The 56,395-nt window shown below is 65.9% G+C and carries 53 protein-coding genes and 1 tRNA gene (2 of these 54 only partly in view); 32 read left to right on the forward strand and 22 right to left on the reverse strand.

Annotation, left to right across the window (positions count from 1 at the left end):
* The 14 genes from E8L99_RS14540 to E8L99_RS14605 all read left to right on the forward strand — a co-directional run.
* A protein-coding gene (locus E8L99_RS14540; protein WP_137100217.1) for an ABC transporter substrate-binding protein crosses the window boundary here: on the forward strand, positions 1-107 show its 3' end. 1,102 nt of this gene lie to the left of the window's left edge; only the last 107 of its 1,209 coding nucleotides appear in the window; its start codon lies off the left edge, out of view; the stop codon is at positions 105-107.
* 64 nt (positions 108-171) lie between these two features.
* Positions 172-1,053, forward strand: coding sequence for a branched-chain amino acid ABC transporter permease (locus E8L99_RS14545; RefSeq protein ID WP_215907002.1), 882 nt, complete (start codon positions 172-174; stop codon positions 1,051-1,053).
* Entirely contained in the window at positions 1,050-2,045 is a 996-nt protein-coding gene (locus E8L99_RS14550; protein ID WP_137100218.1) for a branched-chain amino acid ABC transporter permease, read from the forward strand. The genes E8L99_RS14545 and E8L99_RS14550 overlap by 4 nt, the downstream gene beginning before the upstream one ends.
* Positions 2,045-2,785 (forward strand): ABC transporter ATP-binding protein, encoded by a 741-nt coding sequence (locus tag E8L99_RS14555; protein WP_137100219.1) that lies wholly within the window; start codon positions 2,045-2,047, stop codon positions 2,783-2,785. Before E8L99_RS14550 ends, E8L99_RS14555 begins: the two co-directional genes overlap by 1 nt.
* Positions 2,786-2,795: 10 nt before the next feature.
* Positions 2,796-3,497: an ABC transporter ATP-binding protein gene (locus tag E8L99_RS14560; RefSeq protein ID WP_137102133.1), complete on the forward strand. Its 702-nt coding sequence runs from the start codon at positions 2,796-2,798 to the stop codon at positions 3,495-3,497.
* A 4-nt stretch (positions 3,498-3,501) separates the two neighbouring features.
* Positions 3,502-4,923: an MmgE/PrpD family protein gene (locus tag E8L99_RS14565; RefSeq protein ID WP_137100220.1), complete on the forward strand. Its 1,422-nt coding sequence runs from the start codon at positions 3,502-3,504 to the stop codon at positions 4,921-4,923.
* A complete protein-coding gene (locus tag E8L99_RS14570) occupies positions 4,916-5,800 on the forward strand; it encodes an isocitrate lyase/PEP mutase family protein (RefSeq protein ID WP_137100221.1) in 885 nt (294 codons plus the stop codon). The genes E8L99_RS14565 and E8L99_RS14570 overlap by 8 nt, the downstream gene beginning before the upstream one ends.
* Positions 5,797-7,488, forward strand: a complete 1,692-nt coding sequence (locus E8L99_RS14575; protein ID WP_137100222.1) for a hydantoinase B/oxoprolinase family protein — start codon at positions 5,797-5,799, stop codon at positions 7,486-7,488. Before E8L99_RS14570 ends, E8L99_RS14575 begins: the two co-directional genes overlap by 4 nt.
* On the forward strand, positions 7,485-9,542 hold the full coding sequence (locus tag E8L99_RS14580; protein WP_137100223.1) for a hydantoinase/oxoprolinase family protein: 2,058 nt from the start codon (positions 7,485-7,487) through the stop codon (positions 9,540-9,542). The genes E8L99_RS14575 and E8L99_RS14580 overlap by 4 nt, the downstream gene beginning before the upstream one ends.
* Entirely contained in the window at positions 9,542-10,138 is a 597-nt protein-coding gene (locus E8L99_RS14585) for a cysteine hydrolase (protein WP_137100224.1), read from the forward strand. Before E8L99_RS14580 ends, E8L99_RS14585 begins: the two co-directional genes overlap by 1 nt.
* A gap of 10 nt (positions 10,139-10,148) precedes the next feature.
* Positions 10,149-11,558, forward strand: coding sequence for an FAD-dependent oxidoreductase (locus E8L99_RS14590; protein ID WP_137100225.1), 1,410 nt, complete (start codon positions 10,149-10,151; stop codon positions 11,556-11,558).
* On the forward strand, positions 11,542-13,464 hold the full coding sequence (locus tag E8L99_RS14595; protein ID WP_168201688.1) for an aminopeptidase P family protein: 1,923 nt from the start codon (positions 11,542-11,544) through the stop codon (positions 13,462-13,464). Before E8L99_RS14590 ends, E8L99_RS14595 begins: the two co-directional genes overlap by 17 nt.
* Positions 13,465-13,606: 142 nt before the next feature.
* On the forward strand, positions 13,607-15,310 hold the full coding sequence (locus tag E8L99_RS14600; RefSeq protein WP_137100227.1) for a methyl-accepting chemotaxis protein: 1,704 nt from the start codon (positions 13,607-13,609) through the stop codon (positions 15,308-15,310).
* Between the two features lie 162 nt (positions 15,311-15,472).
* Positions 15,473-17,170, forward strand: coding sequence for a methyl-accepting chemotaxis protein (locus E8L99_RS14605; protein ID WP_137100228.1), 1,698 nt, complete (start codon positions 15,473-15,475; stop codon positions 17,168-17,170).
* Between the two features lie 58 nt (positions 17,171-17,228).
* Here E8L99_RS14605 and E8L99_RS14610 read toward each other — a convergent pair whose 3' ends face one another.
* The 3 genes from E8L99_RS14610 to E8L99_RS14620 all read right to left on the reverse strand — a co-directional run bounded on the left by E8L99_RS14610 (position 17,229) and on the right by E8L99_RS14620 (position 21,341).
* Positions 17,229-18,530 carry an amidase gene (locus E8L99_RS14610; RefSeq protein ID WP_137100229.1) on the reverse strand — a complete coding sequence of 434 codons (1,302 nt, stop codon included), beginning with the start codon at positions 18,528-18,530 and terminating at the stop codon, positions 17,229-17,231.
* A 205-nt stretch (positions 18,531-18,735) separates the two neighbouring features.
* Positions 18,736-20,019, reverse strand: a complete 1,284-nt coding sequence (locus E8L99_RS14615) for an ArgE/DapE family deacylase (RefSeq protein ID WP_137100230.1) — start codon at positions 20,017-20,019, stop codon at positions 18,736-18,738.
* Between the two features lie 38 nt (positions 20,020-20,057).
* Positions 20,058-21,341 carry an ArgE/DapE family deacylase gene (locus E8L99_RS14620; RefSeq protein WP_137100231.1) on the reverse strand — a complete coding sequence of 428 codons (1,284 nt, stop codon included), beginning with the start codon at positions 21,339-21,341 and terminating at the stop codon, positions 20,058-20,060.
* Positions 21,342-21,502: 161 nt separating this feature from the next.
* Here E8L99_RS14620 and E8L99_RS14625 point away from each other — a divergent pair, with 161 nt between their 5' ends.
* On the forward strand, positions 21,503-22,528 hold the full coding sequence (locus tag E8L99_RS14625) for a histone deacetylase family protein (protein WP_137100232.1): 1,026 nt from the start codon (positions 21,503-21,505) through the stop codon (positions 22,526-22,528).
* A gap of 108 nt (positions 22,529-22,636) precedes the next feature.
* On the forward strand, positions 22,637-23,311 hold the full coding sequence (locus E8L99_RS14630) for a glutathione S-transferase family protein (RefSeq protein ID WP_137100233.1): 675 nt from the start codon (positions 22,637-22,639) through the stop codon (positions 23,309-23,311).
* Between the two features lie 55 nt (positions 23,312-23,366).
* On the opposite strand, the gene E8L99_RS14635 is transcribed toward E8L99_RS14630, so the two are convergent.
* The 4 genes from E8L99_RS14635 to E8L99_RS14650 all read right to left on the reverse strand — a co-directional run bounded on the left by E8L99_RS14635 (position 23,367) and on the right by E8L99_RS14650 (position 26,300).
* Positions 23,367-23,582 (reverse strand): YgaP family membrane protein, encoded by a 216-nt coding sequence (locus E8L99_RS14635; protein WP_137100234.1) that lies wholly within the window; start codon positions 23,580-23,582, stop codon positions 23,367-23,369.
* A 92-nt stretch (positions 23,583-23,674) separates the two neighbouring features.
* Positions 23,675-24,376 (reverse strand): Crp/Fnr family transcriptional regulator, encoded by a 702-nt coding sequence (locus E8L99_RS14640; protein WP_137100235.1) that lies wholly within the window; start codon positions 24,374-24,376, stop codon positions 23,675-23,677.
* Positions 24,377-24,462: 86 nt separating this feature from the next.
* Positions 24,463-25,188, reverse strand: a complete 726-nt coding sequence (locus E8L99_RS14645) for an RlmE family RNA methyltransferase (protein ID WP_137100236.1) — start codon at positions 25,186-25,188, stop codon at positions 24,463-24,465.
* Positions 25,185-26,300 (reverse strand): Ppx/GppA phosphatase family protein, encoded by a 1,116-nt coding sequence (locus E8L99_RS14650; protein ID WP_137100237.1) that lies wholly within the window; start codon positions 26,298-26,300, stop codon positions 25,185-25,187. The genes E8L99_RS14645 and E8L99_RS14650 overlap by 4 nt, the downstream gene beginning before the upstream one ends.
* 253 nt (positions 26,301-26,553) lie before the next feature.
* On the opposite strand from E8L99_RS14650, the gene E8L99_RS14655 reads away from it, so the two are divergent.
* Positions 26,554-26,627 (forward strand) — tRNA-Gln (locus E8L99_RS14655).
* Between the two features lie 108 nt (positions 26,628-26,735).
* Here E8L99_RS14655 and E8L99_RS14660 read toward each other — a convergent pair.
* Complete coding sequence (locus tag E8L99_RS14660) at positions 26,736-27,164, reverse strand: hypothetical protein (protein ID WP_137100238.1); 429 nt, start codon at positions 27,162-27,164, stop codon at positions 26,736-26,738.
* A 294-nt stretch (positions 27,165-27,458) separates the two neighbouring features.
* On the opposite strand from E8L99_RS14660, the gene E8L99_RS14665 reads away from it, so the two are divergent.
* The 3 genes from E8L99_RS14665 (at position 27,459) to E8L99_RS14675 (ending at position 30,505) form a co-directional block, all read left to right on the forward strand.
* Positions 27,459-28,187, forward strand: coding sequence for an outer membrane protein (locus E8L99_RS14665; protein ID WP_137100239.1), 729 nt, complete (start codon positions 27,459-27,461; stop codon positions 28,185-28,187).
* Between the two features lie 404 nt (positions 28,188-28,591).
* On the forward strand, positions 28,592-29,503 hold the full coding sequence (locus E8L99_RS14670) for a transglutaminase-like domain-containing protein (RefSeq protein ID WP_137100240.1): 912 nt from the start codon (positions 28,592-28,594) through the stop codon (positions 29,501-29,503).
* A gap of 135 nt (positions 29,504-29,638) precedes the next feature.
* Positions 29,639-30,505, forward strand: a complete 867-nt coding sequence (locus tag E8L99_RS14675) for a DMT family transporter (RefSeq protein ID WP_137100241.1) — start codon at positions 29,639-29,641, stop codon at positions 30,503-30,505.
* Between the two features lie 9 nt (positions 30,506-30,514).
* On the opposite strand, the gene E8L99_RS14680 is transcribed toward E8L99_RS14675, so the two are convergent.
* From E8L99_RS14680 to E8L99_RS14705, 6 genes are all read right to left on the reverse strand, one after another.
* Positions 30,515-30,964 (reverse strand): nuclear transport factor 2 family protein, encoded by a 450-nt coding sequence (locus E8L99_RS14680; protein WP_137100242.1) that lies wholly within the window; start codon positions 30,962-30,964, stop codon positions 30,515-30,517.
* A 230-nt stretch (positions 30,965-31,194) separates the two neighbouring features.
* On the reverse strand, positions 31,195-32,169 hold the full coding sequence (locus E8L99_RS14685; RefSeq protein WP_137100243.1) for an ABC transporter ATP-binding protein: 975 nt from the start codon (positions 32,167-32,169) through the stop codon (positions 31,195-31,197).
* 25 nt (positions 32,170-32,194) lie between these two features.
* Entirely contained in the window at positions 32,195-33,193 is a 999-nt protein-coding gene (locus tag E8L99_RS14690) for an ABC transporter ATP-binding protein (protein WP_137100244.1), read from the reverse strand.
* Positions 33,193-34,173 (reverse strand): ABC transporter permease, encoded by a 981-nt coding sequence (locus E8L99_RS14695; RefSeq protein ID WP_137100245.1) that lies wholly within the window; start codon positions 34,171-34,173, stop codon positions 33,193-33,195. Before E8L99_RS14695 ends, E8L99_RS14690 begins: the two co-directional genes overlap by 1 nt.
* Positions 34,139-35,098: an ABC transporter permease gene (locus E8L99_RS14700; protein WP_137100246.1), complete on the reverse strand. Its 960-nt coding sequence runs from the start codon at positions 35,096-35,098 to the stop codon at positions 34,139-34,141. Before E8L99_RS14700 ends, E8L99_RS14695 begins: the two co-directional genes overlap by 35 nt.
* A 49-nt stretch (positions 35,099-35,147) precedes the next feature.
* Positions 35,148-36,935 (reverse strand): peptide ABC transporter substrate-binding protein, encoded by a 1,788-nt coding sequence (locus E8L99_RS14705; RefSeq protein ID WP_137100247.1) that lies wholly within the window; start codon positions 36,933-36,935, stop codon positions 35,148-35,150.
* A 343-nt stretch (positions 36,936-37,278) separates the two neighbouring features.
* Between E8L99_RS14705 and E8L99_RS14710 the strand changes: the two genes are divergently transcribed.
* From E8L99_RS14710 to E8L99_RS14725, 4 genes are all read left to right on the forward strand, one after another.
* Positions 37,279-38,277 carry a TRAP transporter substrate-binding protein gene (locus E8L99_RS14710; protein ID WP_137100248.1) on the forward strand — a complete coding sequence of 333 codons (999 nt, stop codon included), beginning with the start codon at positions 37,279-37,281 and terminating at the stop codon, positions 38,275-38,277.
* 95 nt (positions 38,278-38,372) lie between these two features.
* Positions 38,373-38,891 carry a TRAP transporter small permease gene (locus E8L99_RS14715; RefSeq protein WP_315862539.1) on the forward strand — a complete coding sequence of 173 codons (519 nt, stop codon included), beginning with the start codon at positions 38,373-38,375 and terminating at the stop codon, positions 38,889-38,891.
* The gene (locus E8L99_RS14720; protein WP_137100249.1) at positions 38,888-40,207 is read left to right on the forward strand and encodes a TRAP transporter large permease; all 1,320 of its coding nucleotides are present in this window, start codon (positions 38,888-38,890) and stop codon (positions 40,205-40,207) included. The genes E8L99_RS14715 and E8L99_RS14720 overlap by 4 nt, the downstream gene beginning before the upstream one ends.
* Positions 40,208-40,254: 47 nt before the next feature.
* On the forward strand, positions 40,255-41,010 hold the full coding sequence (locus E8L99_RS14725) for an SDR family NAD(P)-dependent oxidoreductase (protein WP_168201689.1): 756 nt from the start codon (positions 40,255-40,257) through the stop codon (positions 41,008-41,010).
* A 12-nt stretch (positions 41,011-41,022) separates the two neighbouring features.
* Here the strand turns inward: E8L99_RS14725 and E8L99_RS14730 are convergent, their stop codons facing one another.
* The 3 genes from E8L99_RS14730 to gabT form a co-directional block, all read right to left on the reverse strand.
* On the reverse strand, positions 41,023-41,796 hold the full coding sequence (locus E8L99_RS14730) for an alpha/beta fold hydrolase (protein ID WP_137100251.1): 774 nt from the start codon (positions 41,794-41,796) through the stop codon (positions 41,023-41,025).
* A 102-nt stretch (positions 41,797-41,898) separates the two neighbouring features.
* Positions 41,899-42,915, reverse strand: coding sequence for a Gfo/Idh/MocA family protein (locus tag E8L99_RS14735; RefSeq protein ID WP_137100252.1), 1,017 nt, complete (start codon positions 42,913-42,915; stop codon positions 41,899-41,901).
* 165 nt (positions 42,916-43,080) lie between these two features.
* A complete protein-coding gene (gabT, locus tag E8L99_RS14740; protein ID WP_137100253.1) occupies positions 43,081-44,367 on the reverse strand; it encodes a 4-aminobutyrate--2-oxoglutarate transaminase in 1,287 nt (428 codons plus the stop codon).
* Between the two features lie 128 nt (positions 44,368-44,495).
* Here gabT and E8L99_RS14745 point away from each other — a divergent pair, with 128 nt between their 5' ends.
* The 4 genes from E8L99_RS14745 to E8L99_RS14760 all read left to right on the forward strand — a co-directional run bounded on the left by E8L99_RS14745 (position 44,496) and on the right by E8L99_RS14760 (position 48,108).
* Positions 44,496-45,071 (forward strand): cupin domain-containing protein, encoded by a 576-nt coding sequence (locus E8L99_RS14745; protein ID WP_137100254.1) that lies wholly within the window; start codon positions 44,496-44,498, stop codon positions 45,069-45,071.
* Between the two features lie 93 nt (positions 45,072-45,164).
* Positions 45,165-46,595, forward strand: coding sequence for an aldehyde dehydrogenase family protein (locus tag E8L99_RS14750; protein WP_137100255.1), 1,431 nt, complete (start codon positions 45,165-45,167; stop codon positions 46,593-46,595).
* Positions 46,596-46,823: 228 nt separating this feature from the next.
* Positions 46,824-47,606, forward strand: coding sequence for an IclR family transcriptional regulator (locus tag E8L99_RS14755; RefSeq protein ID WP_137100256.1), 783 nt, complete (start codon positions 46,824-46,826; stop codon positions 47,604-47,606).
* 67 nt (positions 47,607-47,673) lie between these two features.
* Positions 47,674-48,108, forward strand: a complete 435-nt coding sequence (locus E8L99_RS14760) for an RrF2 family transcriptional regulator (protein WP_137100257.1) — start codon at positions 47,674-47,676, stop codon at positions 48,106-48,108.
* Here the strand turns inward: E8L99_RS14760 and E8L99_RS14765 are convergent.
* From E8L99_RS14765 to hemP, 4 genes are read right to left on the reverse strand one after another with little or no spacing between them, the layout of a single operon-like run.
* Positions 48,075-48,899, reverse strand: coding sequence for a heme ABC transporter ATP-binding protein (locus E8L99_RS14765; protein ID WP_137100258.1), 825 nt, complete (start codon positions 48,897-48,899; stop codon positions 48,075-48,077). The two genes, E8L99_RS14760 and E8L99_RS14765, sit on opposite strands and share 34 nt — an antisense overlap.
* Positions 48,896-50,002 (reverse strand): FecCD family ABC transporter permease, encoded by a 1,107-nt coding sequence (locus tag E8L99_RS14770; protein ID WP_137100259.1) that lies wholly within the window; start codon positions 50,000-50,002, stop codon positions 48,896-48,898. Before E8L99_RS14770 ends, E8L99_RS14765 begins: the two co-directional genes overlap by 4 nt.
* Entirely contained in the window at positions 49,999-50,856 is an 858-nt protein-coding gene (locus E8L99_RS14775; protein ID WP_137100260.1) for a heme/hemin ABC transporter substrate-binding protein, read from the reverse strand. Before E8L99_RS14775 ends, E8L99_RS14770 begins: the two co-directional genes overlap by 4 nt.
* The gene (gene hemP, locus E8L99_RS14780) at positions 50,853-50,990 is read right to left on the reverse strand and encodes a hemin uptake protein HemP (RefSeq protein WP_210421768.1); all 138 of its coding nucleotides are present in this window, start codon (positions 50,988-50,990) and stop codon (positions 50,853-50,855) included. Before hemP ends, E8L99_RS14775 begins: the two co-directional genes overlap by 4 nt.
* Positions 50,991-51,301: 311 nt before the next feature.
* Between hemP and E8L99_RS14785 the strand changes: the two genes are divergently transcribed.
* From E8L99_RS14785 to hutX, 4 genes are read left to right on the forward strand one after another with little or no spacing between them, the layout of a single operon-like run.
* Entirely contained in the window at positions 51,302-53,467 is a 2,166-nt protein-coding gene (locus E8L99_RS14785; protein ID WP_168201690.1) for a TonB-dependent hemoglobin/transferrin/lactoferrin family receptor, read from the forward strand.
* Positions 53,468-53,471: 4 nt separating this feature from the next.
* On the forward strand, positions 53,472-54,875 hold the full coding sequence (locus E8L99_RS14790; protein WP_137100263.1) for an energy transducer TonB family protein: 1,404 nt from the start codon (positions 53,472-53,474) through the stop codon (positions 54,873-54,875).
* 28 nt (positions 54,876-54,903) lie between these two features.
* Positions 54,904-55,251, forward strand: coding sequence for an antibiotic biosynthesis monooxygenase family protein (locus tag E8L99_RS14795; protein WP_137100264.1), 348 nt, complete (start codon positions 54,904-54,906; stop codon positions 55,249-55,251).
* A gap of 7 nt (positions 55,252-55,258) precedes the next feature.
* Positions 55,259-55,777, forward strand: a complete 519-nt coding sequence (hutX, locus tag E8L99_RS14800; protein ID WP_137100265.1) for a heme utilization cystosolic carrier protein HutX — start codon at positions 55,259-55,261, stop codon at positions 55,775-55,777.
* 211 nt (positions 55,778-55,988) lie between these two features.
* On the opposite strand, the gene E8L99_RS14805 is transcribed toward hutX, so the two are convergent.
* A protein-coding gene (locus E8L99_RS14805) for a BKACE family enzyme (protein ID WP_137100266.1) crosses the window boundary here: on the reverse strand, positions 55,989-56,395 show its final stretch. It continues 526 nt past the right edge of the window; the window shows 407 of its 933 coding nt (coding positions 527-933); its start codon lies beyond the right edge, outside the window; it ends in the stop codon at positions 55,989-55,991.

A 56,395-nucleotide genomic window follows, 5' to 3' on the forward strand; every position in this document is an offset into this window, starting at 1 on the left:
ACATGGGCGCGGCGCCGGTCAACACCCAGATCCAGGGTGGCGACATCAAGGTGATCTTCCCGGCCGAGTTCGCGGACGCCAAGGCGGTCTTCCCGGTCACCGGCTGAGGGGCGGGCCAACGGCCCGTTCCACCCTCGTCCCCCGACCGCAAGCCGGAGAGAGACCTCTCTCGTGTTCCGATCCTATCCGCCTCAGATCGTGCTGGAGGCCGTGCTCAACGGCCTCCTCACCGGCGCAGTCTATGCGCTGGTCGCGCTGGGCTTGACGCTGGTTTACGGCGTTTTGCACATCATCAACTTCGCCCATGGCGCCATGCTCACTCTCGCCATGTTTGCGGTGTTGATGGTCCATCTGGGCTTCGGACTGGATCCGTACCTCGCGATTCCGGTCCTCGCGCCACTTTTTTTTCTGGTGGGCTATCTCCTCCAGCGCCTCGTCATCGGTCCGGCCAGCCGCAATGACGACAGTTCGATCCTGCTGGTGACCCTGGGGTTGTCGATCGTGCTGGAGAACGGCCTTCTGGCCATCTTCCGCTCCGACACCCGCTCGCTGACGCTGGACTACTCCTTCTCGGTTCTGGACATCGGTGTCGCGCTCTTGTCGCTGCCGCGCGTCGTCGGGTTCGGCGTGGCGGTGCTGGTGGCGGGCGGCCTCTGGGCGATCCTGGCGCTGACCGATACGGGCAAGGCGATCCGCGCGGTCGCCAAGGAGAAGCTCGGCGCGGCCCTGGTCGGCATCGACGTCAACCACGTCTATGCCGTCACCTTCGGGCTGGGTGCTGCCACGCTCGCCATCGCCGCCTGCCTGCTCATGCCCTCGTTCTACGTCAATCCGCGGGTCGGCAATGCCTTCGTCCTGGTCGCCTTCACCGTGGTCGTGCTGGGCGGCATGGGCTCGATCCCCGGCGCGTTGTTGGGCGGGCTGATCATCGGCGTGGTGGAAAGCCTCTGCGGCCTCTATCTCGGCGAAAGCCTTGGGCAGATTGGCATATTCCTGATCTTCATCCTGGTTCTGCTGGTCCGGCCGACCGGCCTGTTCGGAGCCAGGGCATGACCGCCGGACGCTCTGGTCTTTCCGACTTCCTGCCGATTGCGGTGGTTGCGCTGGCGCTGGCCCTGCTGCCGACCGGGCTCACGCTTGCGGGCAGCACAGGCACGCTGCTGAACCTTGCCATCACCATCCTGATCCTGTCGCTCGCGGCTCAAGGGTGGAACATCGCGGGCGGCTATGGTGGCCAGTTCTCCTTCGGCCACGCCGCCTTCTTCGGCATGGGCGCCTATGGCCAGGCGGTGCTGCAGGCCCGTCTCGGCGTCAATCCCTGGGTGGCGCTGCCGCTGGCCGTGACGCTCGGCAGTCTCGTCGGCCTTGGCATCGGCTATCTCGCCTTCCGGGCCCGGCTCCGCGGCTCCTACTTCGCCCTGGTGACGCTGGCCTTCGCCGAAGTGTTCCGCATCCTCGCCAATGCCGCGCCGTTCACCGGCGGCGCTGCGGGAACGCTGCTGCCGCTGGATGTGCGGCCCGCCAACTTCCAGTTCGCCGCCCGCGAGACCTTCTTCTATCTGGCCCTGGTCATGGTGGTCGCGGTGCTTGTGCTCAACCGCCTGATCGAGCGCTCGCGCTTCGGCGCCTATCTGGTGGCGGTACGCGAGAACGAGGATGCCGCCCGCTCGCTCGGCGTCGATACCCTCGCCGTCAAGCTCAAGGCGATCGCCCTGTCGGCGGCCATCACCGCGGCGTCGGGCGCGCTCTACACCCAGAAATTCCTCTATATCGACGCCAACATCGCCTTCGGATCATGGATTTCGGTCGAGGCACTGCTCGCCCCGATCATCGGCGGCATTGGCACTGTCTTCGGCCCGCTGGTCGGAACCGCCACGCTGCTCGGCCTCGGCGAACTGGCCAAGACCGGCATCCACGCGGCCTTCGGCTCGGCCATTCCCGGCATCGACCTCATCCTCTATGGCGTGCTGCTGGTCGCGGCCATCGCCTTTGCACCGCAGGGTGTGATGGGCCTTGTCGCGCGCCTGACGCGGGGAGGGCGCTGATGCTGTCGGTTGAAGCGGTCAGCAAGCGGTTCGGCGGTCTTCTGGCTGTCAGCGACGTGACGATGCGGGTAGCGCCCGGCTCGATCAGCGGTCTGATCGGCCCGAACGGCGCTGGCAAGACCACGCTGTTCACGATGATCTCCGGCTTCGAACGGCCGACCTCGGGCCGGATCCTGTTCGACGGGCGCGACATCACGGGCACTGCGCCAGAGGTTCTGGCGGCGGCCGGCATCGCCCGAACGTTCCAGATCGTCCAGCCCTTTGCCGGGCTCTCGGTGATCGAGAATGTCGCGGTCGGCGCCTATCTGCGCCATCCCGGCCGCCGCGAGGCGCTCGCCCGCGCCGAAGCCGTTGCCGATCTCGTCGGTCTCGGCAGTCTCGGCCAGCCGGCGTCGTCCCTGACGGTTGCCGGCCGCAAGCGGCTGGAACTCGCCCGTGCGCTGGCCACCGAGCCGCGTCTCCTGCTGCTCGACGAGGTGCTCGCCGGCCTCAATCCCTCCGAGATCCGCGACATCATCCCGGTCGTTCAGGCGATCCGCGCGTCGGGCGTCACCATCCTGATGATCGAACATGTCATGCAGGCGGTGATGAGCCTCTGCGAACATGTCCATGTCATCGCCAATGGGCAGACCATCGCGTCGGGCGCGCCTTCGGCCATCGTCGGCGATCCGAAGGTGGTCGAGGCCTATCTCGGCCATGGTGCGGCCGAACGTCTGGCGGGAAGGGCGGCCCATGGCTGACACCAGTCCGCTGCTGTCGGTCGAGGGGCTGGTGGCCGGCTATGGCGGCACCGAGATCCTGCGCGGACTGACCATGACGGTCGAGCCCGGCGAGATCGTCGCTGTCCTCGGCTCCAACGGCGTCGGCAAGACGACCTTGAACAAGGTCCTGTCGGGCATCGTGCCAGCGGGAGCCGGGCAGGTCCGGTTCGCGGGTGAGGTCATCACCGGGGCATCGCCACAGGCCATCGTCGATCTCGGGCTGATCCATGTGCCCGAGGGGCGCAAGATCTTCCCGAACATGACCGTGCGCGAGAACCTCGTGCTCGGCTCCTATCGCCGGGCGCGCGGCAATCGCGCGGCCAATCTCGAGCGGGTCTTCGAGACCTTCCCGCGGCTGAGGGAGCGCGACCGCCAGTCGGCCGGCACGCTGTCGGGCGGCGAACAGCAGATGCTCGCCATCGGCCGCGGCCTGATGGGCGAACCCCGGCTTCTGATCCTCGACGAGCCCTCGCTCGGCCTGTCGCCGCTTCTGGTCGAGGAGATGTTCCAGCTGATCCGTCGCCTGAATGCCGACGGGCTCGCGATCATGCTGGTCGAGCAGAACGTCATGCAGTCGCTCGATGTCGCCTCCCGGGCCTTTATCCTGGAGAATGGCATCTTCGCCCTGCACGGACAGGCGAGCGAGCTTGCCGCCGCGCCGGATCTTCGCCGCGCTTATCTGGGGATGTGAGGCCATGGCCATCGTCACTGCCGGTGTGAAGACAGCTTCCGAGCTTGCAGCCGAGCCGCGCTCCGCCTGGCTTGCCCAATGGGCGGAGTTTGCCGCCAATCTGAGCTTCCACGAACTCCCGGCCGAGGTCGTTGCCCGCACCAAGCAGGTCATCTTCGACTGCATCGGGGCGATGGCTGCCGGTATGCAGGAGCCGGAAATGCGCTCGCTGCTGGTGCGGCTGGAAGCGCTCGACGGCGCCGGCCCGTCGCAGGTCATCGGCGCGAACCGGCGCCTGTCGCCCTCGAATGCCGCCTTCATGGGCGGTATTGCCGGCACCATGCTGGAGATCGACGAGGGCAACCAATATGCCCGCGGCCATCCCGGCATCCATGTCGTGCCGGCCGCCCTGATCGCGGCGGCAAGGCTCGGCGCATCGGGCGAGGAACTGATCACGGCGGTGGTGCTCGGTTACGAGATCGGCGCCCGGATCGGCATTGCCTCGAAGCTGGTGGTCACCATGCATCCCCATGGCACCTGGGGGACCGTGGGAGCGGCCGTGGCGATCGCCCGCTTGGGCGAGGCCGACGCAAGCGCCATGGCGGAGGTCATCAACGTCGCCTCCTCCCTCGGTCTCACCACCAGCCGGAAGACCATGCTGGAAGGCGCAACCGTCCGCAACAGCTTCGCCGGCCTCTCCAACAAGCTGGGGTTCCTCGCCTGGGAAATGGTCGCCGCCGGTCTCACCGGCGAGCGCGACGGCATCGCGACCGTCTATGGCACGGTCGCCGCGACCGATTTCCAGCCCGATGCGATGGTCGAGGACCTGGGCATCCGCTACGAGATCGCCCGCAACTACTTCAAGCGCCATGCCGCCTGCCGCTACACCCATGCGGCACTCGATGCGCTCGCCGAGATCACGGCCGCGGCCGGTGGCCGCATCGATCCGCTCAATGTCCTCGGCATCGATGTCGAGACCTATGTCTGGGCGGCCCAGCTCGACGATCCCGAGCCGAAATCCATGCTGGCAGCTAAGTTCTCGCTGCCCTTCGCGCTGGCCACCACCGTGGTGAACGGCAGTGCGTCGATCGCGGCCTTCCGCGATGCGGCACGCGCCAACCGGGTGATCCGGGCGCTGGCAAGCCGCGTCGAGGTGACCGAGGACCCGGCCTTTACCGCCCTTCTGCCGGCCAAGCGCCCGGCGCGCGTGACCCTGCGGCTTGCCGATGGCCGCGTGCTGACCGCCGTGGCCATGACCAACAAGGGCGACACGGAAGATCCCTATTCGGACGCCGACATCGTCGCGAAATTCGTCGACATCACCGGCCCCGTCTGGGGCGAGACCAAGGCCCGCCGCCTGATCGCGGCGGTCGAGGGCCTCGACCGCGATACCGATCCGCACCGCCTGCTTGCACTGACGTCTACATCTGGGGATTCCCATGCATAACCCTGCCGCCGTTCTGCGCGCCCGGCTCGCGAGAAGCCCTGTTCTGGTCGCGCCCGGCGTCATCGATCCGCTGACGGCGACGATTGCGGTCAATGCCGGGTTCGAGGCGCTCTATCTCACGGGAGCCGGCATCGCCTATTCGAGGCTCGGCATGGCCGATGTCGGCCTGACGACGATGACGGAGGTGAGTGAGGTCATCGCGCGCATCGCCGACAAGGTGGACGTGCCGCTGATCGTCGACGGCGATACCGGCTTCGGCAATGCCATCACGGTCCAGCGGACCATGCGCTTCTTCGAGCGCGCGGGCGCCGCCGCGATCCAGATCGAGGACCAGACCTTCCCGAAGCGCTGCGGCCATCTGCGCGGCAAGGATGTCGTGGCGACCGAGGAGATGGTCGGCAAGATCAAGGCGGCGGTCGATGCCCGCATGAACGGCATGATGGTGATCGGGCGCACCGATGCCGGCGCTGTCGAAGGATTTGAGCGCGCTTTCGAGCGGGCGCATCGCTATATCGAGGCGGGCGCCGACATCATCTTTGTCGAGGCACCGCGCACGCGCGAAGAACTGGAAGCGGTGCCCAAGGCGCTCGGCAACCGCGTGCCGCTGATGGCCAACATGGTGGAAGGCGGTCGCACGCCGATGACGCCGGTCAAGGACCTGGAGGCCATGGGCTTCAATCTCGTGGTGTTCTCGGCCGGCGTTGTGCGCGCCATGGCGAAAAGCGCGCGCACCTTCTACGACACGCTGATGCAGGACGGCACGTCCGATCGCATGCGCGAGGACATGTATTCCTTCGACGAGTTGGCCGACATCGTCGGCACCAATGCCCTCCTGGAAGCCGGCCAACGCTATGATCCCGCAGGGGGCGGGGCGTGAGCATGCTCGATCCTGTCACCCTGGCCGTCCTGAAGGGGCGGCTGGAGCAGATCGCCGACGAGATGGACGCGACGCTCTATCGCTCGGCCTTCAATCCGATCATCGCGGAAGCGCGCGACGCCTGCCACGGCCTCTATCACCGCGAGACCGGTGACACGCTGGTGCAGGGCACCAAGGGCCTGCCGATCTTCGTCGGTGCCATGTCCTTTGCGGTCAAGGCGGTGATCGAGAAGGTGAAGGCGTCAGGCGGCGCCAAGCCCGGCGACACCTTCATCTTCAACGACCAATATGCCGGCGGCACCCATCTGAACGATTTCCGGCTGGTTCGGCCGATCTTCCGGGATGGAAAGCTGTTCTGCTGGCTGGCGTCTGCCGGTCACTGGCTCGACATCGGCGGCAATGTGCCCGGCGGCTACAATCCGGTGGCGACCGAGAGCTTCCAGGAGGGCGTGCTGATCCCGGTGGTCAAGCTCGTCGCGGCCGGCGAGTTGCGCCAGGATATTCTCGATATCCTGGCCGCCAATTCGCGCCTGCCCAATTCCAACTGGGGCGACCTCAACGGCCAGCTGAATGCGCTGGATCTCGGCGAGAAGCGCCTCGGCGCGCTGCTGCAGGACTATGGCGACGCTATCGTTGACCAGGCCTTCGCTGCCTTCTCCGATCGCGCCGAAGCCCTGATGCGCGACGCGATCGCGGCGCTGCCGGACGGCCGCTATTCCTTCGAGGACTATCTCGACAATGACGGCATAGTCGACCAGCCGCTGACAGTTGCCCTCGACCTGACGATCGCCGGCGACCGGATGGAGCTCGACTTCTCGCGCTCCTCGCCGCCCTGCCAGGGGCCGATCAACATCTCGCTGCCGACCACGATCGCCGCCTGCTATGTCGCGCTGAAGCACGTCTTCACCGAGGTTCCGGCCAATGCCGGCTGCCTCCGTCCCATCAGCTTCATCATTCCCGACACGACGCTGCTGGGTGCCAAGGCGCCGAAGCCGATGGCCGGCTATACCGAGACCATCCTCAGGCTGATCGGCGTGGTGTTCGGAGCTCTTGCCGAGGCTGTGCCTGAGCGCGCGACCGGCGGCCCCTTCGGCACGATCAACGCGCTCTCCATCGCCGGCCACCGCGCCAATGGCACGCGCTGGGTCATGTTCTCGTTCTTCGGCGGCGGTCTCGGCGGCAATCCGGAATCGGATGGCCTGAACCACGCCAACAACCCCATCTCGACTGCGACCATACCGCCCGTGGAAATTCTCGAAGCCGCCTATCCCGTCATGTTCACCCAATGGGCCCTGCGTCCGGATTCCGCCGGCGCCGGCAAGCATCGCGGCGGGCTTGGTGCCATCTACGAGGTCGAGGTTCTCGACGAGCGGGGCGCCGAGGTGTTCCTGCTCGGCGAGCGCGGACGCTTCGCCCCATTCGGTGTGAATGGCGGTGGTAGCGCTGCCCTCAACCGCTTCACCTGGACAGATGCCACCGGCACACACGAGCCCCCCATGGCTTCCAAGATCACCGGGGTGAAACTTGGCCAGGGCTATCGCGTCCGCTTGGAAACGCCCGGTGGCGGCGGCTTTGGTGACCCTGCCGAGCGGGATCCAGCCGCCATCGCTCGCGATGTTGTGTTGGGCTATGTGACGGCGCCGAGCCTTGAGAGCGACTATGGCGTGAGCACGGGAGAGCCGTCATGAGCGAGGCGCGCTCCCGCCTGGTTGGCGTCGATGTCGGCGGCACCTTCACCGATCTCTTCTTCATGGACGAGGCTGCCGGTACCTTCCGCACAGCCAAGGTCCCCTCCAACCGTGGCGACGAGGCCGTCGGCTTTCTCGAAGGGCTGAAGACCTTCGGCGCGCTGTCCGATCTCGGCTCCATCGTCCACGGCACGACGGTTGGCACCAATGCGCTTTTGGAGCGCAAGGGCGCGCGGATCGGCGTCATCACCACCACCGGCTTCCGCGACGTTCTGGAAATGCGCCGCCGTGACCGCCGCAACACCTGGGGCCTGTGGGGCGACTTCACCCCCGTCGCCGACCGCGACCTGCGTCTGGAAGTGGACGAGCGGACGCTGGCCGATGGTACCATCCGCCAGGCCGTCGATCCGGCCGACGTCGAGGCTGCCGTCCGCGTGCTGATCGACAAGGGCGCGGTGGCGCTCGCCATCATCTTCGTCAATGCCTACGCCAATCCCGCCAATGAGCGGGCCGCAGCCGAGGCCGCCCGCCGCGTCTGGCCGAACGAACATGTCTCGGTCTCCTCGGAGATCCTGCCGGAGATCCGCGAGTTCGAGCGCGCCTCCACCACCGCGCTCAATGCCTATCTCCAGCCGGTGGTCGGCTCCTATCTCGCCAAGCTTGGCGACGCGCTGCAGGGCGAGGCCTTCACCGGCCCGTTCCACATCGTCCAGTCGAATGGCGGCGTCATGTCCACGGCCACGGCGCGGCGGTTGCCGGTGCGCACCGCGCTGTCGGGACCCGCGGCGGGCGTCATCGCGGCTGCGGCGATCGCAGGGGCCGCGGGCTATCCCGACGTGATCACCGGGGATCTCGGCGGCACCTCCTTCGACGTTTCGCTGATCGCTGGCGGCGAGGCGGCGCTGGCGGCCCAGACCACGATCGATTTCGGCATGGTCATCCGCAACCCAATGATCGAGATCACCACGATCGGTGCCGGCGGCGGGTCGATCGCCCATGTCGACAAGGGCGGCCTCCTTGAGGTCGGGCCGGAAAGCGCCGGCTCTCGGCCGGGTCCCGTCGCCTATGGCGGCGGCAATGACCGCCCGACGCTGACGGATGCCAATATCGTGCTCGGCCGGATCAATGCCGAGCGTCCGATCGGCGGCAAGCTGAAGCGTCTCGATGTGGAGGCGGCAGCGGACGCCATCCGCCGTCATGTCGGCGAGCCGCTGGGGCTTGAGACCCATGCCGCGGCCGAGGCGATCGTCCGCATCGCCGATGCACGCATGGCTGGCGCAATCCGCCTCGTCTCCATCGAGCGCGGACACGATCCCTCGAAATTCGCGCTGGTGCCGTTCGGCGGCGGCGGCGCCCTCCATGCCGGCGCGCTGATCGCGGATATCGGGCTGAAAGCGGCCTTGGTCCCGCGTTTTCCGGGCGTGACCTCCGCCATGGGTTGCGTCATCGCCGATATCCGGCATGACCAGGTGCAGACCCTGAACGTCATGCTCGATGGTCTGGATGCCGTCGCCCTCGATCGCCGGATGGCGGCCGAAGGCGAGGCAGCGCGTTCCGTCGTCGCTGCAGCCGGCCTCGCCATCTCCCGGATCGATGTCGTGTTCGAACTCGACATGCACTATCTCGGCCAGACCCACACGGTCGGCGTTCCACTGCCGGTCACGCTTGAGAGCGGCACCACCGGGGTCACGGAGGCGATCGTCCGCCAAGCTTTTGAGGCGGCCTATTCGCGCGCCTTCTCCCGGCTTCTGCCCGGTCTCGGCGTGCGCATCGTCAATCTGCGCACCGCCGCCATCGGGCGCCGCCCGAAGATCGACCTGACCGCGCTGGCCCCTGACGCGTCGGCCTCGCTCGAGCTTGCCCGCACCGGCTCCCGCCGCGTCTGGTTCGGCGGCTGGCGCGACACCTCGATCTGGTCGCGTCTCGACCTGCCGGTCGGCGCCGTGGTGGAAGGCCCAGCCATCCTCGAACAGCCCGATGCGACGACCGTCGTGCCACCTGGCCAGCGCGCCCGTGTCGATGCGCTCGGCAATCTGATCCTGGAGCGCGCCTGATGGACATCGCCCGCACAGCCTTGCTGATCTGCGACCTGCAGAACGACTTCCTGCACAAGGACGGCGCCTATGGTCGGGCGAACCAGGCCTCGCCCGAGATCGCGGCAGTCCCCGAGCGCGTGAAGCCGCTGGCCGATCTGATCCGGACCAAGGGCGGCTGGATCGTATCGACCCATTTCACGCTGGTGCCCGGCAAGGGCGGCGAACCCTTCATCTCGCCGCACCTGAAGAAGCTCCGGCCCTTCCTCAAGAAGGGTGATTTCGTGCCGGGCGGCTGGGGTCACGACCTCGTGGACATCCTGCAGCCCGCCGATATCAAGGTGGAGAAGGTCGCGTTCTCGGCTTTCTATATGTCGAGGCTCGAATGGGTGCTGAAGAAGGCCGGCATCGAGGAGCTTCTGGTCACGGGCATCGTCACCAATGGCGGCGTTGCCTCCACCGTGCGCGACGCCCATGTCCGGGATTTCCACGTGACCGTCATCGAGGACGGCTGCGCGGCCTTCACCCCGCAGGTCCATGCCGAGGCCATCGCAGGGCTGAAACCCGTGGCCCGGATCGCAACGGTCGCCGAGCTGATCCGCGAGATCGGCGGCTGAGGAGGGCACCATGGCCCGCATCATCGTCGACGACGGCGCCTTCGAGACGACCATTACCGTGGCGATCATCGGCGGCGGCGCGGCGGGTCTTTGCGCTGCATTGGCCGCGACCGAGGCGGGCGCCGAGGTCGTCGTCTTCGAACGCGATGCCCTGCCGCAAGGCTCCACCTCGCTCTCCGCCGGCCTGATCCCGGCGCCCGGCACGAAGGCGCAGGCAGAAGCCGGCATTGCCGACAGCCCCGAGCTGTTTGCCCGCGACATCCAGGCCAAGGCCCATGGCGATGCCGATCAGACCGTGCTTGATCTGGTCGCTGCAGGCGCCGGTCCGGCCATCGACTGGCTGGCCGAGGCCCACGGCCTGGCCTTCACCGTGATCGCCGACTTCTCCTATCCCGGCCATTCTGCCAGGCGCATGCACGGGCTTGCCTCGCGCTCAGGCGCGGAACTGATCGACCGGCTGCGAGCCGCCGTCGAGCGGGCTGATATCCCGATCATGACGGAAGCCCATGTCACCGGTTTGGTCGTCTCCGGCTCGGGCGATCTGCGCGGCCTTGAGATCACCCGTCCCGATGGCTCCGCCGAGCGTATCGGCGCCACTGCCATCGTGCTCGCCTGCAACGGCTATGGCGGCAACAAGGCTCTCGTCGCCGAGCACATTCCCGACCTCAAGGACGCCCTCTATTTCGGCCATCCCGGCAACCAGGGCGATGCCGTCCTGTGGGGAAGGGGACTTGGCGTCGAGCTCCGCCACATGAGCGGTCATCAGGGCCATGGCTCGGTCGCCCATCCCCACGGCATCCTCGTCTCCTGGGCCGTCATCATGGAAGGCGGCTTCCAGGTGAATGCCGAGGGTCGCCGTTTCTGGAACGAATCGCAGGGCTATTCGGAGGCGGCCCTTGCCGTCCTCGGCCAGCCGGGCGGCGTGGCCTTCGACATTTTCGATGCCCGCATCGCCGGCATCGCGCGCCAGTTCGAGGACTTCCGCCGCGCCGAGGCAACCGGCGCGGTCATCACGGCAGAGAGCCCGGAGGCGCTCGCGCAGGCCCTGAAGATCGAGCCCCAAGTGATTCTGGAGACACTCGAATCCGTCGCCAACCTCAAGTCGCATGGCGGAATCGATACTTTAGGTCGCGACTGGTCCGGCCTTCCTCAACTTGAATCTCCGTATCAAGCCGTGCGCGTCACCGGCGCCCTGTTCCACACCCAGGGCGGCCTTGCCGTGGATCGGAGCGCGCGTGTCGTGAAGCCCGACGGTTCCGCTATCCCCAATCTGTTCGCGGCTGGGGGAGCGGCGGTGGGGGTTTCAGGTCCCGATGCCTCGGGTTACCTTTCCGGCAATGGCCTCGTTACCGCTGTCGTCCTTGGACGCATCGCGGGAACCGAGGCGGCAGGAATGGTCCGCAATGCCGCTCGATCTTGAAGCTCTTCGTCCGCTCGCCGCCCGCGTCAAGGCAACCCCCTCGTCGAAGAACCCGGACGATTGGCTGAGCGCGGCAGCGCCGTCTGCCACGCCGGCCGAACGGGCGAAGCTTGCCGCCCTGGTCGCGGCGGCGCCAGAGCCATCATTCGCCCGCGATGCCAGCCGCATCCCGGCGCTGCAGCGGATTCTGAAGACGAAGAAGCTCGCCGCCCTGCTGGTGCCGCGCACCGACGAGCACCAGGGCGAGTATATCGTCACCCGTGCCGAACGGCTGAAATGGCTGACCGGCTTCTCCGGCTCGGCAGGCTTCGCCATCGTGCTGCAGAAGGAAGCGGCTCTCTTCGTCGATGGCCGCTACACCTTGCAGGCGCCGGCCGAGACCGATGCCTCCGTCATTGAATGCCGCCACTTCAAGAAGCCCCCGGCGATCGAATGGCTCGCGGGCAAAGTCAGGAAAGGCGACCGGGTCGGCTTCGATCCGAAGATCACCTCGCTTGTCGAGGCGGAGCGCTGGCGGGAGGCGCTGACGAAAGCCGGCGCCGAGCTCGTCGCGCTCGACGCCAATCCGATCGACGAGATCTGGACCGACCAGCCGGGCGATCCTTTTGCGGCGGTGCGGACGCAGCCGCTGAAATATGCCGGTGAGGCGAGCGCCGACAAGCGCGTCCGGATCGGCGAAATGGTCGCGGCGCGCGGAGCTGCGGCAACGGTGCTGAACCAGCTCGATTCCATTGCCTGGACACTCAACGTCCGTGGCGGTGACACGCCCTCGACGCCGCTGGTCCAGAGCTTCCTGGTCGTGGCGGCCGATGGTCACGCCACCTGGTTCGTCGATCCGAAGAAACTCACTGCCGATATCGCGGCGCATCTCGGCAACGGCGTGACGATCCGCCCGATCGAGGCCTTCGCCGCTGGCCTGAAGGATCTCGCGGGCAAGACCGTCACCATTGAGCCCGAGACCGCCACGGCCTGGGTCGAGCAACGCCTGGTGGAAGCGGGCTCAACCGTCATTCGCGGACCCGATCCTTCGGTCTTGCCCAAGGCGCGCAAGAACCCGGTGGAACTTGCGTCCACCCGCAAGGCCCATATCCGCGATGGCGCGGCGATGGTGCGCTTCCTGTCCTGGTTCGATGATGAGGCGCTGGGCCAGAGCGAACTCGCGGTCATGGACAAGCTCGAGGAGATCCGCGGTGCTGATCCGCTGCACCGGGGCGCAAGCTTCACCTCCATTGCTGGCTCAGGCCCGAACGGCGCGATCGTTCATTATCGCTCGAGCGAAGCGACAGCGCGTCCTGTCGAGAACGGCACGTTCTTCCTGCTGGATTCCGGCGCGCAATATGTCGACGGCACCACCGACATCACGCGCACCATTCCCGTCGGCAAGGTCTCGCGCGCGCTGAAGCGCCACTTCACTCTCGTCTTGAAGGGCCATATCACGGTTGCGACGGCGCGCTTTCCGAAGGGCACCGGCGGTATCGCCATCGATGGCTTCGCTCGTCGCGCGCTGTGGGAGCACGGCCTCGACTTCGACCATGGCACGGGCCATGGCGTCGGGGTCTATCTCGGCGTCCACGAGGGGCCCGGCCGAATCTCACCCCTGTCGCAGGTGCCACTCGAAGCCGGCATGATCCTGTCGAACGAGCCTGGGCTCTATGTCACGGGATCGCACGGTATCCGGATCGAGAACCTTCTCGTGGTGCGCGAGGCGAAAGCGGTTGGGTTTCTCGAGTTCGAAACCATCACCTTCTGCCCGATCGACAGAAGGGCCATCGATGCCACAATGCTTTCCCCGGCAGAGCGGGCCTGGATCGACAGCTACCACATGCGGGTCCGCAAACTGCTCGAACCGCTGTTGACCGGCAAGGCCAAGACTTGGCTGATCAGAATGACAAAGGCATTGCGCTAGGTGTCCAGCGATTTGATCTGTAGCGCATGACGCTACGGAAGGCAGGTAACTGGATACAACTTGCGCGAATTGGTTTCCGTTAGGCTACCATTTGTTAATTGCATTTCCCCATTGTTTTTCCGTGAATGGAACCAACGGGGCGATGATGCGTTTCTTTTCCAGACTGCCATTGGCAGCCAAGGTCGCGTGCACCGCGGCCCTCATGATCACCGGCGTGGCGGCGATTGCCTCCTGGTTCTCCGCGAGTGAGATCAACGCCAATATGGACGTGATCATCGCCCGGCAGATCACCGATCGCACGATCGGTGTGGTTCGCTCCATCGAGGTTCTCGTTGACGGTGCCAAGGTCGAGACGGACCGTGACGGCACCGTTCTGCGCGTGCGCATGCCGGCTCTGCCCGCTGCGAACGACAACCGCATCGTCGATTCCTCCATCGGTGGCGCTACGATCGCCCGGCTCGACCCGGCAACGGGCGACCTGATCCGCCATGTCAGTTCGGTGAAGAACCAGGATGGCACGCGCGTCGTCGGCACGCGCATCCCGGCAGCCTCGCGCATTGCCCAGTCCATCGGCCGGGGCGAGGTGCTCACCGATCGCGTCTTTGTGGGCGGCGTCCACAATATCGCTCGCTATGTGCCGCTGGTCGGCCCCGACAACAAGATCCTGGGCTCGATTGGGACCGGGCTTGGCCTGAACGATGCCGAGGGGCTCGCGGCCAATATGCGGCAGGGCGTCCTGATCTCACTCGCGGCGCTGACGGTGCTCGCTTCGCTGGGCGTGTTCCTGGTCCTGACCTACCTTCTGAAGCCGGTGCGCGACGTCGCTGCCGCGATCAACACGCTGGCTGAGGACAAGCCGGTGGCGCCGCTGGTCTATGCCAAGCGCCAGGACGAGATTGGCCTGATGGCCCGCGCCGTCGACAGTCTCGCCGCAAGCCTTGCCGAACGCGCCGAGATGCGCGCCAAGGCCGACGAGCGCGTCTCTGCCGATCTCGCCCGCCGCGCCGGCATCGAGACGGCCATCGGCCAGTTCGACACCGCCATCGGCGCGGTCATGGACATGGTCGCCTCGCGCGCCCGGGCCGTGAACGGCGCAACCTCCACTGTTGGCGCCTCGGGCGAGGCGGCGGAAGCCGGCGCCCGCGATACCGTGTCGGCAACCGAAGAGACGCTGGCTCGCGTCACCGGCATTGCTTCGGCGACGGAAGAACTGAACGCCGCCATTGTCGAAATCCGCCGCCAGACCGAAGAGGCCATGAACGTCTCGGGCGAGGCGACCCATGCGGTCGATTCCGCCTCCGCCGACGTCTCGGGTCTCGCGGCAACGGCAGAGAAGATCGGCGAAGTGGTGACGCTGATCCGCACGATCGCCGAGCAGACCAACCTGCTGGCGCTCAACGCCACCATCGAGGCGGCCCGCGCCGGCGAGGCCGGCAAGGGCTTCGCGGTCGTGGCATCGGAAGTGAAGCAGCTGGCGTCCCAGACCGCGCGCGCAACCGAGGATATCGCCGCGCAGGTGGCGGCCATCCAGCAGGCGACCGGCCGCACCGTCTCGTCGATGGGCGGCATCTCGGATACCGTTCTCAAGATGCGCCGCGCCAGCGAAGCGATCTCGACCGCCATCGACCAGCAGGCAGCCGCCACCCGCGAGATCGGCGTCAGCGTCGAGATGACGGCGGCGGTGGCCCAGACGGCCGGCCGCTCGATTGGCGATGTCTCGGAGAAACTCGGTGCGGTCGGCCAGGCGGTCGGTTCGCTGAACGATGTTGCCCGCGGCCTCGACGCCGATGTGACGACACTCCGCCAGGCGGTGGGAACCTTCCTCGGCGAGGTCAAGGCCGCCTGATCTGGTCCATTCTTGTGACGAAAACTGGAGCCCGTCTCGTTCTGCGAGGCGGGCTTCATGCTTTGGGGCGATCCGGTCTGGAATAACAAGCGAGAAAGACAGTCGTATAACCGTTTGTTTACCGACTTTCGCGACAGTCTCTGTAGAAATATGGAGAGTTGAATGTCGATCTTCGCCCGAATGTCTTTGGCTGCCAAGGTCGCCGTCATGGCCGCCTTGCTGATCACCGTCGTTGCCACCGGAACCGGCTGGTACGCGGTGAACCGGATCGACGGCAAGATGGATGGGATCGCCGAGCGCCAGGTCGTGGAGCGGTCTTCCGCCATGGCGATCGCCTTCCGTATGGGCGTTCCCGGCAGTGTCATTGACAGGGCGCCGAATGGCAGCCCGCTTCGCATACGGGCCACAGGCTTCCCGGCGCAGGGTGATCACTCCATCGTCGACCACGCGGTCGATTCCTCCTCGCTGTTTCAGCTGGAGCCCACAGGCGATCTGCTTCGTTATTCCAGCTCCGTGCGCAATCCCGACGGTTCGCGCGTGATGGGTAGCCGCATCCCGAGTTCGGCACGCATTGCGCAGCTTGTGGCCAAGGGCGAGGTCGTGACCGACTTCATCACGGTCGGCGGTATTGCCCGCATCGCGCGCTACCTGCCGATCGTCGACCAGAACGGCAAGGTCCTCGGAGCCCTGGGAGCAGGCATCAGCCGTCAGGACGTCGAGGCCTCCGCAGCTGACATGCGCGAGGGTGTTCTCATCGCGATCATCGCGCTGCTGCTCGCCGCCTCCACCGGCGTCTTCCTGCTGTTGCGCTACGCGCTGAAGCCGGTGCGCGACGTTGCTGCCGCGATCAACACGCTGGCTGAGGACAAGCCGGTTGCGCCGCTTGTCTATGCCAAGCGCCAGGATGAGATCGGCCTGATGGCCCGCGCCGTCGACAGTCTCGCCGCTAGCCTTGCCGAACGCGCCGAGATGCGCGCCAAGGCTGACGAGCGCGTCTCTGCCGATCTCGCCCGCCGCGCCGGCATCGAGACGGCCATCGGCCAGTTCGACACCGCCATCGGCGCGGTCATGGACATGGTCGCCTCGCGCGCCCGGGCCGTGAACGGCGCAACCTCGACGGTCGGCGCCTCGGGCGAGGCGGCGGAAGCCGGCGCCCGCGATACCGTGTCGGCAACCGAAGAGACGCTGGCTCGCGTCACCGGCATTGCTTCGGCGACAGAAGAGCTGAACGCGGCCATTGTCGAAATCCGCCGCCAGACCGAGGAGGCGATGAACGTCTCGGGCGAGGCGACCCATGCGGTCGATTCCGCATCCGCCGACGTCTCGGGCCTGGCCTCCACCGCCGAGAAGATCGGCGAAGTGGTGACGCTGATCCGCACCATTGCCGAACAAACCAACCTGCTGGCGCTCAACGCCACCATCGAGGCGGCCCGCGCCGGCGAGGCCGGCAAGGGCTTCGCGGTCGTGGCTTCCGAGGTGAAGCAGCTGGCGTCCCAGACGGCGCGGGCCACCGAGGATATCGCCGCCCAGGTCGCGGCCATCCAGCAGGCGACCGGCCGCACCGTCTCGTCGATGGGCGGCATCTCGGATACGGTTCTCAAGATGCGCCGCGCCAGCGAGGCGATCTCGACCGCCATCGACCAGCAGGCAGCCGCTACCCGCGAGATCGGCGTCAGCGTCGAGATGACGGCGGCGGTGGCCCAGACGGCCGGCCGCTCGATTGGCGATGTCTCGGAGAAACTCGGTGCGGTCGGCCAGGCGGTCGGTTCGCTGAACGATGTTGCCCGCGGCCTCGACGCCGATGTGACGACACTCCGCCAGGCGGTGGGAACCTTCCTCGGTGAGGTCAAGGCCGCCTGAGGCGGCTCACCTCATCAGTCCAAGCGAAAGGCCCGCGTGACGCGGGCCTTTTGCGTTGTCAGCTCTTGAAAGCGGCCTCGACAGCCGCGGCCATGCGCAGGAGTCGGCGGTCCTGACCGGCAAGTGCCGTCATCATGAAGCCGACGGGCAGGCCCTTGGTCTGCGGGCAGGGGATCGAGATGCCGCAGAAGTCGAAGATATTGCCGACCGTCGTGTTGCGCAGCACGAGCCCGTTGGCGGCCCAGAACTGGTCGTCCGACGAGATCAGGTCGAAGATCTTCGGCGCACGGATCGGCGTTGTCGGCAGGATCAGCGCGTCGACATCGGCCAGCCGGTCGCGCATGCGCAGGATGAGTTCCTTGCGCTTGTTGACCAGACGGATGTAGTCGGCGGCACCCGCCTTGGCGCCGACGCGGATGCGGGCGAGCACCCGCGGGTCGAAATCACGGGCCCGATCCTCAAGCCAGTCGGCGTGGATGGCAGCCGCCTCGATCGCGACGAACGGCGCCTTTGCCATGGCATCGGCGAGTTCCTGCAAGAGGTCCTCGATCGAGATGTCGCTGACCAGCGCACCCGCCTTGGTGAGGCGCGCCACGCTCCCGTCGAAGCCCCTCTCGACCTCGGGCTCCATCTGGCTGAACAGGCGGCCGCGCGGAATGGCCAGCCGCAAGCCATTGAGCGGGGCGGGCGTCAGCGTCCACGGCTCCTCATTGGCGAGCACGGCGTCGGTGGCGGCACAATCGGCAACGCTGCGAGCAAGCGGCCCGATCGAATCGAGCGCATAGGACAGCGGGAAGGCGCCATCCTTGGGGATACGGTTCTCGGTTGGCTTGAAGCCGACGCAGCCATTGAGCGCGGCCGGAATGCGGATCGAGCCACCGGTATCGGACCCAAGGCCCATCCGGGATGTGCCCTCGGCGACCGATACGCCGGCTCCTGCCGACGATCCGCCGGGAACGCGGCTCTTGTCGGCGGCATTGCCGGGCGTGCCGAAATGCGGGTTGATGCCAATGCCCGAAAAGGCGAACTCGCTCATGTTGGTCTTGCCGACGATGACCGTACCAGCGCGACGGAGCCGCGCGACTGTCGGTGCATCGGCGAGCGCCGGGGCATGGCCGCGCAGGATTGACGAGCCTGCGGTGGTGGTCTCGCCGGCGACGTCGAACAGGTCCTTGATCGAGATCACCCAGCCGTCGAGCGGCGACAGGCGGACACCGGCCTTGGCGCGCTGATCGGCGGCATCGGCTTCGGCGCGGGCGCGCTCCGTATAGACCTTGGTGAAGGTGACACGGCCATCGGACGCAGAATCATTGATACCGGCGAGCGCCTTTTCCAGCGCGTCGCGGACGGGGGTTGGCATGGGAAGGTTCTCCGCCTCGAATTTTGCCGCGGCGCACTTTCTTTCCCTGATTGAGCATGGTCAAGCGGTTGAATGGGCCTCAGTTTAGCATGGCAAGGCGGCTGCCATACCAAGGTACCGTCAGGTCATCGTCATTGGCTTGCTTTGGCCAAATAGCCGGCAGCCCGCGCCGGCGCGCGACTGCCATGCCTGCGCCGCATCCGTTTCAGATAGCCTCCAGACCGCACCACTCGGCGACGAACAGCGCCATGGCCCCGGTCGATTTCTTCAGGCTGGCGATTGAGAAGCGCTCGTCGAACCCATGCGACAATTCGCAATAGGGGCCGTAATTCAGCGTCGGGATCTTGTCGAACAGCGCATAGACGCGACCATCCAGATAGGCGGGAATCAGCTGCGGCAGCAATGTCTCGCCTGTGGCACGCTCATGGGCCCGCGCAAGCACCGCCTCGGCTTCCGAGCCCGGTTCCAGCACATAGCCTTCGGTGGTGAAGCCGTTCCAGGTGACGCGCGGCGGATTGTTGGCGAGGAACCGGTCCTCGCGGGTGGCGCGCGCCACCGCGTCCTCAATCGCCCGCATCATGGTCTCGGGCTTCTCGCCGGGATAGATCGCGATGCGGCAATCGACCGTGCACCAAGCCGGAACGGACGAGGCCCAGTCGCCGCCCTTGATCTTGCCGACATTCAGGTTGATCGGATGGGCCTGATCCTTGAACCAGGCATCGTCCTTGGCCTTCTCGTTCCACTGCGCTTCCAGTTCGCGCAGCTTGCGGATGACGCCGAAGGCCGCCTCGATGGCGTTCTGTCCATTGCCGGCCTCGCGGACATGGACCGGGAAGCCGGCGACATCGATCTGGAACCAGACGACGCCGACATTGGCGCGGGTGACCTTGCCGCCTGACGGCTCGGGAATGATGGCGGCATCCGCCTTGTAGCCGCGCAGGTGGCACTGCAGCGCGCCATTGCCGGTCGATTCCTCTTCCACCACCGACTGGACATAGATTGTTGAGGCCGGCTGCATGCCGATCGCCTTGAACGCGTCGAGGACGGCGAGCATCGAGCCGTGGCCGGCCTTCATGTCGCCGGCGCCGCGCCCATAGAACCAGTCGCCATCGATCCGGGGCTCATAGGGTGGCGAGGTCCACATCGCCTCGGGGCCTTCCGGCACCACGTCGATATGGCCCTGCATGATCAGGCTGCGGCCCGTCTCCGCCTTCGGGCGATGAATGCCCACCACGATCGGCGCCTTGGAATGGGTGTCGGAGAAGGGCGAGCCCCCGGGATGGCGCTTGATCGCCTCCTCGTCCATGGCGAAGCGCTCCATGGTGAGGCCGCGCCGGCGCATTTCCTGGAAGATGAAGTCCTGGACGGCATGTTCCTCGCCGCGCCTGGAGGGATAGCGCACCAGCGTCTTTGTGTACTCGATCTGGGCCTCAAAACCGTCATCGACGGCCTTGAGGATCTTGGCGGCGAGGGCTTCATCGAGCGGCATGGATGGCTCCGGAACAGGCAGCAGAATCAAGGATGGGGTCAGGCCGGCTCGGTGCCGCACCATTCGGCGACGAACAGCGCCATGGCGCGGGTGACGCGCTTCATGCTGGCGACCGAGAAGCGCTCGTCGAAGCCGTGGATGTTCTCGGAAATCGGGCCGTAGCAGAGTGCCGGGACCTTGTCATAGAGCGCATAGACGCGGGTATCGAGATAGGCCGGCGTGATCATCGTCTCCAGCGGCTTGCCGGTCGCGGCCTTGTGAGCCCGGCCGAGCACGGCCTCGGCCTCGGAGCCCGGCTCCAGGATATAGCCCTCGGTGGTGAAGCCGTTCCACACGACGCGCGGCGGATTGTTCGACAGGAAGCGGTCGGCGCGCGAGGCAGCCGAGATCGTCTCCTCCACCGCCCGGATCATGGTCTCGGGCCGCTCGCCGGGATAGATCGCGATGCGGCAGTCGAACGAGCACCAGGCAGGCACCGACGAGGCCCAGTCGCCACCCTCGATCTTGCCGATGTTCAGATTGATCGGATGGGGATCTTCGGCGAACAGCGGATGGTCCGCCTTCTTCTCGTTCCACCTGGCTTCCAGTTCGCGCAGCTTGCCGATGACGCCGAAGGCGGCTTCGATCGCATTCTGTCCGGAGCCTGCATGGCTGACATGGACCGGCAGCCCGGACACCTCGACACGGAACCACAGCACGCCGGCATTGGCGCGGATGAGCTTTTCCTCCTCCGGCTCCGGGATCAGCACGGCATCAGCCTTGTAACCGCGCAGATGGCACTGCAGCGCGCCATTGCCGGTGGATTCCTCCTCGACGACGGATTGGACCGTGACGGTCGCGGCCGGCTGCAGCCCTATCGCCCGCAGGCTGTCGAGCACGGCGAACATGGCGGCGTGTCCGGCCTTCATGTCGGCACCGCCGCGCCCATAGAACCAATCACCTTCGATCACCGGCTCGAACGGATCGCGCGACCACATGGAGCGGGGGCCTGCCGGCACCACGTCGACATGGCTCTGCATGATCAGACTGCGGCCAGTCTCCTCGCGCGGGCGGTGAATGCCGACGACAATCGGCGCCTTGGAATGTTCGGGCGAAAAGGGCGAACCGCCGGGGTGGCGCGATATCGCGCCCTCGTCCATCGGGAAGCGCTCCATGGCGAGGCCCCGCTTGGCGAGTTCCGCATGCACGAAGTCCTGGCAGGGGCCTTCCTCGCCGCGCACCGATGCGAAGCGCACCAGCACCCTGGTCATGTCCATCTGCCGGTCGAAATTGGCGTCGACAGCGTCAAGGATCCTGGCGGCGAGGGCGGCGTCGAGCGGCATGGCATTCTCCGGAAAACGGGGCGAGCCTAGCGGCGGCGCGCGCGGGCACAACCGCCGACCACGCAGCCCGGCCCCGCATGGGCCGCCTTGCGGGATTGCGCGCCACCATGGATGGTCTGGAGCGGCCCTCCGCTCCGTCCTTCTCGCATCGAGACCTCGTCATGAAAGCCGTCTTCACCGATCTGCACCGCGGCCACGATCCCAAGCGGTTCATCCTGCGCGGCAAGTTCGCGCAAGGCGAGGAGCGGCCCGAGCGCGCCGACCGGCTGGCCCAAGGCCTGCAGGCCGGCGCCCATACGCTGGTGCCCGCCGAAATCTTCGGCCAGGGCCCGCGGCTTGGCGTCCATTCGGTCGACTATCTGCGCTTCCTCGAGGAAGCGGCAGCCGAATGGAAGACGCTCGCCGATGCCTCCGACGAGGTGATCGGCAATGTCCATCCGGTGAGGCGAGGGGGCACCATGCCGCTGTCGCTCACCGGCCGCGCTGGCTGGTACATGCAGGACATGGCCTGCGGCATCGGGCCGGACACCTGGTTGGCCGCGTCATCGGCGACCGATGTCGCGATCACCGCGGCCGAACTTGTGATCGAGGGCGAGCGCGCCGCCTATGCGCTCTGCCGGCCACCGGGGCACCACGCCTATCGTGACATGGCCGGCGGGCATTGCTTCCTCAACAACACGGCAATTGCCGCTCATTATCTGCGCTCGGTCCACGACCGCGTGGCGATCCTCGACATCGACATCCACCACGGCAATGGCACGCAGGAGATCTTCTACGATCGCCCCGACGTGCTGACCGTCTCGGTCCACGCCGATCCCTCGCGCTTCTATCCGTTCTTCTGGGGCTATGCCCATGAGCGCGGTGTCGGGGCAGGCGAGGGCTTCAATCTCAACCTGCCGATCCCGCAAGGGTCTGGCGACGATGCCTATGTGGCGGCGGTCGAATCCTCGGCGAAGACGATTGCGGCCTTCGCGCCGGGCATGCTGGTGGTCGCCCTCGGCCTCGATGCCTCCGCCGATGATCCGTTCGGCGGCGCCAAGGTCACGGCCGCGGGCTTCCGCCGGGCAGGAGAGGCCATCGCACGCATCGGTCTGCCGACATTGTTCGTGCAGGAGGGCGGCTACCTGTCCGATCAACTCGGCCCCAACCTCACGGCCGTGCTCGGCGGCTTCGAGGCTGTCGCCTGACGATCGCGCCGGAGGACTCCCCCGTGAGAACCTCCTGGCTGCGCTTGCGCCAGAATGAAAAGAACATATCATGAACAATATCTGATTCACCCCCGCGGGACTGCCGCCATGACCATGACACTCTATTCGGGACCGCTGAGCATGTTCGGCGCCAAGGCGGAGATCGCTGCGCGCGAGAAGGCGATTGGCTTCGATCTGGTGACGGTGCCCTTCGACATGCAGCGGCTCTACGAGCCGAAGCATCCGGAGGTTCTGAGGATCAATCCCAAGGGGCAGGTGCCGGTCCTGGTACACGGCGCGGTCGAGATCTTCGACTCGACCCAGATCTTCGAATATTTCGAGCATCTGCAGCCGAATCCACCGCTCTGGCCCGCTGACCCGGCCGACCGCGCCCGCGCGCGGCTCATCGAGCATCTGTCGGACGAGGTCTATTTCCCGCCGATCATCCGGCTGATGGGCCTGCAGGGCCGGCTAGATGATCCCGCAGCGGTTGCCGCACGCGACGCGGCGGCGGCCGTCTGCCGACGGCTCGAGGAGATGATCGGCGACAGCGCGTTTCTCGCCGGCGCCTATTCCTATGCCGACATCGCCTTCTTCATGGCGCAGCTGTTCGGCGAGCGCATGGGGGCGAGGCTCACCGACGGCTCGCCGCGCCTGATGGCGTGGCGCCAGCGTATGAGCCTTCGGGCCGCCGTGCGGTCCGTTGTCGGCCCCATGCTTGCCTACCTGCGGGGGCAGGGGCGCCCGATCCCCGCGCCGTTTGCGGATATCCAGGCGCCGTAGGGCCGGGGCCCAAGCAGAGCCGACTGCGGTGCCTGACCAGGCCGCGATCGGGCCATCATCCCTGGCGGCTGCTCAGCGGGCAGCTGCTGATGCCGAACAGCGTATACGCGGGGCACCAGCCAAGCGCCGCCGTCACCAGCGGGACGACACCAATCCAGCCGAGCCAGTTATAGCCGGTTGCCGGAATGCCGGTGAGCGCGAACAGGATGAGTGCAAGCCCGGCGACGATGCGAACGATCCGGTCGATGCCGCCGACATTGGTGCTGAACATGGAATGTCTCCCTCATTGGAACAGGACCGCCGGAGGTCCCGGCGTCTTGGGGAGCATCTGACGCCTGTTCGCGGTCAATGTCGGTGACCTTGTCACACGGAGCGGGCAATCTGCGTCAGGCGCTCCGGTTCGAGGAGCCGGATGATGCCGCGGCCGAGCGTCACCAGGCCTTGCTGCTCGAACACCTTGAGCGCCCGGCTGACCACCTCGCGGGCCGATCCCAGCTCGACGGCCAGATCGTGATGCGTGGTCGCCAGTTCGCCGCCGACCGACCGCTCCACCAGAACTGCCGCGAGCCGCTGGTCGAGCCGCCGGAAGACCAGTTCCTCGAAGGTCATGATCAGGTCGGTCACCCGCGTGGCATAGGCGTCGAGCACGGCGCTACGGAATGGTGTGGAACTGCCGAGCAATGAGCTGAACAGGCTTTCCGGGATGGCAAGGCAGCTGACAGCCGTCTCGCAGATCGCTTCGGCCGAATAGGGCTCGTGCTTCAGCAGACAGGATGTGGTGAGCACGCAGCTCTCTCCGGCAGATACCCGGTAGAGCACGATCTCCCGGCCGGATTCGGCAACAATCTGCACCCGGATCTCGCCCTTGAGCACAATCAGATAGGCCTCGCAGGGGGAGCCGGGTCCGAAAGGCCTTGCCTCGCGCGGAAGCGACAGGATGCGCGCGCGCTGGCCGAGCAGGCCGCGCGTCTCATCGTCGAGGCGGCCGAATGTCGCGATGGTCGCGATCGCGGCCCCGACCGACTCGGCTGGGCTTGGCGCTTGACTGCGGGATGTGGGCTGCATGGGTCATGCTGTCCTGATGGCCGCCCGGTTGCAAGGCCGCGGCAGGCTGAGGCGCAAGAGCGCGAGGACGCGATCTGCTGCGGGCTTCAGGCCTCTTGCCGGTCGCCCTCGGTCTTCTCTCCGCTCCGCCCCCTGAACCCCATGGCGAGCACATAGAGCTCCTTGGAATCGGCGCGGCTCGCCTGCGGCTTGATGTGCTTCACGGTGAGAAAGTCGCGCTTCAGGTCGGAGAGCAGGTCGCCCTCCGTACCGCCCTGCAGCACCTTGCAGAGGAAATGCCCACCGGGCGCCAGCACCTCGCGGGCGAACTGGATGGCGAGTTCCGCCAGATAGATGATCTTGATCTGGTCGGTCTTGCGGTGGCCGGTCGCATTGGCCGCCATGTCGGACAGCACGATGTCTGCCTCGCCCCCCAGCATGGCCTTCAGCTTGTCGGGCGCGTCATCGGTCGTGAAGTCGCCCTTCATGAACTCGACGCCAGGCACCGGATCGACGTCCAGGAGATCGATGCCGACAATCTTGCCGTTGCCCTGTTCCAGTCCGATCCGTTTGGCCGCCACCTGCAGCCAGCCGCCGGGGGCCGCCCCCAGATCGACGATACGCTGGCCATGCTTCAGCAGGCGCACCTTGTCGTCGATCTCGATCAGCTTGAAGGCGGCACGCGAGCGCCAGCCCTCGCGCTTGGCGCGCGCGACATAGGGATCGTTCAACTGCCGCTCCAGCCAGCGCTGCTGGCTCGTCGTGCGCTTCTTGGCGGTCTTGAGCCGCACGGTGAGTTCGCGGCCGGCCCCGCCACCGGATTTGACGCTCATCGACGGTCTCCCTCATGCGGCCGGTAATAGGGGCGGCGCCACACGCCATCGGCGCGCATCAGGCCGACCAGAATGCCCTCGCGCAGGCCCCGGTCGGCGACCCGCAGGCGCTGGCACGGGAAGTGGCGGCGCATGCCCTCCAGAATGGCGCAGCCGGCCAGCACCAGATCGGCGCGTTCGGCACCGATGCAGGGATGCGCGATGCGCTCCTCATAGCTCATCGCCAGCAATTGCCCGAGGATCAGATCGACCTCGCCGGCCTTCAGCCAGGCACCGTCCACCCTGCGGCGATCATATTTCGGCAGGCCGAGATGGACGCCGGCAAGCGTGGTCACCGTGCCGGACGTGCCCAACATGTGCAGATGGTCCAGCTGGGCGAGGATCGCGGCACGATGCGGGAAGGCGTCGATCATGCCGGCGACCTCATCGACCATCCGGCCGAAGCTTTCCGCCGTGACGCGCTGGCCGCCATGACGCTCGGCCAGTGTCACGACGCCGACCGGCAGCGAGATCCAGCCCTTGATATCGGCGGTCGGCGGGCCGCCGGCCTTGCCTGAGCCGCGCGGCAACAGCCAGACGAGTTCGGACGAACCGCCGCCAATGTCGAACAGCAGCACGCCCCGCGCATTGGGATCGGCGAGAGGCACACAGCCTTGTGCGGCCAGCTGCGCCTCGGTGCCGCGGTCGACGATTTCCAGCGCCAGCCCGGTCTCAACCTTCACCCGCTCGATGAACTCGGCGCCGTTCTCGGCGGCGCGGCAGGCTTCGGTGGCAATCAGGCGGGCGCGCGCCACCTGGCGATCGCGCAGCTTGGAGCGGCAGACCTTCAGGGCCTCGACCGCCCGGTCCATTGCGGCTTCGCTCAGACGACCGGTCTGCGCCAGCCCTTCGCCCAGACGGACGATGCGCGAGAAGGCGTCGACGACGCGAAAGCTCGCGCCCTCCGGCTTGGCAACCAGCAGGCGGCAATTGTTGGTCCCGAGGTCGAGCGCGGCATAGAGCCGGCGCGGCCGGAAGGACGGCGGACGGGAATCGGCGCTGCTCGGAGCCACAGGCTCCGATCGCACGCCCATTTCTCCCGGCGAACCGCCATTGTGCGGTTCGTGGGCCATGGTGACCTTTCCAGCGGAAGCCCGGAACGTCAGGAACGCTCGACGGAATTCCAGCTTGATGCTGTTCAGTTGGGCTTGAGTGTACCAGCGACAGCCCCTGTCGCAAGCATCTCATTTCGACCGAATGCTGGGGCGATGCCCAATCTTGCCCGCACAAGGCCGATTTTCCTCTCGCGAGGGGTCTTGAACGGCGCCCGCTAATCGACTATCACCGCGCCTCGCACAGCGACGGATTGCCCTCGGGCGATCCTGCTGGGGGATAGTTCAACGGTAGAACTACCGACTCTGACTCGGTCAATCTTGGTTCGAATCCAGGTCCCCCAGCCAAATCTCACTTTTAGCCGATTTGGCGTTCTCGCCTGCCTCGACGCCAAAGCCGTCACAACCCTATTCTGGCGCGCAGGTCTTGATGGAATCTAGAATTCGTTCCGACCTTCACTGCAGGGCAGGCAGCCTGAGCGTGCGCCGAAGGTCAAAGCCCTTCTGATCACGCACATTAGCGATCATCCAGCGCCCATCGACCACCCGGAAGTCGAACTTCACCTGGCGCGACTGGCTAAAAGACAGGAACCGCGCCTCGACCTCCGCCCGGTCAGCGGTGGCGGAAAGCCCGGCCACTGTCACGTTCTTCACATCGACGTCCTGAGCATCCAGGATGAAATCGGCACCGAGTTCGGCTCGCCGTAACCGGTTGGCGATGGCCGGAGTATATGGCGGAGCCGGCGGTTTGTCGGCTGTATAAGCGGCCATGATTTCGCGAACCAACGCGACCGGATCACCTTGGATCGCCGCGGACTGTGCCCATGCTGCCCCCGGCGCAACAGGTATGGTTCCGATTGCTGCGATCAGTGTCCGGCGATCCATTGCCTGTTCTCCCATTGCTCTTAGGCCGCATGTGCCTCGTAGCGCCTATCGACAATATACTTCTTTGATTGCGGCGCTTCATATTCATGCGACAGAGCCGGGTCGTAGCGCTCGAGGCCAGGGGCTGGCCCCCGCGCGGCGGTGCACCAGCGATCGCCCACTGGTGGTTGTGTTCTGGTTGCCACACTCGCCGATCATTTCACCGCCGCTCGAGCTCTTAAGTGACCCATCAGCTTGTTCTCCCAGAGGAAGGGAGTCATCAAGTACTAGGTGTCCTATGGGAAGGATTCTGTGATGAACAAGCTTCTGCTGTCCACTTGCGCTCTCGTGATGGGCGCAACTGTGTCGCACGCAGCCGACTTGGGTGTTCCTCGCACTCCCATCGCTGCCGCCGTTGTTGCTCCTGCGTTCAACTGGAGTGGGCTCTACCTCGGCGCAGATGTCGGGTTCATCGCCACCAGATACCGGCTCATCGATGTCGCGGTTCCGTTTACTGCTGCTCACCCCAACCCCAGCGGAGCCAAGATCGGCCTTCATCTTGGGTATCGCCATCAGTTCGCGAACAATATCGTAGTTGGCCTGGAAGGCGACCTGTCTTGGCTTGGCGCGTCGAGGACGGGCTTCTTCACCGGCTTCCCGGTTGCCATTCGCGGACATGCGCGGATGGATGGTTCGGTGCGAGGCTCGCTCGGCATCGCTGCCGACCGTGTGTTGCTCTATGCGACCGGCGGCTTGGCGTTCCTGAATGTGGGGGGGTGTACGGTCCCCAATGTTGGCGCCCCCTGCATTGCTGGTACGAGTTTTTCGGGTACGCGCATCGGCTGGACGGCCGGCGCCGGCCTCGCTTACGCAATCAACAACAATTGGTCCGTTCGCGCCGAATATCTCTATGCCAATTACGGCACAAAGACTTTCACGCCGCCGGCCTACACGGCAAGTGTGAGCAACGAGACCCACACCGTTCGCCTGGGCGTCAGCTACATGTTCACGACTGGGCCGTCGGCGGTTGTCGCTCGGTACTGAGCCAGACGGCAGAATGTCCTAGCTTCTTGCACGATCGGGCCGCCTTCGGGCGGCCCTTCTTTTTGGTCCTCACCCGGCCAAAGTCAGCGCAGCCGCAAGACAAGCAGTGGTGGCGGGGCATCTCGCATCCAAAACCATATTCCAGGAGCGTCGCGCCGCCGCGCTCGTCGACTGGCGCCCGGTCGGCGGCACCTGATCGCCGCATGGGCAGATCAAACCGAGACTGTTTTGGTTTGTCAGCCAGCACAGCCACTCCTTCCTTCGCCATCCGGCTCAACCGACACCCGCTTCTTGCCCGCGTGCCGCCTCTCTTGAGCCGGGATCACGCTCGGGCCATCATTCCCTGCTAGGGTCACGTTTCAGTCGGGGCCGGCCATGGGTCGGCCGACAGACAGGATCATGCCATGCACATCCGTTACGGCTACACGATCGATGTCGTGTTCGACCGGTCGGCCGACCTCGTAACCCGTCTGGATATTCACATGTCCCGGCGCAGCGATATCACCGAACCGGACGACATGCTGGTCACGGCGCTGGCCGATGGGGCCGTCGTTGCGAGCGGCGATATTGAACAGGATCGCTTCGGCAATCTGTGCCGCCGTCTGGCCGTGCCGGCAGGCGGCGTGCGCCTGGCCGCCGAGGGCATCGTCTACGATTCGGGCTTCACCGATCCGCCGCCGCCGGACGGGCGCATCCTGCCGCCGGAGCAACTCTCTCCTGATGTCCGGGCCTTTCTTGACGACAGCCCACTCTGTGCCACGCCGCGCTTCGCGCCGGTGGCCAAGGTCCTTCTGGCGGAGCGGCCGGCGGGGCCGACGACCATCCAGGCGATCATCGATCACGTCCACGACCATCTCCGGTTCGATCCGGGCCGCGGCAGGCCCGGGCGGACAGCGGAGGAGGCCTATGACGACCAGGCCGGCGGCTCGGAGGATTTCGCGCAGGTGGCAGTTGCCCTGTGCCGCGCGGCGGGCATTCCGGCGCGCTATTGCACCGGCTATCACGCCGATATCGGCCCGGCGCAGGAACTGCAGCCAGGCTTCAATGCCTGGTTCGATGCCCATCTGGATGGCCGCTGGTGGGCCTTTGACGCGCGGACCAACGCACCGCGCATTGGCCGCATCCTGGTGGCGCGCGGCCGGGATTCCAGCGATGTATCGATCCTGTCGTCGGCCGGGACGTACCATCTGGCCGGGTTCGAGATCTCGGCCGATGAGGTGACAGGCGCGCGCTTCCCGGTGACATCGCGCGAGCGCCGCGCCCGGTGGACCGGGCACGAGACAGCCACCGCTGCCAAGCTCGCGCCGTCACGCTGACGCGAGGCGGGCAGGGGGCGAAATCGCCCACCTGTTGCAAGGCCCTGCGCCCGCCACGCATGTCTGACACGCAAAGCTGGTTCCGCCGCCGTCTGCAACTTGCCTGCCCCGGCAACTTGCCTATACCGGATAGGGATGCCGCTCAGCGATTTCGCCCTGCTGGTCTTCATTTGCCTGATCTGGGCGCTCAACTTCATTATCACCAAGCTGGCGCTGACCGAGCTCAACGCTCCGCCGCTCCTCTTCTCGACGCTGCGCTTCATCTTGGTCCTGCTGGCGACCTTGCCCTGGCTGCTGCCCATGCCGCGGCCGCGCTGGCGCATCCTGACCATCGGTCTCCTGATGGGAGGCGGCGGCTTCGGGCTGGTCAGCGTCGGCATGCAGACAGCCAGCCCGTCGAGTGCCGCCGTCGTCACCCAGCTCGGTGTGCCGCTCACCGCATTGCTCTCGGTGATCATGCTGGGCGAGCGGATCGGCTGGCGGCGCGGCCTTGGCATCGCGCTGACCTTCTGCGGCGCCATCGCGGTCATGTGGGACCCGCGCGGCTTCTCCATCTCCTTCGGCCTCATCTTCGTCGCCCTCAGCGCGCTCGCCTCTGCCTTCGGGCTCGTGCTGATGAAGCAGATGCGTGGCGTCGCGCCCCTGCAGTTCCAGGCCTGGGTGGGATTGGCCTCCGCTGTGCCCCTCGGTCTTCTGTCGCTGGCAATCGAGACGCAGCCCGTCGAGCGGGCCCTCCAGGGCGGCTGGTGGTTCCTGGGGGCGGTCGCCTTCACCGCGCTCGCCGTGTCGCTGCTCGGCCACACCATCTTTTTCCGGCTGGTCCAGCGTCACGAGGCAAACCTCATCTCGACGCTCACCCTGATGTGCCCGCTGATGGCGATCGGCATGGGCGTTGTCCTGCTGGGCGACCCGTTCGACATTCGGATGGCGATCGGCACGCTGGTGGTGCTCGGAGGCGTTCTGATGATCGTCCTGTCGCCGCGCTCCGCCCAGCCCGGGTAAGGCCAGCCGTCAGAGCGATCCGGCCTGTGCGATCTGCGCGCGGCCCGTGGCGACCGCCATGCTGGCCGTATCGTAGAAGCAGACAACGCGGCTGATCAGCGGCCCCTTGAAGGTGATGAGGTCGCAGCGCTCGCTGTCGACGATCAGTCCGGTGCGGCGGATCTCCAGCTTGCTGTGCCAATGGATGGCGGCATGGTCGCCATCGACCAGAATGCGCTCCAGCATGAACTCACGCGTCACGAAGTCCTGGTGGAACTGCTTGAAAATGTCCTTCAACCCCACCAGTCCGGAGCGCGTGCCGGCATGGGGATTGAGCACGGGATTGCCGAGGATGGTGAAGTCGCAATGCTCGTCGAACATGGTGAGCAGCATCGAGATGTCGCCGCGGGACCACGCCGAATAGGCGATCTTCAGGCGTTCGTGCCGGGTCAGGTCTTCTGCAACAAGGCGAAGGGTCATTCTGGGCTGCTGCCGTGGGAAGTGATCTCGGCCCCATCATCGGGCATCCGCACCAGGCCCGGACCACGAGAATCCGGATGCAGGGCATTTGTCCGAACGAAATAAGCCTAGTCCATGGCATAGGCCATGGACGGAACCAACCCAAACGATACGAGCCGCCCCGCGATCCGGATCACGGGTTTGTGAAGAACATGGGGAACGCAGTGTGCCGTCCGGGGCGACGTTTCCGTTCAGCCCCTGAGATGGCAGGAAACCCAGTGACCGCCGCCGGTTTCGCGCAATTCCGGCCGCTCGGTGGAGCACAAGGGCAATTGGCGGATCGGGCAGCGGGTGTGAAAATGGCAGCCGGTCGGCGGGTTGATCGGGTTCGGCACGTCACCCTGCAGCATGATCCGCTGGCGCTTCACCTTCGGATCGGGGATCGGCACAGCCGACAGCAGCGCCTCGGTATAGGGATGCAGGGGGTTGGTATAGAGCTCGCGCGACGGCGCGATCTCCACCACGCGGCCGAGATACATGACGGCGACGCGGGTCGAAATGTGCTCCACCACCGACAGGTCGTGGGCGATGAACATGTAGGTGAGGCTGAATTTCTCCTGGAGGTCCTCCAGGAGATTGATCACCTGGGCCTGGATCGACACATCGAGCGCCGAGACCGGCTCGTCGCAGACGATCAGCTTCGGGTCCACGGCAAGCGCCCGGGCAATGCCGATGCGCTGGCGCTGGCCGCCGGAGAATTCGTGCGGATAGCGGCGCATGTGATCAGCCTGCAGACCGACCGTCTCCAGAAGCTCCACGACACGGTCGCGCTGCTCCTCGGGCGTCTTGCCGATGCCATGAATGACCAGCGCTTCGGCGATGATCGCGCCGACCGTCATGCGCGGATTGAGCGAGGCGTAGGGGTCCTGGAAGATGATCTGCATGTCGCGGCGCAGCGCGCGGAGCGCTGTCTTGTCCATCGACATGACATCCTTGCCCTCGAACCAGATCTCGCCGGCGGTGGGCTCGATCAGGCGCAGGATGCAGCGCCCGGTGGTCGACTTGCCGCAGCCGGACTCTCCCACCACGCCCAGCGTCTCGCCGGCGCCGATGTCGAGGCTGACATGGTCAACGGCATGCACGCGTCCGACCTCGCGGGACAAAATGCCGCCGGTCAGCGAGAAGTTCTTGACCAGGTCTTTGACGCGCAGAAGGGGTTCGGTCATCGGATCAGCAACTCCAGACGCGTCCTCACAGGACGCACGCGACCTTGTGGCCCGGCTCGATCTCGCGAAGCGGCGGCTGGGACTGGCGGCAGATATCCATGGCGTGGGCGCAACGCGCGGCGAAGCGGCAGCCTGGCGGCGGGTTGAGCAGGCGCGGCACCGACCCGGCGATGGTCTCGAGCCGGGTGTGGTGCGTGGCGGCAAGGTCAAGCCGCGGGATCGAGCGGATCAGGCCCTGCGTATAGGGATGGCGCGGATTGCCGAAGAGCTGCTCGACACCGGCTTCCTCCACCACCTTGCCGGCATACATGACGACCACGCGCTGGGCCGTCTCGGCCACCACGCCCATGGCGTGGGTGATCAGCATGATCGACATCCCGAACTTGTCCTTCATCTCCTGAAGGAGCTCGAGGATCTGCGCCTGGATCGTGACGTCGAGGGCGGTCGTCGGTTCGTCGGCGATCAAGAGTTTCGGGCTGCAGGACAGCGCCATGGCGATCATCACGCGCTGGCGCATGCCGCCCGAGAACTGGTGCGGATAGTCGTGGACCCGCCGCTCCGGATTGGGGATGTGGACCAGCCGCAGCATCTCGATGGTCCGCTCAAGCGCCTCACGCTTGTTCAGGCCCTCGTGGAGCTGCAGCACCTCGCCGATCTGGTCGCCGACCGTGTAGACCGGGTTCAGTGACGTCATCGGCTCCTGGAAGACGATCGCAATCTCCTTCGACCGGATCTTGTTCATCTCCTTGGCGCTGAGCGGCACGAGATCGCGGCCCTGCCAGAGGATCTGGCCATCCACGATCTTGCCCGGCGGCATGGCGATGAGCTTCAAGACCGACATGGCGGTGACCGTCTTGCCGCAGCCGGATTCACCGACCACGCAGACTGTCTCGCCCTTGTTGATGCGGATGTCGACGCCGTCAACCGACTGCACCATGCCGTCGTCGGTGGCGAAATGGGTCTTCAGGCCGCGGATGTCGAGCAGGGGCTCGGCCGTGGCGGTGGAAGCCGAAATGTCGACCATCACATGACCTTTCGGGGATCGAGCGCGTCGCGCAATCCGTCGCCGATGAAGTTGATCGAGAGCACCGTCAGGAAGATCGCGGCACCCGGAAACAGCGCCCAGTGCGGCGACTGGTCGAGATAGTCCTTGGCGTCGAACAGCAGCCGCCCCCAGGTCGGAATGTCGGGCGGGAAGCCGAGGCCGAGGAAGGAGAGTGTGGATTCGGCGATGATGGCCGCGGCCACATCGATGGTGCCGGCGACGATCACCGGACCCAGCGAGTTCGGCAGGATATGCCGGACCACCTGGCGCGGTGTGGAAGCGCCGAGCGCACGGGCCGCCTCGACGAACTCCTTCTCGCGCAGCGACAGGAACTGCGCGCGCACCAGACGCGCCACCGGCATCCATCTGAGCCCGCCGATGACGATGACGATGAGAATGAACACGCCGCCTTCCGGCCCGAACACGCTCTTCAACCCGTCTCGGAACAGATAGATGATCAGCAGCAGAAGCGGCAGCTGCGGCAGTGACAGGAACAGGTCGGTCACCCACATCAGGAAGGCGTCAACGCTCCCACGGGACATGCCGGCGACCGCGCCTATGATCACGCCCACCACGATGGCCACCACCATGGCCGCAAGGCCGACGGCGAGCGAGATCCGCCCGCCATAGATCATGCGGGCCAGCAGATCCTGTCCGAGGTCATCTGTACCGAAGGGATGATCCCACGAAGGGCGGGCAAGCCGCGCCGTGAAGTCGATCTCGTCGATCGGCACCCGCCACAGGAAGGGACCGAGCAGCACGGCCAGGATGATGCTGCCCAGGATCGCCAAGCTGAACAGCGCAAGGCGATGGCGCCGGAAACGACGCCAGGCGTCGCCGATGAGCGAGATCTGCTTCTGTGAGCCCTGGTTGGCCTGTCCGGGCCCGGCGGATGCCGGGGTGGCCGGAGGGGCCACGGCGGCGTCAGCGGAAGGCGATGCGGGGGTCGAGCCAGCCATAAAGGATATCTGCAATCAGGTTGAAGAGGACAACGAGACAGGCGAACACAAAGGTCACAGCCATGATGACCGGCGTGTCGTTGGCGAGGATGGAGGAGATCAGGAGCGAGCCGATGCCGGGCACGCGGAAGATCTGTTCGGTGACGATGGCGCCGCCGAACACCGAGGGCATCTGCAGCGCGACCAGCGTCACCACGGGGATGAGGGCGTTCCTCACCACGTGCTTGACGATGACGACGCGTTCGTCGAGGCCCTTGGCACGCGCCGTGGTGACGTAATCCAGCCGGATCACATCGAGCACAGCGGAGCGCACATAGCGGGTGTAGGACGCCGCCTGGAACACGCCGAGCACTGCCACCGGCAACACGGCTTGCCGCACATGCTCCCAGTAGAACCGCCAGCCTGTAGCCGCGATGTCCGACCGGTAGACGAAGGGCAACCAGTCGAGCCAGATCGAGAAGACCAGGATCATCAGGAGGCCGGTGAAGAAGGTCGGCAGCGAGAAGCCGACGAAAGCCAGCGTGTTGGCGATCTGGTCGAAGATCGAATAGGGCCGGGTGGCGGCATAGACGCCGACCGGAATGGCGATCAACAGCGCCAGGATCTGCGAGGAGCCGATCACGATGAGGGTTGCCGGCAGGCGCTGAAGGATCAGGCTGTCGACATTGACGCGGCTGACGAAGGAAAAGCCCCAATCGCCCTGCGCCATGGCGCTGAGCCACCGGAAATAGCGCACGAAGACCGGATCATCGATGCCGAATTTCAGGCGCAGTGCCGCCCGAACCTCGGGCGGAATGTTGGGATTGGAGGCCAGTTCCTCGAACGGGTCGCCTGGCGCCAGCGCCAGCACCGTGAAGAGCACGACGCTGATGCCGAGCAGGCTCGGGATGGCGATGAAGAGGCGCCGAAGCAGGTAATTGCCCATCAGATGAAGCCTTACCTGCTTCGGTCAGCAGCTGCGAATGACACGTGGATCACTCGCGATACCAGGAATGCAGCATCCACAGCGAGTTGTCCCAGCCACTGATGTGGGTGGTCATCTTGTTGCTCGCCGCGAAGACACGGGGACGGGTCACGACGGGAATGACGATGTGGTTGGTGATCGCAATGTCGTTGATCTTGATGAGCTCGGCAGCCCGCTTGATGGGATCGAGTTCGCTGGACGACGCGCGGATCGCCTTGTCGGCCTCCTCGCTGCGGAACCGCGAGATGTTGCGGCCCTGCCACTTGTTGTCCTTGTTGGAGATCTCCCACGAGGCAAACTGCTGCAGGAACCGCTCGGGATCCGGCTGCAGCATGGTCACCGTGTACATCTGCATGTCGCAGTAGAACTTGGTGTAGGTGTCGGGATTGGCAACGTCCGAGGAGAAGAACACCGACGCCGTCACCGACTTCAGTTCCAGGTCGATGCCGGCCCGCTGGCAGGCCTGCTTGATGATCGCCTGGGTCTTCTGGCGCGGCGCATTGATCGAGGTCTGGTAGACCATCTTCAGCTTCTTGCCGTCCTTGGCACGAATGCCGTCAGATCCGCGCTTCCAGCCGGCGGCCTCCAGTGTCTGGTTGGCCTTCTCGATGCTGAATTCGTAGCTCGTGCTCTTGGAGGCATAACGCGCCGGAGCGGCAACGAAATTCGGTGTCGCAATGCCCGTGCGGCCGTAGATGAACTTCTGGACGGAATCCTTGTCGACCAGATAGCTCAAGGCCTTGCGTACGGCCGGGTCGCTGAGCAGCGGATGCTGGGTCTTGGTCGACGAGCGCTCGCCGTCCACTTCCGTCCAGGGGTCAGTCGTGTTGAGCGTGATGAACTCGATGTCACCGCCCTGCACGATCATCGTCTTGCCGCGACCGCCAGCTTCCATGCGGACCAGGATCTCGTCCTCGACCTGCATGTTCCAGGCATAGTCATACTCGCCGGTCTGAATGACCGCACGGGCGGCCGAGACCGCATCGCCGCCGCCTTTCAGTTCGACCGTGTCGAAATGCGGCCGGTTGGGGATGTGATAATCGGGGTTGCGCTCGCCGGTCAGCACGTCGCCGGGCTTGAAGTCGACGAAGCGGAACGGGCCAGTGCCGACCGGCTTGAGGTTCGTCGGTGCATCGCGCGACTTGGCGCCGATATAGTCGGCGAACAGGTGCTTCGGGATGATCATGCCGACCGCGCCCACGAAGGCGTCGGCCCAGAACGGCGTCGGCTTCTGGAAGGCGACCTTGACCGTGTAGGTGTCGATCTTGGTGACGATGACGTCCTTGTAGGAGCCGATCGTGGTCGCCGCGGTGGCGGGGTCCTTGACATATTCCCAGTTGAACACGACGTCGTCGGCGGTGAACGGCTTGCCGTCGTGCCACTTGACGCCCTGCTTGAGCTTCCAGGTGACCGAGAGACCGTCGGCAGCAAGACCGCCGTTTTCGCGCGAGGGGATTTCGGCGGCGAGGAAGGGTACGAGATTGCCCTCCTGGTCCCAGCCGGCCAGCGGCTCGTAGAACACGCGCGAGCCTTCCTGATCCTTGGTGCCGACCGCGAAGTGCGGGTTGATCAGCGTCACGGCCTGCCAGAACAACAGCTTCAGTGCGCCGCCGCCGCCGGCCTTGGTCGGCTTGTAGGCATATTGCGTCTGGGCATGGGCAACGCCGGCAAAGCTCAGCAACTGGGTCGCCAGCGGCGCCGCCAGTCCAACCGCAGCCAGGCGCTGGATGAAGGCGCGTCGGGATACGGTGCCGTCCTTCACTTCATTGATCAGGCCGCGCAGCTCTTGCTCGTTCATGGAACTCTCCTCGTGGACGCGACGGTTCGAAAGCAACATGCGTGCCGAACCGTCCTGACGCAGGGCGCATATGAGCCCGATGGGAGTCAGGCTATCGAAGCGTCATGCGCGCGTTATCCGGTAGTGTACGTATTTGCTGACGAATTAGGCACGCCCGCTTCCGCTAGCGTCACAGACGCTTCGCTGTTGCGAAGGAAAACGCGCTTCCCTAGCGGAATTTTAATGTCGTTTTGCTGCAGAGCAGCAAGTAATTCCGCCTAGGAGCGCTCTGATGGTTCTGCCATACTAGTCTACCGACCTGTGAAAACACGGGCGTGCCACGACACTCTGGGAGGATGTCACTATGGATCGACGCAAAGTACTGATGGGCCTTGGCGCCACATCCGCTGCCGCCATCATTGCAAGCCCCGCCGTTCTCCGCGCCCAGGCACCGATCACACTCAATGGTGCCGTGCAGTTCAATGATGATCACGCCTTCACCAAGGCGCTCGTGCGGTTCGAGGAGCGGGTCAAGGCTCTGTACGGCAAGCCGATCAACTTCACCCTGCACAAGAATTCTTCGCTTGGTCTCGAAAAGCAATATTTCGAGTACATGGCTCAGGGCAAGGCGGTCGACTACGGCATCGTCTCGCCGGCGCACATGTCGACCTTCGCACGTGCAGCACCGTTCATCGATGCGCCCTTCGTGTTCCGCGACATCACCCACATGAACAATGTGGTGAAGGCGGGCATGCTGAAGCCCATCGAGGACGAGGTCGAAAAGCGTGCAGAGGTCCGGCTGATCGGCCATGCCGGCGGCGGTACGCGCAACATCTTCGCCAACAAGTCGGCCAAGAACATCGCCGAACTGCGCGGCCTCAAGGTTCGCGTGCAGGGCGCCCCGATCTGGTCGCGCACCTTCGCCGCGGTCGGCATGTCGCCGACCGTCATCGCCTATAACGAAGTGTACAACGCCATCCAGAACGGCGTCATCCAGGCGGGCGAGAACGAAGCCGCCGGCGTCGAGGCGATGAAGTTCTACGAGGTGGCGCCCAACCTCCTGATGACGCAGCACGCGGTCTCGATCCGGCCGATCTGCTTCTCGATGAAGACCATGGCCACCCTGCCGAAGGATCTGCAGGACGCCGTGATCGCGGCTGGCAAGGAGGCCGGTGAATATGGCCGCCAGGTCGAATCGAGCGAGGACGGCGCCAAGCTGGAAACGCTGGAAAAGGCGGGCCGCCTGAAGCGCATCACCTTCGAGGAGCGCGACCAGATGAAGAAACTCACCGATCCGGTCATGGCAGCCTATGCCAAGGAGATCGGCGCCGAGGGCATCTTCGGCCAGGTCAACGGCGTCTGAACGAGATCGCTCTCCATCCGCGCTTCCGCCCCAGGGCGGGGCGCGGATGGATCCGTCTTGCCGTCATCATGTCCTCTCCTGCCTGAAAGCCGTTCATGAGCATGTCCGAAACCCCGTCGCCGGGGCTGTGGCGCCGGTTCACGGCCGCCTATGCGGCTCTGCTGTCGCATCTGCTGGTGGTCGCCGTCGCGATCCTGATCATTCCCGTCACGCTGCAGATCGTTTCGCGTCATACCGAGCTCATCCCGTCCTACATCTGGACCGAGGAGATGGCGCGCTTCCTGTTCATCTGGACAATCATCATCGGCGCCATGATCGGGGTGAGGGAATCCACCCATTTCGAGGTCGATCTCCTGCCAAGGCTCGGCGCAAGGGGAGAGGCCCTGGCCCGGCTTTGCGGCCGCATCGGCATTCTGGCGCTCTCTCTGGTCTTCGTCTGGGCCGGCATCCAGTTCACCCGCTTCGGCTGGTACCGCATCTCTGAACTGGCCGAGCTGCCGCTCTGGACGATCCACATCGCCTGGCCGCTCATGGGGCTCACCTGGCTCGTCTTCCTCGGCGAACTCTTCGTCGACGACCTGAAAATCATCCTCGGCAAGGACGTGCAGTCATGACCGGTTCGGTTCTCTCCGCCGGTCAGGCGGCCTTCATCCTGTTCGGCTCGTTCTTTGGGCTGATGGTCTTTCGCGTTCCCGTCGCCTTCGCGCTCGGCCTCGCCTGTCTCCCCATCCTCGCCATTGAGCCCCGGCTCGATTCGATGACGCTGATGTCGGAGAGCTTCAACGCCTTCAACTCCTTCATTCTGCTGGCTGTTCCGTTCTTCCTGCTGACTGCCAACCTGATGAATATCGGTGGCATCACCGACAGGTTGATGAAGCTGTCGCGCACCATGGTCGGCCACTGGCCGGGCGGCCTCGCGCAGATCAACGTCGTGCTGTCGATCTTCTTCGCCGGCATTTCCGGCTCGTCCACGGCAGACGCTGCCAGCCAGTCGAAGATCTTCATCGAGGCGCAGCGCAAGGAGGGCTACGACGACTCGTTCTCCGTCGCCATCACGGCCGTCTCGGCCGTGCTTGCGGTGATCATCCCGCCGTCCATCCTGATGATCGTCTGGGGCGGCATCCTCACAACCTCGATCGGCGCGCTGTTTCTCGCCGGTATCGTCCCCGGCCTGCTGATCGGCGTCGCCCAGATGGCGACCGTCCACGCCTATGCGGTTCACCGGGGCTACCCGACCTATCCGCGGGCATCGTGGCGCGAGTTCATCTGCTCCTGCGCCCATTCCTTCCTGGCCCTGATGACGCCGGGCATCATCATCGGCGGCAAGATCTTCGGCTGGTTCACCGCCACCGAATCCGCGGCCATTGCCGTGCTCTATGCGGGCTTCCTGTCGCTCATCGTCTATCGCGAGATGGACATGAAGGGCCTCTATTCGGCCCTGCTCGACACCGGCAAGCTCGCCGGCATCACGCTGCTCTGCGTTGGCACCGCCAGCTGCTTTGGCTGGCTGCTCGCCTATTACAAGATCCCGGAAGCGATCCTCACCGGCGTGTCGGCCTGGGGCATGGGCTTCATGGCGACCGGTTTCTTCATCGCCTTCGTGTTCCTGGTGGTGGGCTGCTTCCTCGACGCCATTCCGGCCATCATCATCTGCGGGCCGATCCTTCAGCCGCTCGCCAAGGCGGTCGAGATGGACCCGGTCCATTTCGCCATGGTCGGCATTGTCAGCCTTGCCTTCGGCCTGGTGACGCCGCCCTATGGCCTCTGCCTGATGATCGCCTGCACGGTCGCCGGCATGCGAATACGCGATGCCATCAAGGACACGATGATCATGCTCATCCCCATGCTGCTGGTGCTCGCACTGGTCATCATGTGGCCGGCGGTCTCACTGTTCCTGCCGAGCCTCGTCTCACCGGATTTCCTCAAGTGAGGCTGGCCGGATCCTAATCGATCTCACCTGCATTGAAGGGCATGAATATGGAATTTTCAGGCAAAGTAGCGATGGTGACCGGCGGCGCATCGGGCATCGGCGAGGCGGCGACGCGCGCCTTCGCCAAGGCGGGCGCCAAGGTCGTCTTCACCTATATTTCCAGTGCCAAGGAGGCCAAGGCGCTGGAGGCCGAGATCAAGGCGGCTGGTGGCGATGCCCTCGCCATCAAGGCCGACCTGACCAAGAAGAGCGATGCGGACGCGGCCTTCGACGCGGCGGTGAAGGCCTTCGGCACGGTCGACATCGTCTTCACCAATGCCGGCGGCATCCTGCAGCGCGTCAAGAACATCGACGCGACCGAGGATCTCTGGCAGCGCGTGCTGGCGCTCAACGTCACCTCGACCTTCCTGACCTGTCAGGCGGCGATCCGCATCATGGAGCCGAAGAAGTCGGGCGTCATCGTCACCATGTCGTCGCTCGCCGCCATGAGCGGTGGCGGTCCCGGCGCCTCGCACTATGCGGCGTCGAAGGGTGCGATCGTCACCTATACCCGCGGCCTCGCCAAGGAGCTGGGCCCGAGCGGCATCCGGGTCAACGGCGTTGCGCCTGGCCTGATCGCCACCCGCTTCCACGAGCAGTTCAACACGCCGGAAGGCCGCAAGGCCGCCGTCGCCCAGACGCCGCTCGGCCGCGAAGGCACCGCCGAGGACGTCGCCAATCTCGTTCTGTTCCTCGCCTCCGAAAAGGCCTCGTTCATCACCGGCGAGACCGTGCAGATCAACGGCGGCACCGGGATGTACTGACGAGCCGCCGCTTCAGGCAGCCGGCTTGCCGAAAAAGCTCTCGACCTGATCCGCAATCCATTCCGGGCGGGTCACGGTCGGGACATGGCCGGCCCCTTCGGCGATCACCAGCCTGGCATTCGGGATCAGGGCCGCCAGCGTCTCCGACGAGGAGAGGGGGGTGATCACGTCCCGGCTGCCGTGCAGGACGAGGGTCGGAATGGCGATGGATGCCAGCCGGGATTCGATCTCGATCTCCTCGAGGCATTCGAGCAGCTGGATGGCGGCCGGACCATTCGACCGATTGACGATCTGCTTGCCCCAGGCGCGCTCGGCGTCACAATCGTCCTCCGGCGTGCAGGCATTGACGAAAGCCTCCATTGTGGCCGGGAAATTCGCCTTGCAGCCGCCGATCAACTGGTCGCGCTGCGGCGTGCGGGCGCCTGAGTAGCGCCCGGCGACGACCACCAGACCGGAAAATCGCTCGGGCCTGCGCAAGACCGCTTCCAGAACGATGGCCGCCCCCGCCGACTCGGCGGCGATGACGCAGTCCTTGATGTCGAGGCGGTCGAGGACGGTGAAAAGGTCCGCAACCAGCATCTCGAATGTGATGGCTGCGGCTTTATGCGTTGTGCCGCCGGTGCCGCGATGGTCATAGGTCACCGTCCGCCAGGACCTGCTGAGAATGTCGAAGGGAGCGTGCCAGAGTTCGCCGCTGCCGACCCATCCGCCATGGGCAACAAACGTCCGTGGCCCCCGTCCAAAGGCGGAGACGAGCAGGTTGGCATCGGCGGTCTTGATGAACATGGGAAGCCTCGTTGGCCGAAGGACATGCCTGCATGCTGGTGACCTACCCTAGGAGTAGGTCACGCCATTGCCAATCGACTTGTCGGAAGGCCGCAGTTCCAGTCACGACGTTGGATGCCAGCCGGCCTTCGCGAGGATCTGGTCGATCACCTTCTGGCTTGTCAGCCCCTCGGCACCGGAAACGATGGGATCGCGCCGATCCCGGATCGCATCGATGAAATCGGTGATCAGGCCGAGGTGCCAGTCATGGGGAAAGTCCATCGGATTGGCGCCGCCGCCGGTGGCGCCGGTCTGGGTCACCTTCTCCTCGCGCCCGTCGTGCCAGCGCACGGCGAGATTGCCGCCGGCCATCCAGGCTGTTGCGGCGCTGCCCATGATCTCGATCCGCTCTTCCCCTCCGGGATAGGCAGCCGTCGTCGCCATCACGACGCCTGGCGCGCCATTGCCGAGCCGGATCAGCGCCGAGGCATAGTCCTCCGTCTCCACCTTGTGCACGGGCGTCGTCACCGCGTCGGCCGCCACCACAGCGCTGATGCCGACCAGCGAGCGGAACAGATCCAGTGTGTGGATCGCCTGCGTCATCAGCACACCGCCGCCGTCGCGCGCCATGGTGCAGCGTCCCGGCTGGTCGTAATAGGCCTGCGGTCGCCACCACGGCACGGTCATCCAGGCCGAGGCGACGGCGCCGAGCGCGCCCTCATCCAGCAGCGCCTTCAGCCGCAGGCTGCCCGGACGGAACCGGTGTTGCAGAGCCACACCAAGCCGCCGGTCGGCCTTGCGGAAGGCGTCGACGAGCTTGGCGCCGCCCGCGACATCGATGTCGAGCGGCTTCTCCATCAGCACATGCTTGCCGGCGGCCGCCGCGCGCAGACCGAAATCGAGATGGGTGTTGGGCGGCGTCAGGATCCACACCGCGTCGATCTCGGGATCGGCAAAGATGCCGTCAATGTCGGTGGTGGTGGGGAAGGGGAAGCGGGCCGAGAAGGCCTGAAGCCGCTCCGGGCTGCGCGAGGCCGCGGCCTTCACCTCCACCCGGTCCGCGAGATCGATCAGGCTTTTCGCATGCGGCTCCACCGCATTGCCGAGCCCGATCAATCCGACTCTCAGCCGCTGTGCCATGTCGATGCCTCCCCATGTGCCGGTCTAGCGCCAGCTGTTGGGACGGAGCATGCGGGCGCGCCCGACGGGCTGCAAGCCGCGCGACAAGCATGGCCGCATGTACGGTATGACAAGGGCCGGTCACCTTGCGGTGCCGGCCCTGGTCTGTGCTGGAAATAGGAAGGCTCAGGCGCCGACGACGGCGGCGAGCGAGGCTTCCAGGATGTCCATGCCCTTCTTCGCCTGCGCTTCCGGGATGGTCAGCGGCGCAAGAATGCGCACGACATTGGCGTCCGGGCCGCAGGTCAAGAGGATCAGGCCGTTCTCCTCGGCCTTGGCCACCAGCGCCGAAGTGGTCGCCGCATCCGGCTCACGGGTCTCGCGGTCCTTGACGATCTCGAAGGCAACCATCGCGCCGAGGCCACGGACATCGCCGATGCAGTTGAACGTGTTGCGCTTGGCCATGTCCTTCAGGCGCGACAGCATCATGTCGCCGATGGTGGAGGCCCGCGTGCAGAGCTGCTCCTTCTCGATGATGTCCAGCACCGCATGGGCCGCGGCCACCGCCACCGGCGAACCGGCATAGGTGCCGCCGAGGCCGCCGACCTGCGCGGAATCCATCACCTCGGCCCGGCCCGTCACCGCCGAGAGCGGAAAGCCGCCGCCAAGGCCCTTGGCCATGGTGACCATGTCGGGAACGATGCCGGCATATTCCGACGCGAACATCTTGCCGGTGCGGGCAATGCCGGTCTGGATCTCGTCGACGATCATCAGGATGCCGTGCTTGTCGCAGAGCGCCCGCACCTCCTTCATGAACTCGAACGGGGCGATGTAGAAGCCGCCTTCGCCCTGCACCGGCTCGACGATGATGGCGGCAACCTCCGACGCATCGACGTCGGAAGCAAACAGCTGTTTCAGATTGGCCATGGCGGCCGCCGTGTCGATGCCATGATAGGTCTTCGGATAGGCGACATGGAACACGCCGCCCGGCATCGGGCCGAAGCCCTTCTTGTAGGGCGAGACCTTGCCGGTCAGTGCCATGCCCATCATCGTGCGGCCGTGGAAGGCGCCGGCAAAGGCAACGATGGCCGAACGGCCGGTATAGTGACGCGCTGCCTTAACGGCATTCTCCACCGCCTCGACGCCGGTGGTCACCAGCAGCGTCTTCTTGGCATGGTCGCCAGGCGTCAGCTTGTTGAGGCGCTCGGCAAGAGCGATGTAGCTCTCGTAGGGCGCCACGTTGAAGCTCGTATGGGTGAAGGCTTCCAGCTGCTCCTTCACCGCGGCCATCACGTCGGGATGGCGGTGGCCGGTATTGACCACCGCGATGCCCGCGGCGAAATCGATGAACTCCTTGCCGTCGGCGTCCCACAGCGTGGCGTTTTCTGCGCGCACCGCGTAGATGCCCTTGGTGGCGATGCCACGCGGCACGGCGGCCTGCTGGCGGGTCGCGAGTTCGATATTGCTGGCCATGGCGGGGCTCCTTCGCAAAAGCTGGATCGTGCTATGACCGATAGCGCTTGCTCAAAATATCGAGCAGAGAGAAAATCGCACGGCAACCATGCCGTGACGGTCCGGGTGGGCCATGGAAAGGTAGGCGAATGGATTTCGACGTCGGAGCGCGATTGAGGGAACTGCGGGCTGCGGCCAAGCTGTCGCAGCGCGAGCTGGCCTCGCGCGCCTGTGTGCCCCATGGGCTGATCGCCACTGTCGAGCAGAACAAGTCGAGCCCGTCGATCGCATCGCTGCGCAAGATCCTCGACGGGCTGGGCGTCAGCTTCGTCGACTTCTTCTCTGTCGATTCCGCCAAGGCGGGCCAGATGTTCTTCGCTGCCGAGGAACTGATCGACCTGACATCCGTTCTCACCGGATCAATGGAAACCAGCCGGGGCAGCATGCATTTCCGCCAGGTGGGGGACGCGCGCGCCCACAACCTCCAGATCCTGCACGAGCGCTACGAACCGGGCGCCGATACCGGCGAAGCCATGCTGGCGCACGCGTCCCGCGAGGGTGGTGTCGTCATATCAGGCGAACTGGAAGTGACAGTCGGGCAGGCCGTGCGGACGCTAAAGGTGGGCGAGGCCTATCTGTTCGACAGCCAGATCCCCCATCGGTTTCGCAATGTCGGTGATGAGCCATGCATCGTGGTGAGTGCCTGCACGCCACCCTATCTGTGAGGATGGGGTCAGGCGGTCAGGTGCCCCGCGGTACCCGTTGCCAAACTGTATTTTGAGCGAAATCAGTACACTGCGCATATGGAGCGACGATCGATGAGCAAGCACAATCTCGAATTCTACATCGACGGCCAATGGGTCGCCCCGGCGCGGCTGACCAAGCTCGACGTGATCGATCCCTCCACGGAAGAGGCCTTTACCGAGATCGCGCTCGGCTCAGTCGAGGACACCGACAAGGCGGTGGCGGCGGCGAAGAAGGCCTTTGCCTCGTTCTCACGCACCAGCCGCCAGGAGCGCATCGAACTGCTCGAGAGCGTCATCGAGACCTACAAGAAGCGCTCCGGCGACATGGCGGAAGCCATTTCGCGCGAAATGGGCGCGCCGATGACGCTTGCCCGCACCGCCCATGTCGGCGCAGGCCTTGGCCATCTCGCCCAGGCGCTCGCTGTGCTGCGCACCTATGAATTCGACGAGATCATCAACAAGACCATGGTGACCCGCGAGCCGGTCGGCGTCTGCGCGCTGATCACGCCGTGGAACTGGCCGATGAACCAGGTCGGATGCAAGGTCGGCCCGGCGCTCGCGGTTGGCTGCACCATGGTGCTGAAGCCCTCCGAGGTCGCTCCGGTCTCGGGCCTCGTCTTCTCCGAGATCATGCACGAGGCGGGCGTGCCTGCCGGCGTCTACAACATGGTCAATGGCGATGGCGCGACCGTCGGCAGCCGCCTGTCGAGCCATCCCGATATCGACATGGTGTCGTTCACTGGCTCGACCCGTGCTGGCATTCTCGTCGCCAAGTCGGCGGCCGAGACGGTCAAGCGCGTCGCCCAGGAACTGGGTGGCAAGTCGCCCAATATCATCCTGGACGATGCCGATTTCAGCCGGGCCATCACCCATGGCGTGAAGCTCTGCTTCAACAATTCCGGCCAGTCCTGCAACGCGCCGACCCGCATGCTGGTGCCGCGCACCCGCCAGGACGAGGTGATCGACATTGCGCGCCGCGTTGCCGACGAGACGGTGGTTGGCGATCCCCGCGTCGAGACCTCGATGATCGGCCCGGTGGTCAGCGAGATCCAATTCAACAAGATCCAGGGCCTGATCGAGACCGCCATCCAGGAGAAGGCGAAGCTCGTCGCTGGCGGCCCGGGCCGTCCGCCGGGCCTGAACAAGGGCTATTACGTCCGCCCGACCGTCTTCGCCGATGTCCACAACGGCATGACCATCGCCCGCGAGGAAGTGTTCGGTCCGGTGCTCTCGATCCTGCCCTACGAGAACGAGGACCAGGCCGTCGAGATCGCCAATGACACGGTCTACGGCCTGTCGAGCTATGTCACCTCCGGCAATCTCGACCATGCCCGCGCCTTCGCCCGGCGGATCCGGGCCGGCATGGTCCACATCAATGGCGCCGGCGGCGATCTGGCAGCCCCGTTCGGCGGCTACAAGCAGTCCGGCAACGGCCGCGAATGGGGCCGCTACGGCTTCGAGGATTTCCTCGAGGTGAAGTCGATGTTTGGCTATCAGGGCTGACGTTCCACGTCACCCGGTACCCGCGGTTGTCCGCCCCGTTCCGGCCTCCGGAGCGGGGCGGATTGCTTTCAGGCTGCCGATCGGGCAAGTCGGAATGATCTCACCCCTCGGATCACTACGTATTTGTTCGCGATACGGGCGTATTGAATATCAATGTAAGCTTGTCGCCATTGTCGCTGTGCCGCCGGTTGCGGGAAGGGCGGCACCTGCGCCAGGGACGAGCTTTCAGTGACCAATCCGAGAAACGACCGTGCCAACTCCGTCGACGACCGGCTGTTCCTGCAGTCGGTCGCCCGAGCGTTGGATGTGCTCGAGGCGTTTTCCTCAAGCCCGAAGGCCAAGTCGCTCGGCGAGATCGCCACCGCGGCGGGAATCAACAAGAGCGCGGCCCAGCGGATCAGCCAAACCTTGCTGAGCCGCGGCTATCTGGAGCGTGCCGAAGCGGGCGGCCTGGTGCTCGGCCGGCGCATGCTCGACCGCTCCTTCGACTTCCTGCGCTCGCACCCGCTGATCGAACGGGCAACGCCGGTGCTGATGGATCTGCGCAAATTGTCGTCGGAGCGCGTCGATCTCAGCCTCTTCGACGATCTGACCATCGTCTATGCTATCCGCCTGCAGAGCAAGCGCGAGACCTTCTATGCAACGCTTGCCGGGCGCCGCCTGCCCACCTTCTTTGCATCCGGCGGGCGGGCCTGCCTCGCCCATCTTCCCGATGCCGAGGTGGACGACCTCCTCGCCCGTTCTGTTCTCAAGCCGATGACGCAGAAGACTGAGACCGATCCGGCCAGGATCTGGGAGAAGATCCACGAAGCCCGCCGCGAGGGCTATGCCTTCGCGCTCGAAGAGGCGCTGATCGGCGAACTCGTTCTGGCCGCCGCCATCACCAGCGGCCCGGGCAATCCGGTCGGGGCCGTCCATATCGCCGGCTCGCTCAGCGAATGGGCGCCGGAGGATTTCCGCAAGCGCTTCGCGCCGCTCGCCATCGAGGCCGCTCGCGCACTGTCCACCTGATCGCAACCCGAGGATTGCGTCGATTTGGCCCTTACGGCAATGACGCCAATCAGTTAGAGCTGCGTCCATGTGGTTGAACCAACGCACGCTCGATGCCATCCGGCTGATGGCCGAATTGTCCGCCCGCTGGCCGAATGCGGTGAAGGCCGCCGACCTGTCGGAGGCAACCGGCATCACCTTCCTCAACGTGCAGAAGACGGCCCATGCCTTGGCCCGCGCTGGCCTCCTGGAAGCCGAACGCGGGCGTTATGGCGGGTTGCGGCTGGTTCGCCCGGCCCATGACCTGAAGGTCGCCGAAATCGTCCGCGCCTTCGAGCCGAAGGACTGCCCGGTCAATTTCCTCTCGGCCGACCAGTCCAGCGATCCCGTCGCCAAGCTGATGTTCCGCGCCCATCGCGGCTTCTTCCAGCCGCTGGAGGAGACGACGCTCGCCGAGATCGAGCCGAACGGGATCGGCGGCAGCGCCCCTCAGGCGGCGCCGCGCTCGCGGATGCGCGCATAGTTCTGAGGCAGCACCACCGGCAACTCGCCGGGGACCAGCGCTTCGCGGGCCAGATCCACGCCGAAAATCTCCGCCACCAGCGACCGCGTGATCACCTCCGATGGCCGCCCGATCGCGGCGGCCTTGCCCCCATGCATGACCAGGATGCGGTCGGCGAAGGTCGCGGCGAGGTTGAGATCATGCAGAACCGCGATCACCGCGACGCCGGATGAGGCCAAGGCCGCAGCACTTTCCATCAGCGCTATCTGGTGGGCGAGATCGAGGCTCGCCACCGGCTCATCGAGAAACAGCACCTGCCGGTCGCCGAAGCGCCGCCCCGCGGTGAGCTGGGCATAGGTGCGGGCGAACTGCACCCGCTGCTGCTCGCCACCCGACAGATGCTGATAGCTGCGCGCGGCGAGATGGGTGACATCGGCGGCCGCCAGGGCCTCCGCGATCAGCCTGTCGCGGTCGGCGCGGGGAAGCGCTCGCCCGACACTGTCGATGCCGATGCGCACCACTTCGGCGACCCCGAAGGGGAAGGCGAGGCGGTTCGCCTGCGCCATCACGGCCCGCTTCGCGGCAAGCTGCCAGCCGGGCACGGCGCCGAGCGGCCCTCCGTCCAGCAGCACCTCGCCCTCGCTTGGCACGAGTTCGCCGGTCAGCAGCCGGGTGAGCGTGGTCTTGCCTGCGCCATTCGGCCCGACGACCACCAGCAATTCGCCTGGATCAACGGTGAGTGACACCTGGTCGACTGTCTTGTGACGGCCGAAGGAGACGCCGACATTGCGGGCTTCGAGAACGGGGCTCATGCGTCGATGGTCCGGTCGCGGCGCAGCAGCAGCCAGAGGAAGAACGGTGCGCCGATCGCGGCAGTGAGAATGCCGATCGGTAGCTCGGCGGGGGCGGCAACCGTGCGCGCCAAGAGGTCGGCGCCGGTCAGCAGCGTCGCGCCGAGCAGGCTTGCGAGCGGCAGCAGGATGCGATGGTCCGGCCCGAACAGGAGCCGGAGCAGATGCGGCACCAGGATGCCGACGAAACCGATGACCCCGGCCGCCGCCACGCTCGCGCCAACCGCCGTCGCCACCATGATGATCGCGGCCGTCTTGACCCGCTGCACCGGCACACCGAGATGGAAGGCTTCGGCCTCGCCGAGCAACAGCGCGTTCAGCCCGCGCGCCAAGAGCGGCACCGCCAGCAGCACCGGCAGGACCAGCGGCGCGACGATGGCGATCTTGGTCCAGCTTGCGCCGCCGAGGGAACCGAGCGACCAGAAGGTGAGATCGCGCAATTGCCGGTCGTCGCTGATGAAGGCGAGCAGGCCGGTCAGCGCACCAGTAAAGGCGCCGAGCGCCACGCCCGCCAGCAGCAGGATCGCAACCGACGTGCGGCCCTGCCGCGTCGCGATCGCATAGAGCACCAGCGTCGAGGCAAGGCCGCCGAGAAAGGCGCCCAGCGGCAGCATGGCGAAGGGCATCACCGCGCCAAAGGCGGCAAACAGCCGTTCGCCGAGAACGATGGTCGCCGCAGCCGCCAGCGCCGCACCGGCGGAGACGCCGACAAGGCCCGGATCGGCCAAAGGATTGCGGAACAGGCCCTGCATCAGGGTGCCGGAGACAGCGAGCGCCGCCCCGATCAGGCAGCCCAGCACCAGCCGGGGCAGGCGTATCCCGAGAATCACCAGCGCCTCGCGGCTGCCCGCCGTCGCGGGATCGCCGGTCACCCAGCCGCTCAGCACGGCCAGCACCCGCGATGGCGGAATGCGCACCGCTCCCGTGCCCAGCGCCATGACGGCCAGCGCCGCGAGCATGAGCGCCAGGACCACCACCGCCAGTCCGACACGCCGGCGCCGCTCGGCAAACAGCACCGCGACAGCCGAGACGGCTGGTTCCGCCAAGGGGGCAACCGAACTCATCGGACGGCGACCATCAGGTCGCGGGCCGCCTCCGGCGTGCGCGGGCCGAAGCCCAGCAGATAGAGCGGGTCCATCGCCACCAGCTTGGCCGCGGCCGCTGCTGGTGTTGCCGAGAACGCGGGCAGGCGGAACACATCGGCCGCCGACAGCGCATGATCGCCGCCGCGCGCCATGACCAGCACCACGTCGGGCGCTGCCGCGATGATTCCCTCGTCGGTCATCGGCTTGTAGCCTTCGACATTGTCGGCGGCATTGATGCCACCGGCGAGCCGGATGATCGCGTCGGCGCTCGAATTGCGGCCACCCACAGTGGCGCGGCCGTTCTGGAGCGACAGCACGAACAGGATGCGCTTGCGTGAGGCGATCCGGTCGCGCTCCAGCTTGAGCGCGGCGAAATGGGCCTCCACGGCATTGCCGAGCGCCTCTGCACGATCGCCGGCACCGGCAAGCCTGCCGACGGCGCGGATACGCTGGACGATGCCCTGCTCGCTGAGGTCTTCGGCGAGCCGCTCGACCTTCACGCCGGCTTCCGCCACGAGCTTCAGCGCATCCGGCGGGCCAGCGCCCTCGACGGCAATCACCAGGCTCGGCCGGAGCGACAGGATGCCTTCGGCAGACAGCTGGCGGACATAGCCGACATTCGGCTTGTCCTTCAGGGCGTCGGCCGGGAAGAGGCTGGTCGAATCGACGCCGACCAGCCGGTCGCCGAGGCCGAGCGCATAGAGGATCTCGGTGATGACGCCACCGGCCGCGACGATGCGCTGTTCGTCGGCGGCCAGGGCCGGGAGGGGCGCGGCAAGCGTTGCGGCAGCGGCGAGAAGGTGCCGGCGGGTGAGGACTGGGACAGCGGTCATTTTGTCAGGATCAGCTTGTCGTTGGCGGTCACGCGCAGGCGGTAGCGCTCGCCATTGTGAAGGATCACGGCCTCGCGGCCGCCGCCCAGCAGGCTGGTCAGTTCAACCGTCGGTATGTCTGGGGAGAGCTGCATCGCGTCCGGAGTGCTTCGGCCAAAGGTCGTGTCGCGAGGCCTGGGGGGAGGGGCCGATATCATGGGGATCACCTAGTTTAGAACAATAACAATCGACGCTAACCGACTGGAATTATTCAAATGTGGGGTTTTGCGTCGTATTGTTGACATTCCTTGTCAGCATAAGTAGGAAGCGTCAAGTGCGCCTCGCAGAGTGCAGAGGGCGCCAAAAATGCCAGCCAGCCGGACGCCACCCGCGTCAGCCAGCCAGCCCAGATGTCATTTCAGGCTTGCGGTGTCCCATGGCTCTTCTCTCGTTTCGCGCCCCTTTGATGGCGTCGGTTTCTCTCCTGGTTCTGGCGGCAACGATGGCTGGCGCGCATGCGCAGACGCCGCCGCCTGTCGCCACTCCGACAGCGACCGGGGTTGCCTCCGCGGTTGACGAGATCACGGTGTCGGCGGAGCGCACGCCGTCGACCATCTACAATTCGACCGGCACGGTGACCGTCATCACCGACCGCGAGATCGATCGCCAGCAGATCCAGGGCCCGCGCGATATCCCGCGCACAGAGCCGGGCATCTCGGTGTCGAATTCGCCTACTCGAGCCGGCGCCGGCAATTTCTACATTCGCGGCATCGGCGACAACCGCGTGCGCCTCGAGGTCGATGGTGTCCGCGTGCCGGACTATCCGGGCTCCAATGCGGGCGCCGGCCTCTACACCCGCGATTTCCTCGACTACGACAGCCTGAAGCGGGTGGAGATCATCCGCGGTCCGGCCTCCGCGCTCTATGGCTCGGACGCCATTGGCGGCGTCGTCTCCTTCGTGACCAAGGATCCGGGCGACTACCTCCGCGAGGTCGGCCGCGACTGGTATGCCGGCACCAAGCTCTCCTATAGCGGCATCGACAACTCGTTCTCGGAAACCTTCACGGGCGCGGCCCGGAAGGGCGCCTTCGAGTTCCTGTTCCAGTACACCCGCCGCGATGGCCACGAGGTCGGCATCAACGCGCGCGGTCGGTCGCCAAACCCGCAGAATTACCAGCAGAACAACATTCTCTCGAAGCTGGTCTACGAGACGCCGGATTCGGGTCGCTGGCGCCTGACCACGGAGCTTCTGTGGCGCGCAACCAACACCAACATGCGCACCGACCTGTCCTCGGCGGTCGGCTCGTCGACGGCCAATGACACCAATCACCGCTTCCGGGTCAGCCTCGACTGGACGCAGCAGCTCGCCTGGCGCATCGCCGACGAGGTGAAGACCATGGTCTACTTCACCAATCTCGACCGGCAGGAACACCAGGACCAGCTGCGCACGTCGACCAACCGCATCCGCAGGTCGGATTTCGACTTCCGCCAGACCATCTTCGGCGGCGATGTGCAGTTCTCGGCCAGGCGCCAGTTCGCCGGCCTTGAGCACCATTTCGTCTATGGCGCCAGCGCCGACTTCACCCAGACGTCGCGCCCGCGCTACCGCGCCGAATATAACGCGACGACGGGCGCCTTCATCACCAGCACGGTTGCCGGTGACACGTTCCCGAACAAGAACTTCCCGGACACGGCGACCACCCAGGCGGCGGCCTATCTCCAGGATACGATCTCGTGGGGCGCCTTCCGGTTCATCCCGGCGATCCGCTTCGACTATTATCACCTGTCGCCGCGGCCGGACGCCGCCTTCTACAGCAGCAACAGCGCCGGCTACACGATTGGCGACAAGACGTCGTTTGCCGTCTCGCCGAAATTCGGTCTCACCTATGATCTGACCGAGAATTTCCGCGTGTTCGGTCAATATTCGCGCGGCTTCCGCGCGCCGCCCTACGACAACGCGAATTTTGCCTATACCAACACGGCCCAGTTCTACGAGATCCTGCCGAACTTCAACCTGCGTCCTGAAACCAGCGATGGCTTCGAGGCGGGTCTGCGTGGCCGGTTCAGCAACGGGTCGAGCTTCCAGCTCGCCGGCTTCTACAATCTCTATCACGACTTCATCAACACGGTGACGGTCGGCACCTCGGTGGGAGGTCTCACCCAGTTCCAGTATCAGAACCTGTCTTCGGTGAAGATCTGGGGCTTCGAGGCCAGGGGCGAATGGCGTGTCACGCCGGAATGGTCGGTGCTGGGCGCCATGGCCTATGCGCGCGGGACCGACCAGACTACGGGTGCTGCCCTCGATACGGTCGATCCGCTGACCGGCACGGCCAGCATCCGCTACACCGACCCGAACGGATGGATGGTCGAGGGCCGTGCCCGTGGCGCGTTGTCGAAGACTCTCGTCAGCTCGTCCACCGTGTTCAAGCCGGGTGCCTACGCGACCTTCGACATCCTCGGCAGCTATGAGATCAACAAGAACATCACGGTCAGGGCGCAGGTCCTGAACATCTTCAACGCCAGCTATTTCAACGCTGTCGACGTGATGGGTCTCGCCGCCAACAACGCCAATCTCGAACTGTTCCGCGCACCTGGCCGCTCGGCCTCGGTGAGCCTGTCCGCGAAGTTCTGACATCATGGCCCGAGCCGCCGCCCTGCGACGTGACGAGACCTGGGAGGCCGCAAGCGTCCCATCGTCCGGCGCGTGCCGGCGGCTCGAGCCAATCCTGATCCCCGCGCCAGCCAACCAGCTGGCCGGTCCCGGCGCTTCCCCCGATATCGAGGCCATCAAGGCGGCCATCCTGCTCTGCGCCCGCCGTGACCATCTGGCACTGGACGCAGAGGCACCGATTCCCTCGGTGCCAGCTTCCGATCCCGTTTCGATCGATGTGCCCCCCGTCGAAACTGCGGATCGGGAGCTGGCCTGCCCGGTTCCGCTGCGCGCCCGTCGCATCACGCTGGGACTGGCCGCAAGCCTGTTCCTGCATATCGCGGCGGCTGCTGCCGCGCTCTATCTGGGGCTTTCCGAGCCGCCCGCTTCCGCCACCGCCGATGACAGCGTTGCCGTCGAGGTCGTTGCGGGCTTGCCTGGTGCCGCCGCTGTTCAGGATCAGGCCTCCGGCCGCGAGGACACCGACACGCCCAATGCCAGCGCCGAACAGCGCAATGTCGAGGCGCCGCCGGTCGAGACGCCGAGGGTTGAAGAGGCCGATCCCGCAGCCAAGCCAGGCGATGAGCCGCCCGTCGCCCAGCCCGATCCGGTGACGTCAGCCCAGACGGTCCTCGACATTCCTCCGCCGCCGCCAGCGCCAGAGATGCTGGCGATCACCACCGAGCCGGTACCGCCGCCACCGGTGGTCGCGGTTCAGGACACGCCGCCTCCGCCGCTCCCTCAGCCCGAACAGCGCGTGGAGACCGAGGCGCCTAGCCCGGTGCTTGCCATGGTGACACCGCAGCAGCCCGTGCCCCCAGTTGTCCAGCCGCATACCCCGCCGCGCGAGACGCCCCAGCCGGTCGCCACCCCGCAGCCTGTCCAGACCCGCCGCCCGCCAACCCGCCGCGAGGCGCCGACGACCCGCCAGCAGGTCCGCCCGACCCGCCAGGTGGCGGCCACGCCTTCGCCGGAACGCGCCAGCCGCCGCGAAGCGCCGGCACCGAGCCGGGCCGCCAGCGCGCCGCGTGGCGAAGGTACCGGCCAGCAGAACAGCCAGGCCTCGAACGGGCAGGGGGCAACCGGCGGCGCCGCCAGCGCATCGGCAGTCGCGTCATGGCGCGCCCAGGTGCTCGCCCATCTCGCGCGGTTCAAGGTCTATCCCAATCAGGCCCGCGACCGCGGCATCACCGGCCGCGCGGCCATTGCCTTCACGCTGTCGCGCGGCGGCCAGGTCACCGCTTCCTCGCTTGCCGGCTCGTCGGGTGCCGCCATCCTCGACCAGGCGACGATCGCCATGCTGCGGCGCGCCCAACCCTTTCCACCCATGCCGGCGGGGGGCCCGGCGTCCATGAGCTTCACCGCCGGCATCAATTACAGTCTGCGCTGACCTGAACTACCAACCAAGGAAGAACGTCATGTACATCGCCATGAACCGCTTCAAAGTCATCAAGGGCGCGGAAGCCGATTTCGAGACCATCTGGCGCACCCGCCAGTCCTATCTGAACGAGCTCAAGGGCTTCATCGAGTTCTCTCTGCTGAAGGGCCCGGAGAAGGAAGACCACACGCTTTACGCGTCCCACACCGTCTGGGACACGAAGGAGAATTTCACCGCCTGGACCCAGTCCGAGCAGTTCCGCAAGTCGCACGCCCGCGCCGGCCAGCCGCAGGCCAAGCCCACCTCCATGGGCCATCCGGAATTCGAGGGCTTCGAGGCAATTCTGATCGACGACAATCGGTCGGTCCCCTCGGTCGCAGCCGAGTGATCCGGGCATGACAGCTCAGGTCATTGCGATCGACGACCGGCTGGCGGCGGCGCGTGCAGCGCTCGCCGCCAAGCCCGACGGCGTGATCGAGAATGTCGCGCGCGAGAACGGCGTCGCCCCGCGCGACGTGCTCGCCATGCTGCCGCCCGGTGAAAGCGTTGCGGCTCCCGCGGATGCCTTCGAGGCGATCTGGACTGATGTCACCGGCTGGGGCGAGATCCTGTTCATCGTCAACACGCCGGACATCGTGCTGGAATGCCACGGCAAGCTGGTTCCCGGCACGGCGGGGCACGGCTGGTTCAACGTCCATGGCGACAGCCCGATCGGCGGTCACATCAAGGCGTCGAACTGCAAGGAGATCTGCTTCGTGGACCGCAAGTTCCACGGCCGCCGTTCCATGTCGATCCAGTTCTACAACGAGGCCGGCGAGGCCATGTTCAAGATCTTCGTGCGGCGTGATGCGGCGCGCGAAATGCTGCCGGAGCAGATCGCGAAGTTCGAGGCGCTGAGGGCGCACTACGCCTGAGGCGCAAAAGATCGCCAGATACGAAAAGGGCGCGGCCATGGCTGCGCCCTTTGTCGTTTGCGTGCGACCTAACCACCGTCATGGCAGGCCTTGTGCCTGCCATCCACGTCTTGTCGGTCGGCTACGGAGTAAGGCGTGGATACCCGCCACAGGGGCGGGCATGACGAATTCCGAAGAGACCGCGGAAGGCTCGCGAGCCTTGTCCTTCCCGTCAGAAATTGACCTTGTCGCCGCCCTTCAGCTGCAGGATCTCGCGCGCCTCGTCGGGGGTCGCGACCTCCAGGCCCAGGCCCTCGATGATCTGGCGCACCTTGGTCACCTGCTCGGCATTGTTCTTGGCGAGACGGCCGGCACCCAGCCACAGCGAATCCTCGAGACCCACGCGGACATTGCCGCCCATGGCGAGCGACATGGCGGCGATCGGCATCTGGTTGCGCCCGGCGCCGAGAACCGACCAGCGGTACTCGTCCCCGAACAACCGGTCGGCGGTGCGCTTCATCATCACCACGTCCTCATAGTGACCACCGATGCCGCCGAGAATGCCGAACACCGACTGGATGAAGAACGGCGGCTTGATGATGCCGCGGTCGGCGAAGTGGCGCAGCGTGTAGAGATGGC

Source organism: Phreatobacter aquaticus (assembly GCF_005160265.1).
GTDB lineage: Bacteria > Pseudomonadota > Alphaproteobacteria > Rhizobiales > Phreatobacteraceae > Phreatobacter > Phreatobacter aquaticus.

Coding starts and splice junctions, on each gene's coding strand:
- E8L99_RS14670 (WP_137100240.1), top strand. CDS start 28,592: ATGCACATCCGTTACGGCTACACGATCGATGTCGTGTTCGACCGGTCG.
- E8L99_RS14750 (WP_137100255.1), top strand. CDS start 45,165: ATGAGCAAGCACAATCTCGAATTCTACATCGACGGCCAATGGGTCGCC.
- E8L99_RS14690 (WP_137100244.1), bottom strand. CDS start 33,193: ATGGTCGACATTTCGGCTTCCACCGCCACGGCCGAGCCCCTGCTCGAC.
- E8L99_RS14665 (WP_137100239.1), top strand. CDS start 27,459: ATGAACAAGCTTCTGCTGTCCACTTGCGCTCTCGTGATGGGCGCAACT.
- E8L99_RS14745 (WP_137100254.1), top strand. CDS start 44,496: ATGGATTTCGACGTCGGAGCGCGATTGAGGGAACTGCGGGCTGCGGCC.
- E8L99_RS14640 (WP_137100235.1), bottom strand. CDS start 24,376: ATGCAGCCCACATCCCGCAGTCAAGCGCCAAGCCCAGCCGAGTCGGTC.
- E8L99_RS14625 (WP_137100232.1), top strand. CDS start 21,503: ATGAAAGCCGTCTTCACCGATCTGCACCGCGGCCACGATCCCAAGCGG.
- E8L99_RS14680 (WP_137100242.1), bottom strand. CDS start 30,964: ATGACCCTTCGCCTTGTTGCAGAAGACCTGACCCGGCACGAACGCCTG.
- E8L99_RS14645 (WP_137100236.1), bottom strand. CDS start 25,188: ATGAGCGTCAAATCCGGTGGCGGGGCCGGCCGCGAACTCACCGTGCGG.
- E8L99_RS14580 (WP_137100223.1), top strand. CDS start 7,485: ATGAGCGAGGCGCGCTCCCGCCTGGTTGGCGTCGATGTCGGCGGCACC.
- E8L99_RS14685 (WP_137100243.1), bottom strand. CDS start 32,169: ATGACCGAACCCCTTCTGCGCGTCAAAGACCTGGTCAAGAACTTCTCG.
- E8L99_RS14760 (WP_137100257.1), top strand. CDS start 47,674: ATGTGGTTGAACCAACGCACGCTCGATGCCATCCGGCTGATGGCCGAA.
- E8L99_RS14610 (WP_137100229.1), bottom strand. CDS start 18,530: ATGCCAACCCCCGTCCGCGACGCGCTGGAAAAGGCGCTCGCCGGTATC.
- E8L99_RS14630 (WP_137100233.1), top strand. CDS start 22,637: ATGACCATGACACTCTATTCGGGACCGCTGAGCATGTTCGGCGCCAAG.
- E8L99_RS14615 (WP_137100230.1), bottom strand. CDS start 20,019: ATGCCGCTCGATGAAGCCCTCGCCGCCAAGATCCTCAAGGCCGTCGAT.
- E8L99_RS14650 (WP_137100237.1), bottom strand. CDS start 26,300: ATGGCCCACGAACCGCACAATGGCGGTTCGCCGGGAGAAATGGGCGTG.
- E8L99_RS14605 (WP_137100228.1), top strand. CDS start 15,473: ATGTCGATCTTCGCCCGAATGTCTTTGGCTGCCAAGGTCGCCGTCATG.
- E8L99_RS14730 (WP_137100251.1), bottom strand. CDS start 41,796: ATGTTCATCAAGACCGCCGATGCCAACCTGCTCGTCTCCGCCTTTGGA.
- E8L99_RS14735 (WP_137100252.1), bottom strand. CDS start 42,915: ATGGCACAGCGGCTGAGAGTCGGATTGATCGGGCTCGGCAATGCGGTG.
- E8L99_RS14705 (WP_137100247.1), bottom strand. CDS start 36,935: ATGAACGAGCAAGAGCTGCGCGGCCTGATCAATGAAGTGAAGGACGGC.
- E8L99_RS14550 (WP_137100218.1), top strand. CDS start 1,050: ATGACCGCCGGACGCTCTGGTCTTTCCGACTTCCTGCCGATTGCGGTG.
- gabT (WP_137100253.1), bottom strand. CDS start 44,367: ATGGCCAGCAATATCGAACTCGCGACCCGCCAGCAGGCCGCCGTGCCG.
- E8L99_RS14710 (WP_137100248.1), top strand. CDS start 37,279: ATGGATCGACGCAAAGTACTGATGGGCCTTGGCGCCACATCCGCTGCC.
- hemP (WP_210421768.1), bottom strand. CDS start 50,990: ATGCAGCTCTCCCCAGACATACCGACGGTTGAACTGACCAGCCTGCTG.
- E8L99_RS14775 (WP_137100260.1), bottom strand. CDS start 50,856: ATGACCGCTGTCCCAGTCCTCACCCGCCGGCACCTTCTCGCCGCTGCC.
- E8L99_RS14595 (WP_168201688.1), top strand. CDS start 11,542: ATGCCGCTCGATCTTGAAGCTCTTCGTCCGCTCGCCGCCCGCGTCAAG.
- E8L99_RS14675 (WP_137100241.1), top strand. CDS start 29,639: ATGCCGCTCAGCGATTTCGCCCTGCTGGTCTTCATTTGCCTGATCTGG.
- E8L99_RS14715 (WP_315862539.1), top strand. CDS start 38,373: ATGAGCATGTCCGAAACCCCGTCGCCGGGGCTGTGGCGCCGGTTCACG.
- E8L99_RS14570 (WP_137100221.1), top strand. CDS start 4,916: ATGCATAACCCTGCCGCCGTTCTGCGCGCCCGGCTCGCGAGAAGCCCT.
- E8L99_RS14720 (WP_137100249.1), top strand. CDS start 38,888: ATGACCGGTTCGGTTCTCTCCGCCGGTCAGGCGGCCTTCATCCTGTTC.
- E8L99_RS14600 (WP_137100227.1), top strand. CDS start 13,607: ATGATGCGTTTCTTTTCCAGACTGCCATTGGCAGCCAAGGTCGCGTGC.
- E8L99_RS14635 (WP_137100234.1), bottom strand. CDS start 23,582: ATGTTCAGCACCAATGTCGGCGGCATCGACCGGATCGTTCGCATCGTC.
- E8L99_RS14770 (WP_137100259.1), bottom strand. CDS start 50,002: ATGAGTTCGGTTGCCCCCTTGGCGGAACCAGCCGTCTCGGCTGTCGCG.
- E8L99_RS14555 (WP_137100219.1), top strand. CDS start 2,045: ATGCTGTCGGTTGAAGCGGTCAGCAAGCGGTTCGGCGGTCTTCTGGCT.
- E8L99_RS14725 (WP_168201689.1), top strand. CDS start 40,255: ATGGAATTTTCAGGCAAAGTAGCGATGGTGACCGGCGGCGCATCGGGC.
- E8L99_RS14585 (WP_137100224.1), top strand. CDS start 9,542: ATGGACATCGCCCGCACAGCCTTGCTGATCTGCGACCTGCAGAACGAC.
- E8L99_RS14695 (WP_137100245.1), bottom strand. CDS start 34,173: ATGGCTGGCTCGACCCCCGCATCGCCTTCCGCTGACGCCGCCGTGGCC.
- E8L99_RS14790 (WP_137100263.1), top strand. CDS start 53,472: ATGGCCCGAGCCGCCGCCCTGCGACGTGACGAGACCTGGGAGGCCGCA.
- E8L99_RS14590 (WP_137100225.1), top strand. CDS start 10,149: ATGGCCCGCATCATCGTCGACGACGGCGCCTTCGAGACGACCATTACC.
- hutX (WP_137100265.1), top strand. CDS start 55,259: ATGACAGCTCAGGTCATTGCGATCGACGACCGGCTGGCGGCGGCGCGT.
- E8L99_RS14785 (WP_168201690.1), top strand. CDS start 51,302: ATGGCGTCGGTTTCTCTCCTGGTTCTGGCGGCAACGATGGCTGGCGCG.
- E8L99_RS14620 (WP_137100231.1), bottom strand. CDS start 21,341: ATGCCGCTCGACGCCGCCCTCGCCGCCAGGATCCTTGACGCTGTCGAC.
- E8L99_RS14795 (WP_137100264.1), top strand. CDS start 54,904: ATGTACATCGCCATGAACCGCTTCAAAGTCATCAAGGGCGCGGAAGCC.
- E8L99_RS14765 (WP_137100258.1), bottom strand. CDS start 48,899: ATGAGCCCCGTTCTCGAAGCCCGCAATGTCGGCGTCTCCTTCGGCCGT.
- E8L99_RS14565 (WP_137100220.1), top strand. CDS start 3,502: ATGGCCATCGTCACTGCCGGTGTGAAGACAGCTTCCGAGCTTGCAGCC.
- E8L99_RS14660 (WP_137100238.1), bottom strand. CDS start 27,164: ATGGATCGCCGGACACTGATCGCAGCAATCGGAACCATACCTGTTGCG.
- E8L99_RS14700 (WP_137100246.1), bottom strand. CDS start 35,098: ATGGGCAATTACCTGCTTCGGCGCCTCTTCATCGCCATCCCGAGCCTG.